The following is a 57,671-nucleotide window of genomic DNA, read 5'->3' as shown; positions in this document are numbered from 1 at the left end:
ATCGAGCGCACCGCCCAGCAGCTGATGGACGTGTACACGGCAGTCCTGTCCGGCTCAACCTGGAAGTGAGTCCCTGATGACCGACAACCCCAGCCAGCCCGTGCGACCGCCTCGCCGGATTCTCGCGCGCGTGTCGCGGCTGCTTCTGCGGTGCCTGATCCCGATCGGCGCACTGCTCGGCGCCACGGCCGGCGGCGCGTACGGAGTGATGAAGCCACCTCAGTACACGGCCACGAGCTACGTCATCGCCGTACCGGCAGGGGAGAAGAAGGCCGATCCTGCGGCGGCACTCGGCTTCGCACAGGCGTACGGCCGTGTCGTGACACAACTCGCCGTGCTGGGGGACGCGCAGGTGTGGGCGGGCGTGCCGGTGAAGACGCTGCGCAAGAGCGTGCAGGCCGCGACGTCGCCCGACGCGCCGATGGTCGCGATCACGGCGACCTCCGGGCGCCCCGACCAGGCGACCGACATGGCCGACGCCGTATCCCGCGCGCTGACCGAGCAAGTCAACCGGACCAAGAACGACACCGGCGTCGGGCTCGTGCGCCTGTCCCGTGCCCTGAAGCCCACCGAGCCGTCGTCCCTTTCCCCGACGCTGACCTCGATCGTGGGAGCGAGCGCCGGAGGTCTGTTGGGCGGCCTCGCACTGCTGGCGCGGCCGCGGCGGGTGGCGGACGGCGAGCGGGAGCGGGCACAGGTGCCCGGCCCGGCCCTCGCGGCCGACGCCCACGGGACGCTGTGATGACCACGTCCGGCAGCACGCTGTCGGTGGAGGTGTGCACCGACGAGCCCGCGTTCGCGGAGCTGGCCGGGGAGTGGGGGCGCCTGCACCGGTCCTGCCGGTCGGCCACGCCGTTCCAGAGCCACGCCTGGCTGCACTCGTGGTGGCTGTCCTACGGAACGCCGGGCGGGCTTCGGCTCGTCCTGGTGCGTGGCGGCGGTGAACTGCTGGCTGCCGCACCGCTGATGCGGGTGCGCCGCCCGTGGCCGGCGCTGGTGCCGATCGGCGGCGCCATCTCCGACTTCAACGATGTGCTCCTCGACGATACGGCGGCTGCTGAGGTCGCCACGGCGCTGGCGGACGCCCTGGCCGAGCTGGCCCGCACCGCCCTGATCGACTTCCGCGAGGTGCGGCCGGGCGGCGCGGTGGAGCGGGTCTACCTCTGCTGGCGCGGTCCGCGTCACCGAGTGGCCGACTCCGAGTGCCTGGAGTTGCCCGTCCTCCCCATGGACCAGCTGATCGGCCGGCTGCCGTCGGCGCGCGCCCAGCGGATCCGCAACAAGATCAACAAGCTCACCCGGCTCGGCGTCGAGTCACGTGTCGTGCGTGACGACGAGACAGAGGGTGCGCTGCGTCGGCTCCTTGAGCTGCACATGCTGCAGTGGCAGGGCAGGAAGGTGACGTCGGAGCACGTGCGGCCGCGGTTCCTGGAGCATCTGGTCCGGTCGGTGCGCCCGATGGTCCGGTCCGGCGAGGCGGCCGTGCGGGAGTTCGTGCTCGACGGCGCCGTGGTGGCGGTCGATCTGACGCTGCTGTCGAAGAGCTTGGCGGGCCTGTATCTGTACGGCGTGGACCCGCAGCTGCGGGAGCGCAAGGCGGACGTGGCGACGATGCTGCTGCGCGCCTCCACCGAGGATCTCGTGGCCGGTGACCGGAGCCGGGTCCTGAGTCTGTTGCGCGGCAACGAGCCGTACAAGCACCGCTGGGGCCCGGAGGTGATCGTCAACCAACGTCTTCTGCTGGCCCGTCGCCGCACCGCGCCGCTGCTGGCGGCCGCTGCCTGCGAGGCCGCCGCGCGGGCCTGGGGCAAGAGGATCCTGCGCCGGACGGCCACCACCGGATCCCCGGGTCCCCAGTAGCGCTCCCGACCGGCGCTCTCGACCGCGCTCCCGACCAGCGTTCCCAAGTAGCGTTCCCACCGCCCGCGACAGAGGAGGGGCGAGCCTGCCGCCGGGCAAGTGGCCCGCCTAGTCCAGGGACTCTGTCGGCCTGCACGGGCAGTGGGGCGCCTGGGGAGGCGTGGCCGTCGCCGTCGGTGTCGAATTCGGCGTCGGATGCGGCTCGAGGGGAACCGTGGGCGTCGACGGGGTGGGGACCGACGGCGCCGGTGTCGCGACAGGCGGGTGCTGACCGGCCAGCACCGCCCGGTAGATGGCGGACGCCCGGGGATTGGCGGAGCACTGCCACACGCCGTGCGGGCAGTAGTCGGTGATCGTGTTGTACAGCGGCTTGTGCTCGTCCATCCAGGCGAGCATGCGCAGCATGTACGACGCGTTGTCGCCGTTGCGGAACAGGCCCCACTCCGGATACGAGATCGGTTTGCCGTGAGCCTTCGCGAACGTCACCTGTGCCTGGAGCCCATAGGGCTCGGACACCTGCTTGTCGAACGAGATTCCCGCTGGCTGGTCGTACGAGTCCATGCCCATGATGTCGACGACGTCATCACCGGGATAGCACTCCGTCCACGGAACCGCGTCCACACCCCGGCTCGGGGCGAAGTCGAACGTGAACTTCTGTCCGGGCACCGAGCGCATGACGGTGACGATGCGCCGCCAGTACGTCTTCCAGTCCGCCGGATCAGGGCCGCAGCGGTGGGTGTACGTGATGCCGTTCATCTCCCAGCCGAGCACGAGGATCGTGTCCGGCACCCCCAGGTCGACGAGGTGCCGGGCCAGCGCCCGGAAGTGCTGGTCGAACGCGCCGGCGGCGGCGCGCCGCAGCAGCCGTCTGACCTCCGTGTCGGGGACGCGTCCCTCGTTGCGTTCCATCATCGGGACGTTGAGCACGAAGAGCCGGTCGTCCTTGGCCCGCCGCCAGTCGGCCCAGCTGTCGAGGAAGCCCGGCGCGCCCTCGATGTTGCTCCACAGGTCCCCCGGCAGGTACGTGTGCCCCACGCGCACCTCGGATCCGTCGAGCCATTTGCTGAGCTCGTTCATGCGCTTCACCCCGCTGGGCCCGTAGTTGAGGTACGCACCGAACGCGGGCGGGCGCGCTGCCGTTCCCGAGGAGGCATCCGCCCCGTACGCGGGGCACACGGAAGGGCTGGGACGACCGGCGGCCGGCGCCGCCGGGGAAGCGGTCGGTGCCGCGGCCCCCGCAACCGGCACGCAGTGCTGCGAACCGGGCCGTCCTGCGAAGTCGGCCTCCAGGGCAGGATTCGGAACAACTGCCGCTGACGCGAACACTCCGGCGGTGATGAACGCCAGTCGCCTGAGGGTGGACCGGCGACGCTTGGACGTCATTCCCACTCCTTTGGTGCGGCTAGCCTCAAAACTGAGGCATAGCCATATATACGCTAAATGCACCAATTGAGTCGGGCGGCTCGGCGCTGATCGCCCGCAAGGATGACCGCACGAGACGCCTTTCCGTGTCCGCCGCCCGCCCGGCCCCGGGCGGCGCAGCGGACGCGGGAGGGGTGGCGGGTGCCGGGCGCGAGGCGTCCGGCACCCGGTGCACTACCGACGGGACGCGGCCCGGCCTCGCCGGTACAGGACGGTTCCGGCGGCCATCAGCGCCGCACTGGCGGCCGTGCCCACGAGGACGCTCTCGGCGCCGGTTTCGGCCATCTTCGGAGGCGCCGGCGGTGTCACAGGCGGTGTCTTCGACGGGGTGGGCGTGGGCGACGGGGGCGCCGGCGGGGTGCTCTTCGTCGGAGGTGGCGTGACCGTCTTGGTGGGTGTGGGTGTAGGCGTGGGCGACTTGGAGCACCCGCAGGAGGGGTGGTCACTCGGCTCCTCGGCGCCGTATCCGGGCGTGTCGCCTCCGTATCCGGAAGTGCCGTCTCCGTAACCCGACGTGCCGTCCCCGTCTCCGGACGTGCCGTCCCCGTCTCCGGACGTGCCGTCCTCGTACGCGGACGTGCCCTCTGCGTATGCGGTCTCCCGGGCATCCGGCTCACCCGGGGTGTCCCGCGGAGTCGTATTGCCCGACAGCACAGCGGGTGACTCCGCCGCGGTCCCGAGCATGCGGGGGGCCGCGGATGCCCATGTGCCGTACAGAGACAGGGCGCTTGTCGCGGCGGCGGCCACGACCAATCCCTTGCTCAGGGTCTGTCGCACTCTCGTTGTCTTCCTCTCAGGCGGGAATGGGAAGCCGGCGTCGGTCGTGATGCGATCTCGCCGATCGCCGGTTCCGCAGGGTCGTCGCAGGGACCGTGATGCCGCACGTTCGCACTTGCCACGACCTGCAGACTGTGAACGAGATATGGAGGCCCGAAGAAACCGGTACGCGTCAAATGCAGGGTAATTCACCCGAACGCCCGCCTATGCCCGAGGGGCTCACTCGCCGTACAGCGCCTCGATCTGCTCCCTGTACGCGGCCATCACCGCGTGCCGCTTGACCTTCAGGGACGGGGTGAGCAGCCCGTTCTCCTCGCTGAACTCGCCCTCGACCAGCGCGAAGACGCGGATCGACTCGGCACGTGAGACGGCCTCGTTGGCGTAGTCCACGGCCCGCTGCACGTCGGCGCGCATCCGCGGGTCCCGGACGACCTCCGACATCGGCGTGCCGGAGGGCAGCCCGCGGACCGACATCCAGTGGGCGACCGCCTCGGGGTCGAGGGTGATCAGGGCGGCGATGCAGGGCCGGTTGTCGCCGACGACGAGGCACTGGCCGACCGGCGAACGGCTGCGCAGCCGGTCCTCCAGCACGGCGGGCGAGACGTTCTTGCCGCCGGAGGTGATCAGGATGTCCTTCTTGCGCCCGGTGATGGTGAGATAGCCGTCCTCGTCCAGGGCGCCGAGGTCGCCGGTGGCGAACCAGTCGTCCCGCAACACCGCGTCCGTCGCGGCCGGGTTGTTCCAGTAGGCGCCGAAGACGACGCCGCCCTTGATGAGGACCTCGCCGTCGTCGGCGATACGGACGGCGGTGCCGGGGACCGGCAGGCCGACCGTGCCGGGGCGGGGTTTCAGCGGCGGGACGATGGTGGCGGCGGCGGTGGTCTCGGTCAGGCCGTAGCCCTCGTAGACGATGATTCCGGCCGCGTAGAAGAAGAGGTTGAGGTTGCGGTCGAGCGGGGAGCCGCCGCTGATGGCGTAGCGCGCCCGGCCGCCGAGTTCCTTGCGGATACGGCGGTAGACCAGCAGGTCGTACAGGGCCCACGCGGCGTACAGACCGAGCCCGGGCCCCTTGCCCACGCCGAGGAACTTGTCCAGGTAGGCCTGCCCGAAGCGGACTCCGACGCGGTCGGCGCGGTCGAAGGAGGCGCCCCGGCCGATCTTCTCGGCGGTGGCGCGCCCGGTGTCGTGGATCTTCTCGAAGAGGTAGGGGACGCCGACCAGGAAGGTGGGGCGGAACTCCTTGAGCGCCGGGCGCAGTTCGTCGAGCTTGATGCTCGGGCAGTGGCCGATCTCGATGCGGGCCATCAGGCAGGCGATCTGGAGACAGCGGCCCAGAATGTGGGCGAGCGGGAGGAAGAGAAGGGTCGAGGCGGTCTGGCCGGTGACCTCCTTGAAGAGGGGGTGCAGCAGCTCCACCGTGTTGGCGGCCTCGGCGTGCAGGTTGGCGTGGGTGAGGACACAGCCCTTGGGTCTGCCCGTGGTTCCCGAGGTGTAGCAGACCGTCGCGATCGCGTCGGGGGTCAGGGCGGCACGGCGCTTGGTGACCTCCTCCTCGGCGATGTCCCGTCCCAGGAGCGTGAGTTCGCCGAGTCCGCCGCCGTCCAGCTGCCACACGCGCGGCGGTTCGGGGTGGCGGGCGGTGCCGGTGGCCACGGTGCCGGCGTTCTCGGCGGTCTCGACGATCATCAAGCGCGCTCCGGAGTCCCGTACGATCCACTCCACCTGCTCGGCGGACGAGGTCGCGTAGACGGGGACGGTCTGGCCGCCGGCCGCCCAGATCGCGAAGTCGAGGACCGTCCACTCGTAGCGGGTACGGGACATCACCGCGACCCGGCCGCCCGGTTCGAGCCCTGCCGCGATCAACCCCCGCGCGGCGTCGGCCACTTCGCGGGCGAAGGCAGACGCGGTCACCGGCCGCCAGGCGCCGTGTTCGCTGCGGCGCAGGACGACGGCGTCGGGGGCCTCGGCCGCGTTGGTGAAGGGCAGGTCGGCGGTGCTGCCGGTGGTGGGGGGCGCCGCCAAGCGGGCGGCGCGTGCCTCGCGGACCGTGCCGGTCGCGTCCCTGATCAGCTCCACCTTGCCGCGACTGGCCAGGCCGGTGCGCTGCCCGGCCCGTTTCAGATCCTTGCGTACGCCCATGGCGGCTCCTGGTCGCAGGGTTCTTACTCGTGAGTCAACTTACTCAGGCGTAAGGAGAACGCAATGGACGGGACACGTGTCGGCTACCCGGAGCAGCCTCCCTCGCAGTCGTTCACCCGGCTCGCCTGCTCGACCGCGGTCGCGAGGCCGCGTACCGCGGTGTCCTGCGAGGAGTCGGCCAGCTTGGCGGCCCGGGTGGCGAGTTCGTCCAGGGGCAGCGCGCCGGGCAGGGAGCTGCTCCAGCGGGCGTCGTCCGCGCGCAGGGCGTCGGCGAAGTAGCCGGCCACGGCAGCGACCTGGAAGGACCGCGGCGAGGTCCACACGCCGTCGTGGAGGGCGCCGGTCTCCAGCTGACCGGACTCCTCGTGCGGGGCGCGGGAGTCGGGGTCGAGCCAGCGGACGCTCGCGGTGGCGAGGTGGCCCCAGGCGCCGGGCCTGGTGCGCACGGCGTAGAGGGCGGTCACCGTGTGGCCGGGTCCCACCTCGCCGCCGTCCACCCGGTCGTCGCGGAAGTCCTGGTCGGCGACCTTGCGGTTGTCGTAGCCGATCAGCCGGAACTTCTCGACCGTCTGCGGATCGAAGGCGACCTGCGCCTTGGCGTCGCGGGCCGCGAGGTCGATGTTCTGCGGGAGCTGCTCGCAGAAGACCGTACGGGCGTCGTCCTCGTTCGAGACGTACGTGGTGTGGCCGTCGCCCTTGTCGGCGAGGCGTTCCATGAGGGCGTCGCCGTACTCGCTGCCCACGCCGACGCCGAAGAGGGTGATGCCGTGTTCGCGGCGGGCGGTGGAGATCCGCTCCAGGATGGAGTCCGCGTCGGTGTCGCCGGTGTTGGCGAGCGCGTCGGAGATCAGGACGACCCGGTTGGTGGCGCCCTCGCGCAGACCCTCGACGGCCGTGTCGTACCCGGTGTCCACGCCCGCGCCGAGGTTGGTCGAATCCTGGGGCTCCAGGCCGTCGATCGCGTCGTGGACGCGGCCGCGGTGGTCGCCGAGGCGTGTCATGGGCAGCACGGTCTTCGCCTCGTCGCTGAAGGTGACCAGCGCGACCGAGTCGTCGTCGCGCAGCCGGTCGGTCATCACGTCGAGGGAGTCCTTGGCCAGGTCGAGACGGCCCGGCTCCTCCATGGAGCCGGAGACGTCGATGACGAACGTGAGGGCGGCGGGCGGGCGTTCCCGGTCGCTCTCGGCCGCGCGGGTGGCGAGGCCGACCCGGACCAGCGACCAGCGGTCGTCATCCGTGCGGGCGCCGTCGACGGAGACCGAGAAACCGTTGCCGTCGGGGCGCGCGTAGTCCTGGCGGAAGCTGTTGACGAACTCCTCGGGGCGGATGGTGGACGGGTCGGGGATCCGCCCGTTCGCCAGAGTGCGGCGGGCGTAGCCGTACGAGGCGGTGTCGACGTCGAGCGCGAAGGTGGAGAGGTAGTCGGGCGACGGAGCGATCTCGCGGTCGGGAGCGCCGGTCTGTTCCCCCTGGGCGCTGTCGGAGCCCGACGTCTGGGCGGGCGCGGGCAGGGGAAGGTTGCGGCCCCCCGATTTGTCGGCGCCGTCCGCGGAGTTGCTGCCGTCACCGCTCGCGCTGCATCCGGTCAGCAGGACGGCGCCCGCCGTCGTCAGGGCGAGCAGGGCGCCGCGCAGTCGACGACCGCCCATGGCCCGCGTCCGTATGTGGTCCATCCCCATGTGTGCCCCCTCGGTGAGCGGCCGTGTGTGGGCCGACGTCTGTGACTGTGACGTCCGAGGGGGCCGGACTGTGCGCTCCGGAGCATTGCGGATGGATCTCGAAGCGGCCACGACGGGGGGCCGTCGAGACCGGTGGGTGATCTTCCGGAGACCTAGGACACGATGTCCTTGCGCCGGAAACCCCGGAAGGCCAGGGCGAACAGCACGAGCGCGTACGTTATGGAAATCGCCGCGCCCTGGATCATGCCGCTCCACTCCGGGGTGGGCTGCACCGCGTCGGCCCAGGCGAACTGCCAGTGCGCGGGCAGGAAGTCGCGCCAGTGGCCGAGGGCGGTGACGGCGTCCAGCACATTGCCGACGATGGTGAGGCCGACCGCGCCACCGACCGCGCCCAGCGGGGCGTCCGTCTTGGTCGACAGCCAGAACGCGAGCCCGGCGGTGACCAGTTGGGACACGAAGATGTACGCGATCACCACGAGGAGCCGCTGGGACGCGGTGCCCGCGGAGAGCGCACCGCCGGTGGGAATCTCCAGCGGACCCCAGCCGTAGGCCGCGGTGCCCACCGCGATCGCGACGACCGGCAGCAGCACCATCGCGGCGAGGCTGAGGCCGAGGGCGACGGTGAGCTTGGACCACAGCAGCCGCGCCCGCGGCACGGGGGCCGCCAGCAGATAGCGCAGCGACGACCAGCTCGCCTCGGAGGCGATGGTGTCACCGCAGAACAGCGCGACCGGGATCACCAGCAGGAAGCCCGCCGAGACGAACAGGTTCACCGCGGCGAAGTTCGCGCCCGACGCGGTGGCCGTGTCCATCAGGGTGACCTGGCCGTTGCGCGCGCCCGGCCGGCCGCCGATCGCGAAGGCGACGACGAGGACGAACGGCAGTGCCGCGAGGATCGCGCCCATGACCAGGGTGCGGCGCCGCTTCAACTGCCGGATCAGCTCCACGCGCAACGGAAGCGTGTGCCGCGCCCGGTACCCGTCGGCCGTCTCGGTGCGCTCGACGAGCGTGCTCATGCTGAGCCTCCGATCAGGGTGAGGAACGCGTCTTCCAGGCGACGGTGGGGGCCCACCGACGTCACGGGCACTTCGAGCCGCACGAGCTCCACGACCAGGCCTTGTGCGCTTCCGGCGGGGTCGAGGCGGACCAGCAGCCCGCCGTCGGCGGTGACGGCCGAGGCCACGCCCGGCAGCGCGCCGACCTTCTCGACGACCGGTTCGTCCACGGGGGACGCGGTGCCGACGAGCAGGGTGTCGCCGGACCCGACGATCTCACTCACCGGGCCCGCCTGGACCAGTCGGCCGCGGTCCATGACCACCAGGTGCGTGCAGGTCTGCTCGACCTCGGCCAGGAGATGGCTGGAGACGATGACCGTGCGGCCCGCGGCGGCGTAACGGATCATCACCTCGCGCATCTCGCGGATCTGTGGCGGGTCGAGGCCGTTGGTGGGTTCGTCGAGGATCAGCAGGTCCGGGAGGCCGAGCATCGCCTGGGCGATGGCGAGGCGCTGGCGCATGCCCTGGGAGTAGGTGCGGACCGCGCGGGCCAGCGCGTCGCCCAGGCCCGCGATCTCCAGGGCCTCCTCCAGATGGGCGTCCTGCGGCGGGCGGCCCGTCGCCCGCCAGTACAGCTCCAGGTTCTCGCGGCCCGAGAGGTGTGGCAGGAAGCCCGCGCCCTCGACGAACGCCCCGACCCGGGAGAGCACCGGCGCGCCGGGCTTGATCTGGTGCCCGAAGACATGGATCTCGCCGCCGTCGGGCTTGATGAGGCCCATGAGCATGCGCAGGGTGGTCGTCTTGCCCGCGCCGTTCGGCCCGAGCAGGCCGAGGACCTGGCCCTTCTCGACACGGAAGGACAGCTCCCGTACCGCGTACCGGTCCGCAGATTTCGCGTACCGCTTGCTCAAGTCCGTGATCTGGAGCGGCACTTCGGCGAGCTCCGGATCGGGCGCCCCCGGTGTCGTACGGCGGCGGCCCGTCAGCAGCAGCGCCAGCGCGACCAGCGCGCCCGCGAGCGGCAGCCACCACACCCAGGCGGGCAGCGGGGCGGCGGCCGTCGTCACACCGGATGCCGTGGGGACCTGGAGGTCGCTCTTCAGGGACACGGTGTACGTCGCCGGGGCCGCCGGTGACGCGTACCCGAGGTCCGTCGAGGCGAGGACCAGCTTGAGCCGGTGGCCCTTCTGCACCTCGTGGTCGATGGCGGGCAGGGTGATGGTGACGTCCTTGCCGGCCTTCGCGCCCGGGACGCGCACGGGGGTGACCAGCTGCGAGGGCAGCACCTGTTGGGTGCCGCCCGGCCCGACGTCGTAGACCTTGCCGAACAGGACCGCGTCGTCGGTGCTCGACGTGACGTGCACCGTCACCTTCGGCGATCCGGTGATCCGCAGGTCATGGGCGAACGGCGTGGACTCGAAGCGCGCGTACTGGCCCGGGAAGTCGAGGGAGACGCCGACGCCGAGGGAGGAGAGCTGGGCGAGGCCGCCCGAGCCGCCGAGTCCGGGGAGCGCCGAGATGGCGGGCGGGTTCGCCCCCGCCGGGTTCTCGAAGCTCTGCTCGCGGCCGCTCAGCGAGACGGCGTGCGGCCCGCTCTCCAGTCCGGGATAGGTGTCCGCGCTCGCGCCTCTCAGCAGGGCGGCGCCGTCGGTGGAGTCGATGCCGCCGGTTCGGGTGACGCGGAAGGCGGGGCCCGTGTCGGCGTTCTTGTCGTTCTTCAGATAGCGGTCGAACCAGGAGCCGACGCGGGATTCGACGCGGGCCGTCTCCATGTCGCCGCCGTCGTGGCCGCCGGAGATCCAGTCGACGTCGACGGGCGCGCCGTTGGCCCGGATCGCCTTGGCCATCGCGTCGGCCTGACCGAGCGGGAAGAGGGAGTCGGACTGGCCCTGCACGATGAGCGTGGGCACCTTGATGCGGTCGCCGACGGCGGCCGGGGAGCGCTCTTCCAGCAGGGCGCGCGCGGCGGCGTCCGGCTTGCCGGACTCCGCGACCCGGTTGTACATCGCGCACAGCTCGGCCTCGAACCGGTCGCAGCCGCCGCCGGAGTTGAAGAAGATGCCGGTCCAGAGCTTCTTGAACACCCCGTTCGGGAAGAGGGAGTCCGCGAGGTTCCAGTACGTGATCGACGGGGCGATCGCGTCGACCCGCTGGTCGTAGCCCGCTGCCAGCAGGGAGATCGCCCCGCCGTACGAGCCGCCGGTGACGCCCACGCGCGGGTCGCCGCTCTTGTCGAGCTGGACCTCGGGCCGCTCGGCCAGCCAGTCGATGAGCTTCGAGACGTCGGCGACCTCGCCCTGGGGATCGTTCAGCCCGATCTTCCCCGTCGACTTGCCGAAGCCGCGCGCCGACCAGGTCAGCACCGCGTATCCGTCGCTGGCGAGTTTCTCCGCCTCGGCCCGGACGTCCTCCTTGCTGCCGCCGAAGCCGTGCGCCAGGAGGACGGCGGGGCGGCGGGCCGAGGAGGAGCCCGCTGTGAAGTACGAGGTGTCGAGCCGCACCCCGCCGCCCATGGCCATGACGCGGTCGGCGCGGTGCACGGGCGGGGTGTCGCCCGAGGCGACAGCCGTCCACGTGCCCGCGCCGGCGAGCACGACGACGGCGGCAGCCGCGGCCGCCGCCGTCCTCCGAGCCCTCAACTTCGTTCGAGCAGGGAGGGACCCCCACCGGAGCCCGCGCAGTCGGGGCAGTCGAAGATCCATGCGTCAACGGTACGGGCCGCCACCGACAACCGATGCAGCCACCGGGCTGAACCCTCGCCCCTCCCACGGGAGTACGGTCACCGCCCGGCATACCGCGACCGTGGTACGACCGCCGCGACCGTGGTACGACGGCCGCGACCGTACGCCCGCCGCGCCCGCCGCGGCCGCCGCGCCCGCCCGCGAACGCGGCCGCTCCGGGGCGGGGGTCGGCGTCGGCACCGGAAACGACGTCGCCCCTGCCACCTGCCGCAGCGCGGGTGGCAAGGACGACGGGTCGTGCCCGGTGGTGACGAAGGACTTCGGCCAGGCGCTCAGGCCTGCGCGTCCTCGGGGATCGACACCAGCCAGCGGGTCTCGCGGCGCGGGCGCAGGTAGAAGGCCCAGTAGAGGGTGGCGACGGCGGTGATGCCGCCGGTCCACAGCAGGTAGGTCACGTCCTGCTGGCTCAGGATGTACGCGAGGACCGCGATCAGCAGGACCGGCATCGCGGGCCACAGCGGCATCCGCCAGGCGGTCGTGCCGGCGTGCTTGCCGCGTCGGGCGAGCAGCGCGGCGACCGCGACCAGCAGGTACATGCCCGTCACGGACACGCCGGTCACGCCGTACAGGGTGTCCAGGTTGACGAAGCAGAGCAGGGCGCCGGGGACACCGACGAGGAGCGTGGCGACCCAGGGGGAGCCGAAGCGGCCGAGCCGCGAGAGCCCCTTGTTGACCGGCTCGGGCCACGCCTTGTCGCGGGCGGAGGCGAACAGGACCCGCGAGTTCTGGATGACCATGACGATGCCCGCGTTGATGATCGCGAGGGCCACGCAGAGGCTGACGAAGGTGCCGACGGCGGAGTTCGACCAGGCGGTGACCATGGCGCTGATGTCACCGCCGGTCAGCGTCGACAGGTCCGAGGCGCCCATGGTGATCGCGACGACCGGGACCAGGATGATCACCGTGGAGATGGCGAGGGTGGCGAGGACCGTACGGGCGACGTTGCGGCGCGGGTTCTCCAGTTCCTCGGAGAGGTAGACCGCGGTCGAGAAGCCCTGGGTGACGAAGAGGGCGATGGCGAGCCCGGAGACGACCAGCATGGCCGTCACGGTGTCCGTGTGGCCGCCGGAGCCCGCCACCTGCATCGAGACCAGGCTGCCGGCGCCGCGCTCGCTGTGCGTGAAGCCCAGGACCGCCACGACGGCCGCCGCGATGACTTCGAGGACCAGGAAGACGCCGGTGATCCAGGCGTTGGCCCGCAGGTCGAGCAGACCGGCGAGGGTGGCGAGCAGCATGACCGCGGCGCCCGCGTAGGAGGGGTCGAGGTGCACGATCGGGGCGAGGTAGTCCGCCGTGCCCATCGCGATCACCGGCGGCACGATCATGACGACCAGGAGCGAGAGGACGAAGACCAGCCAGCCCGCGAGGCGTCCGGCCATCGTGGAGACCATGGCGTACTCGCCGCCCGCGCTGGGGATGAGGGTGCCCAGCTCGGAGTAACAGAACGCCACGGCTATACAGAGCAGCGAGCCGATCGCGATGGTGAGCGCGGTCGCCGTGCCGAGGGACGAGAACAGGTCGGGCACGACCACGAAGAGCGTGGAAGCGGGCGTCACGCAGGAGAGCGTCAGCAGGGTGCCGCCGACGATGCCGATGGAGCGCTTGAGCTTTTGGGGACTGCCGGAGGCCGTGGGGACGGCGTCCGGGAGGGCCGGCTCGACAGGGCGGAGCGTGTCGGTCATTGAAGCGGTTCCGATCGACTCGTGCGTCAGATGATTCGGGCGGGAGCGTTATCGCCTCCGGCGGCTCGCGTCGTTCATCTCTTCGTCCGCTCCCGACGCTGATGGAACCTTGACGGAAACCGTTGCGTCAATGGCCGTTTACCTACGGAATCCGCAACAGCGGAGCGACCCATGTCACATAACTTTCCCAGGCTGTAACGCCTCTATGTTGCAATCATCAAGACCTACTCAAGTCTGACCTTGCTTTCGAAGGTCAATCATGAAGAGCGCCTGGGTCACCCCTTTCGTCCCGCCTGAACGGGAATCGTTGCGGGAGTGTCAAAAAAACATGAAGCCGTCCGCATCGCGGACGGCTTCACGGCCTTGCTGGATCGCGCTCAGTGGTTGCGCGGGAAGCCCAGGTCGACGCCGATGGGGGCCTCCGACGGGTCCGGCCAGCGGGTGGTGACGACCTTGCCGCGGGTGTAGAAGTGCGTGCCGTCGTTGCCGTAGATGTGGTGGTCCCCGAAGAGGGAGTCCTTCCAGCCGCCGAAGGAGTGGTAGCCGACGGGCACCGGGATCGGCACGTTCACGCCGACCATGCCCGCCTCGATCTCCAGCTGGAAGCGGCGGGCGGCGCCGCCGTCCCGGGTGAAGATCGCGGTGCCGTTGCCGAACGGGGACGCGTTGATGAGGGCCACGCCCTCCTCGTAGGTGTCGACGCGCAGCACGCACAGCACCGGGCCGAAGATCTCGTCCTTGTACGCGTCAGCCGTCAGCGGCACGCGGTCCAGCAGCGAGAGGCCGATCCAGTGGCCGCCCTCGAAGCCCTCCACCGTGTGGCCCGTGCCGTCGAGGACGACCTCGGAGCCCTGGTCGGCCGCACCCTTCACATAGGACGCCACCTTGTCGCGGTGCGCGGCCGTGATCAGCGGGCCCATCTCGGAGGCCGGGTCGTTGCCGGGGCCGATCTTGATCTTCTCCGCGCGCTCGCGGATCTTCTGCACCAGCTCGTCGCCGATCGCGCCGACGGCGACGACGGCCGAGATGGCCATGCAGCGCTCGCCTGCCGAGCCGTAGGCGGCCGAGACGGCGGCGTCGGCCGCCGCGTCCAGGTCCGCGTCCGGCAGAACCAGCATGTGGTTCTTGGCGCCGCCCAGGGCCTGGACCCGCTTGCCGTTCGCCGAGGCCGTGGTGTGGATGTAGCGGGCGATCGGGGTCGAGCCGACGAAGGAGACGGCGGCGACGTCCGGGTGCTCCAGGAGGCGGTCGACGGCGACCTTGTCACCGTGGACGACGTTGAAGACGCCGTCGGGCAGACCGGCCTCCGCCAGCAGCTCGGCGATCTTCATCGACGCCGACGGGTCCTTCTCCGACGGCTTCAGTACGAAAGTGTTGCCGCACGCGATGGCCAGCGGGAACATCCACATCGGGACCATGGCCGGGAAGTTGAACGGCGTGATGCCCGCGACGACACCGAGCGGCTGGCGGATCGAGGACACGTCGACCCGGGAGGCCACCTCGGTCGACAGCTCGCCCTTCAGCTGCACGGTGATCCCGCACGCCAGGTCGACGATCTCCAGGCCGCGCGCGACCTCGCCGAGCGCGTCCGAGTGCACCTTGCCGTGCTCGGCGGTGATCAGCTCGGCGATCTCGTCGCGATGGGCGTCGAGCAGCGCGCGGAACTTGAAGAGGATCGTGGTCCGCTTGGCCAGCGAGGACTGGCCCCAGGTCGCGTAGGCGTCCTTCGCGGCGGCGACCGCCGCGTCCACCTCGTCGACGGTCGCGAAGGCGACCAGCGTCGTCACGGCGCCGGTCGCCGGGTCGGTGACCGGCCCGTACGTACCCGACGCACCTTCGACAGTCTTGCCACCGATCCAGTGGTTGACGGTCTTCGTCATGGCCAAAAACTCCTTCACAGATGGCGGCGTCGGGCGGCGACGTGCCGGTCGTACTCCTCACGCGCCTTGACCGCCGACGATCGGGTCGCGGTCTCGGCCACAGGTACATCCCACCAGGCTTGGGCCGGAGGCGCGCCCGACACTCTGTCTGCCGTTTCGGTCTCCACGTAGACACATGTGGGAGTGTCCGAGGCGCGCGCCTCGGCCAGGGCGGCCCGCAGGTCACGGACGGTCTTCGCGCGTAGGACCCGCATGCCCAGGCTGGCCGCGTTGGCGGCGAGATCGACCGGCAGCGGCGCCCCCGTGTACGTGCGCTCCTCCGACCGGTAGCGGTACGCCGTGCCGAACCGCTCGCCTCCCACGGACTCGGAGAGCCCGCCGATGGACGCGTACCCGTGGTTCTGCAGGATCAGCACCTTGATCGCGATGCCTTCCTGCACGGCGGTGACGATCTCCGTCGGCATCATCAGATACGTGCCGTCGCCGACCAGCGCCCAGACGGGACGGCCGGGGGCCGCCATCCGGACGCCGATCGCGGCCGGGATCTCATAGCCCATGCACGAGTAGCCGTACTCGACGTGGTACTGGTCCCGCGACCGCGGCCGCCACAGTTTGTGCAGGTCACCGGGGAGCGAACCGGCCGCGTTGATCAGGATGTCCTGCTCGTCGACCAGCTCGTCGAGTATGCCGAGGACCTGCGGCTGGGTCGGCCGGATGTCCGGGTCCTCGGCCTCGTAGGCCGCGTCGACCCGGTACTCCCAGCGCTCCTTGTCGTCCGTGTACTCGGTGACATACGCCGGCTCGGCGCGGTGCTTGTGCAGCAGCAGCGCCTCGGTGAGCTCCTCGAGGCCCACGCGCGCGTCCGCGATCAGCGTCTGCCCGGAGAGCTTGTGGCCGTCGTAGGGCGCGATGTTGAGGTTGAGGAAGCGGACGCCCGAGGCGGCGAAGAGGGTGCCGGAGGCGGTGGTGAAGTCGGTGTAGCGGGTGCCGACGCCGATCACCAGGTCGGCGGTGCGGGCGAGTTCGTCTGCGGTCGCCGTGCCGGTGTGCCCGATGCCGCCGACGTCCTGCGGATGGTCCCAGCGCAGGGAACCCTTGCCCGCCTGGGTGGAGGCGACGGGGATGCGGGTGGCGGCGGCGAGTTCGGCGAGCGCCGCCTCGGCACGGCCGTGATGGACTCCGCCACCCGCGACGATCAGGGGGCGGCGGGCCTCACGGATCGCCGTGACGGCGGCGGCCAGTTCGCTCTGGTCCGGCGCCGGACGGCGTACCGTCCAGGTCCGCTCGGCGAAGAACTCCTCCGGCCAGTCGTACGCCTCCGCCTGCACGTCCTGCGGCAGCGCGAGTGTGACGGCGCCGGTCTCGACGGGATCGCTGAGCACGCGCATGGCCTGCAGGGCGGCCGGGATCAGGGCTTCCGGGCGGGTGACCCGGTCGAAGTACTTCGACACCGGGCGCAGACAGTCGTTGACCGACACATCGCCCGCGTACGGCACTTCGAGCTGCTGGAGCACCGGGTCGGCGGGGCGGGACGCGAAGATGTCGCCGGGCAGGAGCAGGACGGGGAGATGGTTGATCGTCGCGAGGGCGGCGCCGGTGACGAGATTCGTGGCGCCGGGGCCGATGGAGGTGGTCACGGCGTGCGTGGAGAGCCGGTTGGACTGGCGCGCGTACCCGACGGCCGCGTGCACCATCGCCTGTTCGTTACGGCCCTGGTGGTACGGCATCTCGTCGCCGTACTCGATGAGTGCCTGGCCGATCCCGGCGACGTTTCCGTGGCCGAAGATGCCCCAGGTGGCGCCGATCAGCCGCTGCCGCTCACCGTCCCGTTCCGTGTACTGGGCGGCCAGGAACCGCACCAGCGCCTGCGCGACCGTCAGCCTCGTCGTTGAGGTCATCGGTATCCCTCTGTGCTTGCAGTGTCGTCTACGTGTTCCGGGTGGAAGCAGATCCGCCACTCCCTGTCCTCCCCCGGCCCGGCCATCACGTTCAGGTAGTACATCGGGTGGCCGGGCTGGGCGATGGACGGGCCGTGCCATCCGTCGGGGACGAGGACGGCGTCGCCGGTGCGGACCTCGGCGAGGACGTCGGATCCGCCCTCGTGTGAAGGGAATACGCGCTGATAGCCGAATCCGTTCGGGCCGTCGATCTCGAAGTAGTAGATCTCCTCGAGTTCGCTCTCCTCACCCGGCCGGTGCTCGTCGTGCTTGTGCGGCGGATACGAGGACCAGTTGCCGCCGGGGGTGACGACCTCGACGGCGATGAGCCTGTCGCAGTCGAAGGCGTCGGCGGAGGCGAAATTGCGTACTTCGCGGGCGCAGTTGCCGCTGCCGCGGTCTTCGACGGGAACCTCCGGCGCGGGGCCGTAGCGGGCGGGGAGTCGGCGCTCGCACTTCGCTCCTGCCAGGGCGAAGCGGCCTCCCACGCCGGAGGCGATCAGGGCCCGGGCGTCACGGGGCACGTACGCGAAGTCGGAGACTTTGGCGAACACGCTCTCCCTGCCCAGGAGTGAGAACTCGTCGTCGTCCACCCGCACGGTGCAGCCGCCGCTGAGCGGGAGGATGATCCACTCGCTGTCACCGGTGGTGAAGGTGTGCGTGCCGCCGGGCCCCAGCTCCACGATCCGCAGGCTGCTGTGGGTCCAGCCGGCGCGCTTGGGGTCGATGTCGAGCACGTAGTTCGCGTCGGCGGTGGTGCCCTTCGGGACGTACAGCCCGTTGGCCTGCCGGCTGGTCCGCTGCTCGTTGGTCATGGGGCCCTCACAGGAGTCCTACGGCGGTGTCCACGGCCGCGGCCACATCGCCGTCCGCCGGGTAGAGCAGCGAGCGGCCGACCACCAGCCCCCGCACGGTGGGGAGTTGGAGCGCACCCCGCCACTTCTCGTACGCGCCCTCCTGGTCCTCGCCCACATCGCCCCCGAGGAGGACGGCTGGCAGGGTGGAGGTCTCCATGACGCGGGCCATGTCGTCGGGGTTCTCGGTGACGGGGACCTTCAGCCAGGTGTACGCCGAACTGCCGCCCAGGCCGCTCGCGATGGCGATGGACTTGGTGACGGCCTCGGCGCTCAGGTCGTTGCGCAGTGTCCCGTCGTCGCGGCGGCGGCACAGGAACGGCTCGACGAAGACCGGGAGTCGGCGCTCCGCCATCTCGTCGACGACCCGGGCGGTGGCCTCCAGGGTGCGCAGCGAGCCCGGGTCGTCGTAGTCGATGCGCAGCAGCAGCTTGCCCGCGTCGAAGCCGAGCCGTTCGATGTCCCGCGGGCGGTGCCCGGTGAACCGGTCGTCCAGTTCGAAGGAGGCGCCCGCGAGTCCGCCCCGGTTCATCGAGCCGATGATCACCTTGCCGTCGAGCGCGCCGAGCAGCAGCAGGTCGTCGAGGATGTCGGCGGTGGCGAGCACCCCGTCGACGCCGGGCCGGGACAGGGCGAGGCAGAGCCGCTCCAGGAGGTCGGCGCGGCCGGCCATGGCGAACTTGCGGTCGCCGACGGCCAGGGCGCCCCGGGCCGGATGGTCCGCGGCGACGATCATCAGCCGGCCCGAGTCGTCGACGAGCGGGCGGCGCGGCCGGCGCGCGGCGGCCTCGGCGATCGCCTCGGGGTGGTGGGTGCGGGTACGGACGAGTTCGGCGACGTCGACGCGCTGGTGAGGGGAGCGGAGTCGCTCGTAGGCGAGCGGGGCGCCGGTGGGCGCGTCTCCCCCTTGCTCGTGCCGCGCTCCCCCGACGTGGCCCGCCCTCATCACCGCACCGCTCCCGCCGTGAGCGCGTCCTCGACCTCTTCGGGGGTCGGCATCGCGGAGGAGCACTCCAGGCGCGAGGCGACGATGGCGCCGGCGGCGTTCGCGTACCGCATGACGCGCTCCAAGTCCCAGTCGGCGAGCAGGCCGTGACACAGGGAGCCGCCGAAGGCGTCGCCGGCGCCGAGGCCGTTGAGGACCGTCACCGGCAGGGGCGGCACCTCGGCGCAGGTGCCTTCGCGGTGCACGGCGAGGACGCCCTTGGGTCCCTGCTTCACGACGGCGAGTTCGACGCCGGCTTCGAGGAGGGCCCGGGCCGCCGCGTGCGGGTCGCGCTCCCCCGTGGCGATCTCGACCTCGTCGACATTGCCGACGGCGACGGTGGTGTGGCGCAGGGCCTCGGCGTAGAAGGGGCGCGCCGATTCCGGGTCCCGCCAGAACATGGGCCGCCAGTCGAGGTCGAAAACCGTCGCAGCGGACTTGGCGCGGTGGGCCAGCGCCGCGAGGGTCGCCGTGCGGCTGGGCTCCTCGCTCAGGCCCGTGCCGGTCACCCAGAAGACGCGGGCCTCGCGGATGGCCTCCAGGTCGAGGTCGTGCGCGTCGATCTCCAGGTCGGGAGCCTTGGGCCGCCGGTAGAAGTAGAGCGGGAAGTCGTCGGGCGGGAAGACCTCGCAGAAGGTGACGGGGGTCGGCAGGCCGGGGACCGGCGTGACCCAGCGATCGTCGACGCCGAAGTCGCGCAGCGCCTCGTGCAGGTAGGTGCCGAAGGGGTCGTCGCCCGTCCGGGTGATCACCGCCGTACGCCGTCCGAGTCGGGCCGCGGCCACCGCGACGTTCGTCGCCGAGCCGCCGAGGAACTTCCCGAAGGACGTCACCTGCGCCAGCGGGACCCCCGTCTGCAGCGGGTACAGGTCCACACCGATCCGCCCCATGGTGATCAGGTCGTACGCCATCGACTTCCCTTCGCTGCGGCTGCCCCCAGGTCTAGTCCCGCGCGGGGAGCCCTGTCAACGTTTTGTCCAGACATTCGGACCAGGCCTTGACACCTCTCCGGGGCCACCGGAAGCTGACGCCCATGACGTCGTTGTCACCGCAGTCATCGCCTCAGCCGCTGCCCGAGCCGTCGCCACGGTCGTCGCCTCCCTCCTCACTGTCGCGCATCCGGATCGGTTCGGCTCCCGACTCCTGGGGCGTCTGGTTCCCCGACGATCCCCAGCAGGTGCCCTGGCAGCGCTTCCTCGACGAGGTCTCTGAGTCCGGGTACGCATGGATCGAGCTGGGCCCGTACGGCTATCTGCCCACCGATCCGGTCGTCCTCGAGGAGGAGACCGCCCGGCGCGGGCTCACCGTCTCGGCCGGCACGGTCTTCACCGGACTGCACCGGGGCCCGGACGTGTGGGAGTCCACCTGGGCGCACGTCTCGGACATCGCGGCGCTCACCCAGGCGATGGGCGCCGAGCACCTCGTCGTCATCCCGGCCTTCTGGCGCGACGACAAGACGGGCGAGGTGCTGGAGGACAGCACACTGACGCCGACGCAGTGGCGCAATCTGACCGCCCAGACCGAGCGGCTCGCCCATGAGGTGCGCGAGCGCTACGGACTGCGGATCGTCGTCCACCCGCACGCGGACACCCACATCGACAGCGAGGAGAACGTCACGCGGTTCCTCGACGCGACGGACTCCTCACTGGTGTCGCTGTGCCTCGACACCGGGCACTACGCCTACTGCGGCGGCGACAGCGTCAAGCTCATCGAGACCTACGGCGAGCGCATCGGCTACCTCCACCTCAAGCAGGTGGACCCGCTGATCCTGGCCGAGGTACGCGCGAACGAGATCCCCTTCGGGCCCGCGGTGGCCCGTGGCGTGATGTGCGAACCGCCGTCCGGAGTACCGGCCCTCGAACCCGTCCTCGCCGCCGCGCAGCAGCTCGGCGTCGACCTCTTCGCGATCGTCGAGCAGGACATGTACCCCTGCCCGCCGGACAAGCCGCTGCCGATCGCCCGGCGGACGCGGGCGTTCCTGAGGTCCTGCGGGGCGTAAGCCGTACGCCACTTCGACATCCGTACGCCACATCGACGGCCGTGGCCGTGGAGGCCCGCCGGGAGCCGGGGACTCGGCGGGCCTTCCGGCCTTTCCGGGCCGTGTGCACCACCTCCGGCCTCTCCGGGCCGCGTGCACCACTTCCGGCCTCTCCGGGCCGCGTGCACCGTGAGGGTTCCCAGGTGCGGGCGGCGACGGGAGGGGCGTGACCGATGGCGACAGGGCAGCGAAGGCAGGACGACGTCGTCTCGCGCGCGGGACACGGGCCGGGGGGCTCCTGGGAGACCGTGCTCGCGCCGCCCCACCCGCGACTGCGCCCCGGGGTGATCAGCTACCGCGGTATCCGGCTCGACCTCGACGGCGCCGCGACCTCGGTGTGCCCCGACCTCGTTCGCGGGGCGTCCGGGGTGCCGGCTGTGCCCACCGCCTGCGGCGCCCTGTGGGACGACTGCCCACGGCGGCGGCCGCAGCGGTAGCGCATCGGCGCCCGTCGGCGGCGCCCCACGGGGATGGCAGTCACGCCTCGTCCTGAATGCGTCACTCGTGTCACAAAGAACCGCCTTCTGTCACACATGTCGCGTGTACGCGAGTCTTGGGTCACACCCGATCCACAGGGGCTTCCCTGCTCTCACGCTGTGTCGTTCACGGGGCACAGGCTTTGTGATCGCCAGCGCAGCGCCCGGCTCCCCCGACGGCCGCCCCCGGCCGCCGCCGCGGTGCGCGCAGGGAGGTGCCCTCATGACCGACCGTAGGCTCTGGTCGTACAAGGAGATCGCCGCGCACATCAAGGTGCAGCCGGACACCGTGCGGTCGTACCGCAAGCACGGGCTGCTCCCCCCGCCCGACCATGTGGAGGGCGGAAAGCCCTACTGGTACGCGGATACCGTCCGGGCCTGGGTCGCGTCCCGGCCGGGAAACCGCGGTCGCAGATTCGACTGAACGCCGCTTCAGTCACCCGCTCCTGTGCCCCACCCGACCGGTGGGGTTCAGCCACCCACCCCTGTGCCCCACCGACCGGTGGGGCACAGCCGTCCGTACGGCCTTCGCCGGCGAGGTCGTCCGCTACGAGGGGACCCGGCGAGCCGCGGCTCACGCCGAGGTCATCCCCGGACCGGGGTCAGCTCCACGGCTCGATGACCGTCACCCCCGACCCCGGTGCCGTCCCCATCGCCGCCAGGGCGGCGGGCACCGCGTCCAGCGGGACGGTGGACGTCACCAGGAGGTCGGGCCGGACTACGCCCGCGGAGACCAGTTCCAGCATCCCCGGATAGGCGTGCGCCGCCATCCCGTGGCTGCCCAGCACTTCGAGTTCGAGGCCGATCACGCGGGACATCGGGACCGGGGTGGCACCCGTCGGCGAGGGCAGCAGGCCGACCTGGACATGGCGGCCCCGGCGACGCAGACCGTTCACCGAGTTCACGCAGGTGACGGGCGAGCCCAAGGCGTCCAGCGACAAGTGAGCGCCGCCGCCCGTCAGTTCGCGGACCGCCTCCGCCGTGTCCGCGGCCCGGGACGCGTCCACGCACTCCGCCGCCCCGAACTTCCGTGCCAGGTCCAGCGCCTGGGGAGATACGTCGACCGCCACGACCCGCGCCCCCGACGCCGCGGCGATCATCACGGCCGAGAGACCCACGCCTCCGCAGCCGTGCACCGCGACCCACTCTCCCGCGGCGACCCGCCCCTGCGCGACGACCGCGCGGTACGCCGTGGCGAACCGGCAGCCGAGCGAGGCCGCCGTCGCGAAGGACAACTCCTCCGGCACCGCGACCAGGTTCACATCGGCGTGGTCCAGTGCCACGTACTGCGCGAAGGATCCCCAGTGGGTGAACCCCGGCTGGGTCTGCCGTTCGCACACCTGCTGGTCGCCCGCCGCGCACGAGGGACAGCTGCCGCAGGCACAGACGAACGGGACGGTGACCCGGTCGCCGGGATGCCAGCCGGCGACGCGGGCACCCACCGCCTCGACGACCCCGGCGAGTTCGTGCCCCGGAACATGCGGCAGCGTGATGTCCGGGTCGTGCCCCATCCAGCCGTGCCAGTCGCTGCGGCACAGCCCGGTGGCTTCGACCCGCACCACGACGCCGTGCTCCGCGGGGGTCGGGTCCGCCACCTCACGTACCTCGGCCGGTTCCCCGTACCGCTCGAACACCACTGCCCGCATCCGTCTCGCCCTCCACCCGGAGCTCACCTTCCGGAGGGAACGCTAACTCCGCACCTCGGCCTTGTCCCGGTCCTGGTTCTGGTCCCGGTCCCGGTTCTGGTGCTGGTCCCGGTCCTGGTGCTGGTCCCGGTCCTGGTTCTCGGCACCCTCCTCCGGTATCTCCGGGGCAATCGCCGCCGGCGCCTCGCCCTCGCTGAGTCCGAACCTGTTGTGGAAGCGTCGCAGCGGACCCGGCGCCCACCAGGTGGCGCGGCCCGTGAGACGCATGACCGCCGGGACCAGCAGACTGCGGACGACCATCGCGTCCATCAGCACGGCGAGCGCGATGCCCAGGCCGAGCATCTTGGTGTTGGTCACGCGCGAGGTACCGATCGCGACCATCACCACCGCGAGGATGACCGCGGCCGCGGTGATCAGTCCGCCGGTGCGCTGGAGGCCGAAGCGGACCGCTTCCCGGTGGTCGCCGGTGTGGTCGTACTCCTCCTTCATCCGGGAGAGGAGGAAGACGCCGTAGTCCATGGAGAGGCCGAACGCGACGCAGAACATGAGGACCGGGAGGGTCGTCTCGATCGAGCCCGGGCTGGTGAAGTCGAGCAGGCCGGACAGATGACCGTCCTGGAAGACCCAGACCACCGCGCCGAACATCGCCGTCAGGCTGAGCGCGTTGAGCAGCACCGCCTGGATCGGGATCAGCACACTGCCGGTCAGCAGGAACACCAGGAGAAGGGTGACGATCGCGATGAACGCCGCCGCCCAGGGCAGCCGGTCGCCTATGGCGTGCTTGGAGTCGACCAGAACGGCGGCCGTGCCGGTCACCGCCGTGTCGAACGGGGCGTGCGTGGCGCGGAGTTCGCCCACCAGATGCTGGGCCCCCTCGTCGACGGCCTCGCCCTTCGGCAGCACCGTGAAGTACGCCGAGTCGCCCTTCACCAGGGGCCCGTCCACCCGCAGCACTCCGGGTAGGGCGGAGATCCGGTCCTTGTACCGCGCGTACTCGGTCTCGGCGGCCCGTCCCTCGGCGAGTACTTCCAGGCTGCCGCCGGGGTTGCCCGGGAAGCCGTCCCGTATGTGCTGCTGGACCACATGGGACTCGGCGCCGGAGGGCAGTTGACGGTCGTCCGCGGTGCCGAACTTCACGCCCAGGAAGGGCAGTCCGAGGACGACCAGGCCGAGCGTGGTGGCCACCGCGAAGACCGGCGCCCTGCGCATCACCAGGGAGGCCATGCGTCCCCAGCCCGCTCCGCCGCCGGTCGCCGGCGGCTCGCCGCGCCTGAACAGGCGCCGCAGATCGAAGGAGTTCACCCGGTGGCCGAGCAGCACCAGCGTCGCCGGGAGCAGGATCAGCGCGGCGCCCGCGGCCAGCAGCACCACGGCGATGCCCGCGTAGGCGAAGGAGCGCAGGAAGTACTGCGGGAAGAGCAGCATCGCGGCCAGGGACACGGCGACCGTGAGGGACGAGAAGAGGACCGTGCGGCCCGCGGTGCGCAGGGTGGTGCCCACGGCGGTCAACGGCTCGGCGCCCGTGCCCAGTTCCTCGCGGAACCTGCGGACGATGAACAGCGCGTAGTCGATGGCGAGGCCGAGGCCCAGGGCCGTGGTGAGGTTCATCGCGAAGACCGAGACGTCGGTGAACTCGGTGAGGCCGCGCAGTACCGCGTTCGTGCCCAGGATCGCGATGACGCCCACCGCGAGGGGCAGCAGGGCGGCGATCGCGCTGCCGAAGACCATCACCAGCAGCACCAGGGTCACCGGCAGGGCGATCATCTCGGCCCGGGTCAGGTCCTCGCGGATGGTCGTCTGCATCTCGTGCTGTACGGCGACCGGTCCGCCGACCTTCACCTGAACCGGGCCGTGCGTCCCCCGATAGGAAGGCGCGAGCCGGTCCAGGGTCTCGCCTGCGGTCTTCTCGTCGCCGGTCAGCCGCGCGGCGATCAGCGCCTGGTGCCCGTCCTCGGCCTTCAGCGCCGGTGAGCCGGACTGCCAGTACGACCCGACGCCCGTGACGCCTCGCTCACCGGCGAGCCGCGCCGTGATCCGCTTCGCCTCCGCGGCGATCGCCGGATCGTCGACCGAGGCACCACCCGAGTCGACGAGGAGCAGCAGATTGGGCTGCGAGGCGGGGAACTCGCGCTCCAGCGCCTTGGTCGCGTACGTGGACTGGGCGGTCGGGTCCTGCCAGCCGCCGCTGCCCAGCCGGTCGGCGACCCCGCTGCCGGCGACCACGGCGAGCGCGGTCAGCAACAGCGCGACCAGCAGGGAGAGTCTCGGCCGCGCGGTCACGAAACGGGTCCAGCCGCCCACGCGCGCATCACCCACGCGCGCGTCGCCCACCCGTGCTCCGCCTCGCGTACCGCTGTCGTGACCGCCGCCGTGACCGCCGCCGGAGCCCTCCCGGACCTGCTCGCCCTCCGGGCTCGCCCCGTGGTCGTCGCCCCCGCCCCTCTCACTGCCGTCATCTGCGCTGCTGACGTCGGTCATCGTGCGGCGTCCCCTTCACCGTGACCCTGCACCCTGCCCATCCGTTCAGGCAGCATGGGTCGCCTCTTGCCATAGACTGGCAAACGCGAGAGTCCGCTCGCGTTTCACCAGAATGCGAGCGACCGCTCGTATTTGTCAATCTCGTTCGGAGAACTGGGGACAACTCGTGCCGGAAACGCCGGAGATGCCGAAGGTGCCGGAGGAGGCGCCCGGGAAGCGGCAGGACACCGAGGAGCGGCCCCGCCGTCGGCAGGCCCGCGGCGAGCGCCGTATCGCCCAGCTGCTGGAGGCCGCCGCCTCCGTCTTCTGCACGACCGGGTACACCGCCGCCAGCACGAACGCCATCGCCCGCGAGGCGGGCGTCTCACCCGGCACGCTGTACCAGTTCTTCCCGAACAAGGAGGCCATCGCGATCGAGCTGGGCGACCGGCTCATGCACGAGATGCGCACGGCGTACGGCGAGGCGCTCGCGCCGGTCGACCCCGCGACCCCGCTGGAGGAGGCCGTCGGCGGCGCCATCGACCGCTTCATCGCCTTCAACTGCGATCACCCCGTGTTCTTCGCGCTGATGCACGGTCCGGACATCCCGGGCCGGATCGCCGAGGAGCACGACGCGCTGCACGCGACCCTGGTCTCCCGGATCGAGGGGCTGCTCTCCTCGCTCCTGCCGGGCGCGGCCGCCGCCGACGTCGCGCGCACCGCGCATGTCTGCCTGGGCATATACAAGGCCGGCCTGGAGCTGGTGCTCGCGCACGCGGGAGCGGAGCGTGAGGCGTACGTCCGGGAGCTGAAGAACGTCCTCTTCCGCTACCTCCAGCCCATGCTCGGCGACCCCGCCGTCACACCGGCGGGCCACACCCCGCCCCCGGCCGCGTCGGGCTACACCCCGCCTCCAGCCGCGCCGGGCCTCACCACGGCTCCGCCCCACTGACGGGTGTCTTGGGGGATCTTTTTTCGCCCCCTCCGCCCCTGCCCTTCCCGCACCCGGGGGCGCCGCCCCCGGACCCCCGCTCCTCAAACGCCGGAGGGGCTGGAACTTAAACGCCGGACGGCTGGAATCAAACGCCGGAGGGCTGGGACTGAACGTCGGAGAGGCCAGGCGGACGCCGGAGGGCTGGGACTGAACGTCGGAGGGGTGGCGTGGACGCCGGTGGGGCTGGGCCTTCGCCCGGTGGAGCAGCACCGTGCCGATGCGCCGGGGCCGGACGCGACAGGATGGGCGTCCCGGACTGGGGCATAGCTGGCATTTAACCTAAGGTTCGGACAAAGTCGCCTGTCCGAGTCCGAGGGGTGAGCCGTGACCCAGAATCAGCCGCCCGGTGCGCGCCGGGCCCGCATTCCCGGACCCCAGCAACCCCCGCCGTCGTATCCCCAGATCCGGGCCGGACTCTGGAGGCGCTGTCTGGGGATCGGGCTCGCGCTCTGGGCGCTGACCGCGGTCGTCACGTACGCCACGAAGAACACCACGCTGCTGCCGACACTGATCCTGCTCGGCAGCTTCCTGGTCCCCGTCACCTTCGTGCTCTGGGCGTACGAGCGGCACGGCCGGGACCTGGGCGTGAACCTGATCCTCGGCTGCTTCCTGACGGGCGGCGTCCTCGGTGTGCTCGGCGCGTCGGTGATGGAGTACTACCTGCTCCACCCCTCGCTGTGGATGTACATCGGCGTGGGGCTGATCGAGGAGGCGGTGAAGCTCGCGGCGCTGATGTTCGTGCTGCGCCGACAGACCCGTGTCCGCGGGCTGCGGGCCGGGCTGGTGCTCGGCGCGAGCGTCGGGTTCGGCTTCGCGGCCCTGGAGAGCGCGGGCTACGCGTTCAACGCGGCCGTCTCGATGCGGGGCGTGGATCTGCGCGCGCTCCTTGAGACAGAGATCCTGCGCGGGGTACTCGCCCCCTTCGGGCACGGCCTGTGGACGGCGATCGCGGGTGCGGTGCTCCTGGCGTACCGCCGCCCGAACGGGCGCTTCCGGTTCCCCGCGCCGGTACTCGGCACCTACCTCGGCGTCTCGCTGCTGCACACCTTCTGGGACTCGACACACGGCATCGCGCTCTGGCTGGTGGCGCGGCTGACCAGCGGCGGACTCGACAGGACGCTCTTCGGGCAGGGCTACCTGCCGCAGCCCACGGACGCGCAGAAGCATCTCTTCACGCTGTTCTCCGTCGGCGGTCTGGTCCTCGTGTCACTCGCCGGGATCGCCTGGGTGCGGTCGCTGGCGCGCCGCGACGCCTCTTGGAAAAATACCCCCTAGGGGTATAGTGTGGTGAGCATCGAGGGGAAACCTGGGACCCCCAGGGGCCCCTTCCCCCCTACGTACGGCACACGCACACGCCTCACTGAGGAGCAACGACATGACCGCCCAGACCGAAACCCCGGGTTCCGTCACCGCCGTCTACAAGGTGAGCGGGATGAGCTGCGGGCACTGCGAAGGCTCGGTCAGCAGCGAAATCGCTGAGATCGCCGGCGTCAGCTCGGTGAAGGCCGTGGCCTCGACGGGCGAGGTCACCGTCGTCTCCGAAGCCCCGCTCGACGAGGCCGCGCTCCGCGCCGCGGTGGACGAGGTGGGCTTCGAGCTCGTCGGCAAGGCCTGAGCAGCCTTCAGGAACCCCTCTCCGCCACACCGGGCCGTACCGACCAGCTGATACTGGCTCCGTACGGCCCGGTTCCTTCACTGGAGCCCGACCATGACCACCGCAGCACCCGAGACAGTCATAGCCGAGACGTCCCAGACGTCCCCGCCCTCCACCCCGTCGGAAGTGGAACTCTCCATCGGCGGAATGACCTGTGCCTCCTGCGCGGCCCGCGTCGAGAAGAAGCTCAACCGCATGGACGGCGTCACCGCCACGGTCAACTTCGCGACGGAGAAGGCGAAGGTGTCCTACCCCGAGGGGGTACAGGTCGCCGACCTGATCGCCACCGTGGTGAAGACGGGCTACACGGCCGAGGAGCCCCCGCCGCCCCGCCTCCAGCCGGCCGAAGACCCGGTGGAGGAGCGCGACCCCGAACTCGCCTCCCTTCGCGCGCGGCTCGTCGTCTCCGTCCTCCTCACCCTCCCCGTCGTCCTGCTGTCGATGGTCCCGGCCCTCCAGTTCGACAACTGGCAGTGGCTCTCGCTGACCCTCGCCGCGCCCGTCGTGATCTGGGGCGGACTCCCCTTCCACCGGGCCGCGGCGACGAACGCGCGGCACGGCGCGGCCACCATGGACACCCTGGTCTCGGTCGGCACGCTCGCCGCGTTCGGCTGGTCCCTGTGGGCGCTGTTCTTCGGGGACGCGGGGATGCCGGGCATGCGGCACGGTTTCGCCCTTCTCACCGTTCCGAGCAGCACCGCCTCGCGTACGGACGGGGCGTCGACGATCTATCTCGAAGTCGCCGCCGGTGTCGTCGCGTTCATCCTGCTCGGCCGCTACCTGGAGGCCCGCTCCAAGCGGCGCGCCGGGGCGGCACTGCGGGCGCTGATGGAGCTGGGCGCCAAGGACGTCGCGGTGCTGCGGGACGGCCGTGAGGTCCGTGTCCCCGTCGCGCGGCTCACCCCGGGCGACCGCTTCGTCGTACGGCCCGGCGAGAAGATCGCCACCGACGGGACGGTGGTCGAGGGGTACTCCGCCGTCGACGCCGCCCTGCTGACGGGCGAGTCGGTGCCGGTGGACGTGACCGTCGGCGACGCGGTGACCGGCGCGACCGTGAACGCCGGAGGCCGGCTGGTCGTGGAGGCCACCCGGGTCGGCGCCGACACCCAACTCGCACGGATGGCGCGGCTCGTCGAGGACGCGCAGAACGGCAAGGCCGAGGTGCAGCGCCTCGCCGACCGGATCTCCGGGATCTTCGTGCCGGTGGTGCTGCTGATCGCGCTCGGCACGTTCGGGGTCTGGCTCGCCGTCACGGGCGACACGGTGGCCGCCTTCACCGCGGCCGTCGCGGTGCTGATCATCGCCTGCCCGTGCGCCCTCGGACTCGCCACACCGACCGCCCTGATGGTCGGCACCGGACGCGGCGCCCAGCTCGGCATCCTCATCAAGGGCCCCGAGGTCCTGGAGTCCACGCGCCGCGTCGACACCGTCGTCCTGGACAAGACCGGGACGGTGACGACGGGGCGGATGAAACTTCAAGAGGTCTACGTCGTCGACGGCGCCGCCGAGAACGACGTCCTGCGGCTCGCAGGCGCCCTGGAACACGCCTCGGAGCATCCGATTGCCCAGGCGATCGCGACAGGCGCCCAGGAGCGCGCGGGCGACCTTCCCGCGCCGGAGCGCTTCGAGAACGTGCCCGGGCGTGGCGTACGCGGGCGCGTGGACGGTCACGAGGTCACGGTGGGCCGGTTCCCGGAGGAACTCCCGCAGGAGCTCGCGCGCGCGAAGAACGCGGCCGAGGCGGAGGGGCGTACGGCCGTCGTGGTCGCCCGGGACGGCGCGGCACTCGGTGTCCTGACCGTCGCCGACGCCGTCAAGGAGACCAGCGCCGAGGCCGTGCGCGCGCTGCGCGCGCTGGGGCTGACGCCGGTGCTGCTCACCGGCGACAACCGAGCGGTCGCCGAGGCCGTCGCACGGGCCGTCGGCATCGACTCCGGCGATGTGTTCGCGGAGGTGCTGCCCGAGGACAAGGTCGACGTGGTCAAGCGGCTCCAGGGCGAGGGGCGGACCGTCGCGATGGTCGGCGACGGGGTCAACGACGCGGCGGCGCTGGCCACCGCCGATCTGGGCCTGGCGATGGGCACCGGCACGGACGCGGCGATCGAGGCGAGCGATCTGACGCTGGTGCGCGGGGATCTGCGGGTGGCCGCGGACGCGATCCGGCTGTCGCGGCGGACCCTGACCACCATCAAGGGCAACCTCGTGTGGGCCTTCGGATACAACGTGGCGGCGCTGCCGCTGGCCGCCGCCGGTCTGCTGAACCCGATGATCGCGGGGGCGGCGATGGCCTTCTCGTCGGTGTTCGTGGTGACGAACAGCCTTCGGCTCCGGACATTCTCATGACGACGGGTTAAGAGTCCCCCTAGAGTCCAACGGCAGCCTCACATAAGCTCTTCACAAGGCTCGCGCATCTTCCTTACGCTTGGGCCCGCATTGCCGTATCGGTGCTCTTGCGTATCTTCAGGACATACGCAAGAGACACAGATCACAGTGATGCGAACGTAACCATCGAAGGGGTTCGTGAGTCTAAGTTGGCGATGTCAGAAGCGTCTTGGGGGGCGTGACTGACATCTGGGGATGTCTTGGGGGACGTTCCCGGAAATTGCGTTGCCGGGACGCGTACACCGGGGAGCTTTGAGCGGCCCTCCCGGCGGTACGGGTCCCGGCAGATCGCACCGCAGTACCGAGAGTTTTGCTCGTTTTGCTCGCAGCGGTTCAGGCGCTGTCCACAGACGCCCGGCCGGATCCCGTGGGGGGAATCCGCACCGGGACAAGGAAAGCGCCCCGACTGCCGGCCCGTGGGGGGACCGGTAGCGGGGCGCTTTCCGTTTTGTACGGCTGTGCAGCGACTTCATGGTCGCGGAGGTGCCGAAGCGCCGTGCCGGCGCCGCGCACACGGTGGCACACCGACGTCTCCGTACGGCTGGACACGCACAGCGACATCTCCGTACGGCCGCACACCCACAGCGACATCTCCGTGCGGCCGCACACCCACAGCGACATCTCCGTACGGCCGCACACGCACAGCGACGTCTCCGTACGGCTACACGCGCACGGAGACGTCAGTGAACTCGGGGGCTCAGCGCGCCTCGACCGGCACGAAGTCGCGCAGGACCTCGCCCGTGTAGATCTGGCGCGGGCGGCCGATGCGGGAGCCGGGCTCCTTGATCATCTCGTGCCACTGGGCGATCCAGCCCGGGAGGCGGCCGAGGGCGAACAGGACCGTGAACATCTCGGTCGGGAAGCCCATGGCGCGGTAGATCAGGCCGGTGTAGAAGTCCACGTTCGGGTAGAGGCTGCGCGAGACGAAGTAGTCGTCGGAGAGCGCGTGCTCCTCCAGCTTGAGCGCGATGTCCAGCAGCTCGTCGGACTTGCCGAGGGCCGAGAGGACGTCGTGCGCCGCCGCCTTGATGATCTTCGCGCGGGGGTCGAAGTTCTTGTAGACGCGGTGGCCGAAGCCCATCAGGCGGACGCCGTCCTCCTTGTTCTTCACCTTGCGGATGAAGGAGTCGACGTCGCCACCGGAGGCCTGGATGCCCTCCAGCATCTCCAGCACGGACTGGTTGGCGCCACCGTGCAGCGGGCCCCAGAGGGCGGAGATGCCGGCGGAGATCGAGGCGAACATGTTCGCCTGCGAGGAGCCCACCAGACGCACGGTGGAGGTCGAACAGTTCTGCTCGTGGTCGGCGTGCAGGATCAGCAGCTTGTCGAGCGCGGAGACGACGACCGGGTCGAGCTCGTACTCCTGGGCGGGGACCGAGAAGGTCATGCGCAGGAAGTTCTCGACGTACCCGAGGTCGTTGCGCGGGTAGACGAAGGGGTGGCCGATCGACTTCTTGTAGGCGTACGCCGCGATCGTCGGAAGCTTGGCGAGCAGTCGGATCGTCGAGAGGTGACGCTGCTTCTCGTCGAACGGGTTGTGGCTGTCCTGGTAGAACGTCGACAGGGCGCTGACCACGGACGACAGCATCGCCATCGGGTGGGCGTCACGCGGGAAGCCCTGGAAGAAGCGCTTGACGTCCTCGTGCAGCAGGGTGTGCTGGGTGATCTCGTTCTTGAAGGTGGAGAGCTCGTCGACGTTCGGCAGCTCGCCGTTGATCAGCAGCGAGGCCACCTCGAGGAAGGTGGAGCGCTCGGCCAGCTGCTCGATCGGGTAGCCGCGATACCGGAGGATGCCCTCCTCGCCGTCGAGGTAGGTGATGGCGGATTTATAGGCGGCCGTGTTCCCGTAACCGCTGTCCAGGGTGACCAGACCGGTCTGGGCGCGGAGCTTCCCGATGTCGAAGCCCTTGTCGCCGACGGTGCTGTCGATCACCGGGTAGGTGTACTCGCCATCGCCGTACCGCAGTACTACAGAGTTGTCGCTCACGTCATCCCTCACCGACGTTGTGCCTCTTCTTCGAGGTGCCCTGACTGTCTCTACCATCCCCCATTTGGCCCTGGAGAGTGCACTCGGGGTCGACCATTGGGCCTATTGGCGGCACTCAGTGCCGCCAACCTGCTCATCCTGCCCCTCTTCGCCCTGGTTCCGGAAGTGCTGTGTGACCTTTGCGACTCGTTTGATCGATCATTTTTTGTGATGGGTGTCGCCAGGGGGCACTCAGGGACGGGAGAGGCGGAAGTCCAGGGCCGTGCAGCGCCTCCCGGCGGACACCGTGCGGACCGCTTGCCCTATCGCCTTGCGCGAGCCCACGAGGACGACCAGCTTCTTGGCGCGAGTGACCGCCGTATAGAGCAGATTGCGCTGAAGCATCATCCATGCGCCGGTGGTGACGGGGATCACCACCGCCGGATACTCGCTGCCCTGGGAGCGGTGGATGGTCACGGCGTACGCGTGGGCCAGCTCGTCGAGTTCGTCGAATTCGTACGGCACCTCCTCGTCCTCGTCCGTCAGCACCGTCAGACGCTGTTCGACCGGATCTAGCGAGGTGACGACGCCCACGGTGCCGTTGAAGACTCCGTTCTCGCCCTTCTCGTAGTTGTTGCGAATCTGGGTGACCTTGTCGCCGACCCGGAAGACCCGGCCGCCGAAGCGCTTCTCGTCGAGGTCCGGACGGCCGGGGGTGATGGCCTGCTGGAGCAGCCCGTTGAGGTTGCCCGCGCCCGCCGGGCCACGGTGCATGGGCGCGAGGACCTGCACATCCCGGCGCGGGTCGAGGCCGAACTTGGCCGGAATTCGTCGCGCCGCCACGTCCACGGTGAGCCGGCCCGCCTCCTCGGTGTCGTCCTCGACGAAGAGGAAGAAGTCCTTCATGCCGTCGGTGACGGGGTGCTGCCCGGAGTTGATCCGGTGCGCGTTCGTCACCACCCCGGACTGCTGGGCCTGCCGGAAGACCTGGGTCAGACGGACCGAGGGGATCGGACTGCCGTCGGCGAGCAGGTCGCGCAGCACTTCGCCGGCGCCGACGCTGGGCAGCTGGTCGACGTCCCCCACGAACAGCACATGGGCGCCCGGAGCCACCGCCTTGACCAGCTTGTTGGCGAGCAGGAGGTCGAGCATGGAGGCCTCGTCCACGACCACCAGGTCGGCGTCCAGCGGCCGGTCCTTGTCGTACGCCGCGTCGCCACCCGGCTTGAGCTCCAGGAGCCGGTGGACGGTGGAGGCCTCGGCGCCGGTCAGCTCGGCGAGCCGCTTGGCGGCGCGGCCGGTGGGCGCGGCCAGGACGACCTTCGCCCGCTTCGCCCGCGCCAGCTCCACGATCGAGCGGACCGTGAACGACTTGCCGCAGCCGGGCCCGCCGGTGAGCACGGCGACCTTCTTGGTGAGCGCGAGGCGGACGGCCTGCTCCTGTCCGGGCGCCAACTCCGCTCCCGTACGCCCCTTCAGCCAGGTCAGCGCCTTGTCCCAGGCCACGTCGTGGAAGCCGGGCATCCGGTCCTGGTCGGTGCGCAGGAGGCGCAACAGCTGGGCGGAGAGGGAGAGTTCGGCGCGGTGGAAGGGGACCAGGTAGACGGCCGTCACCTGCTCGGCGCCGTCGGGGCCCGGGACCTTCTCGCGGACGACACCGGGGTCCTCGCCGTCCTCGGCGGGCGCCGCCAGCTCGGCCAGGCACTCGATGACCAGGCCCGTGTCCACCTGGAGCAACTTCACGGCGTCCGTGATCAGTTGCTCCTCGGGGAGATAGCAGTGGCCCTGGTCGGTGGACTGCGAAAGCGCGTACTGAAGGCCGGCTTTGACGCGCTCCGGGCTGTCGTGCGGGATGCCGACCGACTGGGCGATCTTGTCGGCGGTGAGGAAGCCGATGCCCCAGACGTCGGCCGCGAGGCGGTAGGGCTGGTTCTTGACGACCGAGATCGACGCGTCGCCGTACTTCTTGTAGATGCGGACCGCGATGGACGTGGACACCTCGACGGTCTGGAGGAAGAGCATGACCTCCTTGATCGCCTTCTGTTCCTCCCAGGCGTCGGCGATCTTCTTGGTGCGCTTGGGGCCGAGGCCCGGGACCTCGATGAGGCGCTTCGGCTCCTCCTCGATGATCTGCAGGGTGTCCAGGCCGAAGTGCTGGGTGATGCGGTCGGCGAAGACCGGGCCGATGCCCTTGACCAGGCCGGATCCGAGATAGCGGCGGATGCCCTGGACGGTGGCCGGCAGGACCGTCGTGTAGTTCTCCACCGTGAACTGCTTGCCGTACTGGGGATGGGAGCCCCAGCGGCCCTCCATGCGCAGGGACTCGCCGACCTGGGCGCCGAGAAGTGAGCCCACGACCGTGAGCAGGTCGGCGGCGCCTCGGCCGGTGTCCACCCGGGCGACCGTGTACCCATTCTCCTCGTTGGCGTACGTGATGCGCTCCAGTACGCCCTCGACCACCGCCATCTGTACCTGACGGCTCCCCGCCTGATTGGACATGATCCGACGCTACCGCCCGCCGCTGACAGCGCGCGGACGCTGTGGACAACTTCACCGCGCGGGCGCCGAGCCTGGGGACAACCGCATCCCGTGTGCGCGAAACATCGAGGGCCGCGACCCCGGGGGCGCGCTGAACGCCGTGAGCCACGGCACCACACGTGCGCGAACACCGCAGGCCGCGGCAGCACGCGTGCGTGAACGCCGTCGGCCACGGCACCACGCGTGCGCGAACGCCATCGGCCACGACACCACGAGGGCGTGAGCAAGGAGGACGGCTTCATCACGATCCGGTCTCGGGGTCTTGTTAACGGCCGTGTAATCGATTCCAATCCTCCGTGTAATCGATTCCACGAGGAGGTGGAGCGGCGATGGCGAGCATCAAGGACGTTGCCGCCGAGGCCGGCGTATCCGTCGCCACGGTCTCGCGCGTCCTGAACGACCATCCGTCGGTCAGCGCGGACGCACGCACCCGCGTGCTGGCCGCCGTACAGACCCTGGGCTACCGCCCGAACGCCGTCGCCCGCTCCCTGCGCACCGACCAGACCCGCACCCTCGGCCTGGTCATCAGCGACGTACTCAACCCGTACTTCACCGAGTTGGCCCGCTCCGTCGAGGAGGAGGCCCGCGCCCTCGGCTACAGCGTCATCATCGGCAACGCCGACGAGCGGCCCGACCTTCAGGACCACCACGTACGGACCCTGCTGGACCGGCGCATCGACGGGCTGCTCGTCTCCCCCACCGACGGCGGCTCCCCCGGGATGCTGGACGCCGCGCGCGAGGGGACGCCGATGGTCTTCGTGGACCGCTGGATCGCGGGCGTGGACGTGCCTGTCGTCCGGGCGGACGGACGCGCGGCCGTCCGCGATCTCGTCGCCCATCTGCACGGTCTCGGCCACCGCAGGCTCGCCATCATCGCGGGCCCGGCGGCGACCACGACCGGCAGCGAGCGCGTGGAGGCGTTCCGGGAGGCGCTGGCCGAGTACGGCATCGCCCTGCCAGGCGACTACATCGGGCAGGGCGACTTCCAGGCCGAGAGCGGGCGCCGGGCCACCGAACGCTTCCTCGACCTGGCCGAACCGCCCGAGGTCGTCTTCGCCGCCGACAACCTGATGGCCCTCGGCGCGCTGGACGCCGTCCGCGCGCGCGGGATGCGGGTCCCCGAGGACATCGCGCTCGCCGCGTTCGACGACATCCCGTGGTTCGTGCACACCGATCCGCCGATCACCGCGATCGCCCAGCCGACGGGCGAGCTGGGCCGGGCGGCCGTACGCGCCCTGGTCGACCGCATCGAAGGGCGGCCCCCGCAGTCCGTCACCCTGCCCGCCCGTCTCGTCGTACGCCGCTCGTGCGGCGAGCCGGCCCTCCCAGAGCCATCGGCGTCTTCAGAGCCGTCCCCCGTAACGAACAGGAGCACGTCGTGAGCGACCAGGACGAGTTGCTGCGCATCGAAGGCATCCGCAAGACCTTCCCCGGTGTGGTCGCGCTCGACAGCGTCGACTTCGACCTGCGCCGGGGCGAGGTGCATGTGCTGCTCGGTGAGAACGGCGCGGGCAAGAGCACCCTCATCAAGATGCTCTCCGGCGCCTACCGTCCCGACGCGGGGCGGATCCTGGTCGGTGGCGAGGAGGTGCGCATCCACGGCGCACAGGACTCCGAGCGCCTCGGGATCGCGACCATCTACCAGGAGTTCAACCTGGTTCCCGATCTGACGGTCGCCGAGAACATCTTCCTGGGCCGCCAGCCGCGCCGGTTCGGGCTGATCGACCGGAAGACGATGGAGGCCGACGCCGCCGAGCTGCTCGAGCGCGTCGGCGTGAACGTGTCCCCCCGCGCGCGGGTGCGTGAACTCGGCATCGCACGCCTCCAGATGATCGAGATCGCGAAGGCGCTCAGCCTCGACACGCGCGCGCTGATCATGGACGAGCCCACGGCCGTCCTCACCTCCGAAGAGGTCGAAAAACTCTTCGCGATCGTGCGCCGGCTGCGCGAGGACGGCGTCGGCGTCGTCTTCATCACGCACCACCTGGAGGAGATCGCCGCCCTGGGAGACCGCGTCACGGTCATCCGGGACGGCAAGAGCGTCGGCCAGGTGCCCGCGTCCACGCCCGAGGACGCACTCGTACGCCTCATGGTGGGCCGGTCCATCGAGCAGCAGTACCCGCGTGTACGCCCCGACTCCGGGACCGGCTCCGGGACCGGCTCCGAGGGCGACTCCCGGGCCGGCTCCGAGGGCGACTCCGGGGGCGCGCTGCTGAGCGTCGAGGGGCTGACGCGGGACGGCGTCTTCCACGACGTGTCCTTCGACGTGCGGGCCGGTGAGGTCGTCGGCATCGCGGGGTTGGTGGGCGCGGGACGTACAGAGGTCGTCCGGGCGGTCTTCGGCGCCGATCCGTACGACAAGGGCGCCGTGAAGGTGGCGGGCTCGGCGCTGCGCCGGCACGACGTCAACGCGGCGATGGAGGCCGGTATCGGGCTCATCCCCGAGGACCGCAAGGGCCAGGGACTTCTCCTCGACGCCTCCGTCGAGGAGAACCTCGGCCTGGTCACCATGCGGGCGGCGACCCACGGCGGGCTCGTCGACCTCAAGGGCCAGCGGGAGGCAGCGGGGCGCATCGCCCAGCAGCTCGGCGTGCGGATGACGGGCCTCGGCCAGCAGGTGCGCACGCTCTCCGGCGGCAACCAGCAGAAGGTCGTCATCGGCAAATGGCTGCTCGCCGACACCAAGGTGCTGATCCTCGACGAGCCGACCCGCGGCATCGACGTCGGCGCCAAGGTCGAGATCTACCAGCTGATCAACGAACTCACGGCCGCGGGTGCCGCCGTCCTGATGATCTCCAGCGATCTGCCCGAGGTGCTCGGCATGAGCGACCGGGTCCTGGTGATGGCCCAGGGCCGGATCGCGGGCGAACTCTCCGCCGACGAGGCGACGCAGGACTCGGTGATGGCCCTCGCCGTCAGCACGAACACTGAAAGGGAGGCCCCCCGTGGCCACTGACACGCATCTGAGCACATCGGGCGCGAGTGGCGCCTCGGCGGTCCGCCGCCTCCTGCTCGACAACGGCGCGCTCACCGCGCTGATCGCCCTCGTCATCGCGATGTCGGCGCTCTCCGGCGACTTCCTGACGACGGACAACCTGCTCAACATCGGCGTCCAGGCGGCCGTCACCGCCATCCTCGCCTTCGGTGTCACCTTCGTGATCGTCTCGGCGGGCATCGACCTGTCGGTCGGCTCGGTCGCCGCGCTGTCGGCCACCGTGCTTGCCTGGATGGCGACGTCGGAGGGCGTCCCGGTCTGGATCGCGGTGATCCTCGCGGTCGCCACCGGCATCGCGTGCGGCCTGGTCAACGGCGTGCTGATCTCGTACGGGAAACTGCCGCCGTTCATCGCGACGCTCGCCATGCTCTCGGTGGGCCGCGGCCTGTCCCTGGTGATCTCGCAGGGCTCCCCGATCGCCTTCCCCGACTCGGTCTCGCACCTCGGTGACACGCTGGGCGGCTGGTTGCCGGTGCCGGTCCTGGTGATGGTCGTGATGGGCCTGATCACGGCCCTGATCCTGGGCCGTACGTACATCGGCCGCTCCATGTACGCGATCGGCGGCAACGAGGAGGCCGCGCGCCTGTCCGGGCTGCGTGTGAAGAGGCAGAAGCTCGCGATCTACGCCCTGTCCGGTCTGTTCGCGGCCGCCGCGGGCATCGTGCTCGCCTCCCGGCTCTCCTCCGCGCAGCCGCAGGCCGCGCAGGGGTACGAGCTCGACGCGATCGCCGCGGTCGTCATCGGCGGTGCCTCGCTCGCGGGCGGCACCGGCAAGGCGTCCGGCACGCTGATCGGCGCGCTGATCCTCGCGGTGCTCCGCAACGGCCTCAACCTCCTTTCCGTGTCGGCCTTCTGGCAGCAGGTCGTCATCGGTGTCGTCATCGCGCTGGCGGTGCTGCTGGACACGGTGCGGCGCAAGGCCGGGGCGACCCCGGTGGCCGCCGGTGCCGGCACTCCGGGCGGCAAGGGCAGGCAGGCGGCGACGTACATCATCGCGGCGGTGGTCGCCACGGCGGTCGTCGGTGCGATGTCCTTCCTGCACAACGGCTCGTCCACCTCGACGACGCAGAAGCTGGGGCTGTCCCTCTCCACCCTGAACAACCCCTTCTTCGTACAGATCAAGGCGGGTGCCCAGCAGGAGGCGAAGAAGCTCGGCGCGGACCTGACCGTCACGGACGCGCAGAACGACGCCTCGCAGCAGGCCAACCAGTTGCAGAACTTCACCAGTTCGGGCCTCGGCTCGATCATCGTCAACCCGGTGGACTCGGACGCGGCGGGTCCGGCGGTCCGCGCGGCCAACAAGGCCGGCATCCCCGTCGTCGGTGTCGACCGGGGAGTGAACAAGGCGGACACCGCCGCGCTCGTCGCCTCCGACAACATCGCGGGCGGCGAGCTGGGCGCCAAGGCGCTGGCCGAGAAGCTGGGCGGCAAGGGCAAGATCGTGATTCTGCAGGGCCTGGCCGGTACGTCCGCGAGCCGTGAGCGCGGCGCGGGCTTCGCCGAGGGTCTGAAGGCCTACCCCGGCATCCAGGTCGTCGCCCAGCAGCCCGCGGACTTCGACCGCACCAAGGGCCTCGACGTCATGACGAACCTGCTCCAGGCCCACCCCGACATCCAGGGCGTCTTCGCCGAGAACGACGAGATGGCGCTCGGCGCGATCAAGGCGCTCGGCTCCAAGGCGGGCAAGTCGGTCTCCGTCATCGGCTTCGACGGCACCCCCGACGGCCTGACCGCGGTCAAGGCAGGCACGCTGTACGCGTCCGTCGCCCAGCAGCCGAAGGAACTCGGCCGCATCGCGGTGGAGAACGCGCTGAAGGCGGCCGAGGGCAAGAAGGTAGAGAAGACGGTGAAGGTGCCGGTGAAGGTGGTCACGAAGGAGAACGTGGCCGGGTTCGGCGGCTGACACGGCCGAGCGGCCGGGCGGTCACGCGGGCGGCCGGGCAGCGGGTGCGGTCACGCAGGCGGCTGGGCAGCCGGACAGCCGGGCGGTCACGCAGGCGGTCGGGTGGTCGCACAGCCGGGCGGTCACGCAGGCGGTCGCGCAGCTGGACAGCCGGGCGGTCACGCAGGCGGTCGGGTGGTCGCACAGACTGCCCGGCCGCCTCGGCTCACGTCTCCGCCGCCTCAACTCAAGTAGCTGCCGCCTCAACTCATGTATCCGCCACCTCAACTCACCTTTCCGCCGACTCGACTCACCTATACAGGGAGACAGTTCATGTACGACTACGACCTTCTGGTCGTGGGATCGGCCAACGCCGACCTGGTGATCCGGGTCGAGCGGCGGCCCGCGGCCGGAGAGACGGTGCTCGGCTCCGACCTCGCCGTCCACCCCGGCGGCAAGGGCGCCAACCAGGCGGTCGCCGCCGGCCGCCTCGGCGCCCGTACGGCCCTGCTGGCCCGGGTCGGCGACGACGGGCACGGCCGGCTGCTGCTCGACTCGCAGCGGGCGGCCGGCGTCGACACCGTGGGCGTGCTGGTCGGCGGGGCGCCCACCGGGATCGCGCTGATCACGGTGGACCCGTCGGGGGACAACAGCATCGTGGTCTCGCCGGGAGCCAACGGCCGCCTCACGCCCGAGGACGTACGGGCCGCCGGGAGCCTCTTCCATGCCTCTCGGGTGGTCTCGGCGCAGCTGGAGATCCCGCTGGACACGGTCGTGGAGGTGGTCCGCAACCTCGCGGCCGACAGCCGTTTCGTACTGAACCCCTCGCCGCCGCGCCCGCTGCCCGCCGAGGTGCTCGCGGCCTGCGACCCGCTGATCGTGAACGAGCACGAGGCGCGGGTGATCGTCGGTACGGCGCTCGGGGACTCCCCCGAGGACTGGGCGGCGGCCCTGCTCGCGCTCGGCCCGCGCTCGGTGGTCATCACGCTGGGCGCGGACGGCGCGCTGGTGGCCGAACGCGCGGGCGCCCGGGTCCGGATCCCTTCGGTGAAGGTCGAGGCCGTGGACACGACCGGCGCGGGCGACGCGTTCACCGCGGCGCTGGCCTGGCGGCTGGGGCGCGGGGAGTCCCTGGCAGAGGCGGCGGCGTACGCGGCCCGGGTCGGGGCCGTCGCCGTCACCCGGCCCGGAGCGCAGGAGTCCTTCCCCACAGCCGAGGAGGTGGCCGCCCTGTCCGGTGTCCTCCCGGGGGACGACCCCGGGACCACCGGCCGGAAAGGCGGGTCGGAAGGGTTGGCCGGAGAGCCCTTGCGAGGTGAGTCCCGATGAAGAAGTCCGGAATCCTGAACCGCCATCTCGCGGGCGCGCTCGCCGAGTTGGGCCATGGGCACGGCGTCCTGGTGTGCGACGCGGGCATGCCGATCCCCGAGGGCCCACGAGTGGTGGACCTGGCCTTCCGCGCCGGCGTGCCGTCCTTCGCCGAGGTGCTCGACGGGCTGCTGGCGGAGCTGGTGGTGGAGGGCGCCACGGCCGCGCGGGAGATCCGCGCCGCGAACCCGGAGGCGACGGCGCTCCTGGAGGCCCGCTTCCCCGCCCTGGAACTGGTCCCGCACGAGGAGCTGAAGTCGCTGTCGGCGGGCGCGCGCCTGGTGGTCCGCACCGGGGAGGCGCGGCCGTACGCGAATGTGCTGCTGCGTTGCGGAGTGTTTTTCTGAGCCGCCGATTCGGCCACCGCATCGGCCGCCGAAGCAGCCACCGCATCGATCGCCGAAACGGCCGCCGCATCGGTCTGTGAAAACTTCGAGGGGCCCGGTCCGTCGACCGGGCCCCTCGGCATTCCCCTCCGTATCAGAACCCCCCCGCGATCCCCCCGGATCCCCCTCCAGAGAAGTCCTGATGGCAAGTACGACCCGCGAGGTGGGGGAAGGGTTGCACGGTGTTCCGAGAAATATTCTGAGATTCTTTTCGGCTCAGCGGCCCGCGCTGCGCGACCCCGTCCCCCCGGGCTTCCGCGGCGCCCAGCCCGGCCGGGCCGTGGCCTGCTCGAGGTCGGGTTCGTCGAGGTCGACACCCCAGGTGTCATCGTTCCCTTGCCCGCGAGGGTCAGGTCGGCCCTGACCGGCGTGCTCCAGGAACCGCTCCACCGTCTCCCTCAGCACCTCCCGGCCGTCCCGCGCCCACAACACCTCGTTGAACAGCTCGACCTCGATCGGACCGTCGTACCCCGCGCCCTCCACGTACGAGCGCCACTCGCGCAGGTCGATCGAGCCGTCGCCCAGCTGGCCGCGGCCGTTGAGGACGCCCTCGGGCAACGGGGTGGTCCAGTCGGCGAGTTGGAAGGCGTGGATGCGGCCGGCGGCGCCCGCGCGGGCGATCTGGGCGGGGGCCGTGTCGTCCCACCAGAGGTGGTACGTGTCGACGGCGACGCCGACCTGGTCCGCGGGGAAGCGTTCCGCGAGGTCGAGGGCCTGGGCCAGGGTCGACACGACGCAGCGGTCGGCGGCGTACATGGGGTGGAGGGGTTCGATCGCCAGGCGTACGCCACGGTCCGCCGCGTACGGGGCCAGTTCGCCCAGCGCGTCCGCGATGCGCTCGCGGGCGCCGCGCAGGTCCTTGGAGCCGGACGGCAGGCCGCCCGACACGAGCACCAGCGTGTCCGTGCCCAGGGTCGCCGCCTCGTCGATCGCCGTCCGGTTGTCGTCCAGGGCGCGGGCGCGCTCGGCCGGGTCGACGGCCGTGAAGAAGCCTCCGCGGCACAGGGTCGTCACCGCCAGACCCGCGTCGCGGACCAGCTTGGCCGTCGCCTCGACGCCGTACGAGCGGACGGGCTCGCGCCAGAGGCCGACGCCCGGCACGCCCAGCTCCAGGCAGGCGTCGGCCAGTTCGGGCAGCGACAGCTGTCTGACCGTCATCTGGTTGATGGCGAAGCGGGAGAGGTCACGGCCGCCGAGAGGGCTCATTGCGTCACTCCATAGAGGGCCAGCAGGGTCTTCATACGTGTCTCCGCCAGCTCCGGATCCGGGAACAGGCCGAGCCCGTCGGCCAGTTCGTAGGCGCGCGCGAAGTGCGGGAGCGAGCGGGCCGACTGGAGGCCGCCGACCATCGCGAAGTGGGCTTGGTGGCCCGCCAGCCAGGCCAGGAAGACGACGCCGGTCTTGTAGAAGCGGGTCGGCGTCCGGAAGAGGTGGCGGGACAACTCGACGGTGGGGTCGAGGAGTTCACGGAAGCCCTTGGCGTCGCCGGTGTCCAAGACGCGGACCGCCTGCGCCGCGAGCGGGCCCAGCGGGTCGAAGATGCCGAGCAGCGCGTGGCTGAAGCCCCGCTCGTCGCCCGCGATCAGCTCGGGGTAGTTGAAGTCGTCGCCCGTGTAGCAGCGCACGCCCCACGGGAGGCGGCGGCGCAGGTCGACCTCGCGCCGCGCGTCCAGCAGCGAGACCTTGATGCCGTCGACCTTGTCCGGGTGCGCGGCGATGACCTGCACCAACACCTCGGTCGCCGCGTCGAGGCCGGGCGAACCCCAGTAGCCCTCCAGGGCCGGGTCGAACATCGGGCCGAGCCAGTGCAGGATCACGGGCTCGGACGCCTGGCGCAGGAGGTGGCCGTACACCTCCAGGTAGTCCTCGGGGCCGGATGCCGTGGCGGCCAGCGCGCGGGACGCCATCAGGATCGCCTGGCCGCCCGACTCCTCGACCACGGCCAACTGTTCCTCGTATGCCGTGCGGATCTCCGCCAGGGAGGCCGGTGCGGTGAGCTGGTCCGTGCCCACACCGCACGCGATACGGCCGCCGACCGCCTTGGCCTCGGCGGCGGACCGGCGGATCAGCTCCGCCGCGCCCGCCCAGTCCAGGCCCATCCCGCGCTGCGCGGTGTCCATCGCCTCGGCGACACCGAGCCCGTGCGCCCACAGATGGCGGCGGAAGGCGAGCGTCGCGTCCCAGTCGACGGCGGCGGGCGAACCGGGCGAGACATCCGCGTAGGGGTCAGCGACGACATGCGCGGCCGCGAAGACCGTACGGGAGGTGAAGGGCGCGCCGGTGGTGCGGGCGAGGGGCTGAGCACGTGGCTGGTAGGCCCTCAACCCACCCGTTTCCGCAGGCAGTTGAATGGTCACAGTGCGATCTCCGGTACGTCGAGGCGGCGGCCCTCGGCCGAGGACTTCAGGCCCAGTTCGGCGAGCTGGACGCCGCGGGCGCCGGCCAGCAGATCCCAGTGGTACGGGGCACCGGTGTAGACGTGGCGCAGGAACAGCTCCCACTGGGCCTTGAAGCCGTTGTCGAAGTCGGCGTTGTCGGGGATCTCCTGCCACTGGTCGCGGAAGGAGTAGGTGGCCGGGATGTCGGGGTTCCAGACCGGCTTGGGGGTCGCTGAGCGGTGCTGGGCACGGCAGGTGCGCAGGCCGGCGACCGCCGAGCCCTCGGTGCCGTCGACCTGGAACTCGACCAGCTCGTCGCGGTTGACGCGCACGGCCCAGGAGGAGTTGATCTGGGCGATGGCGCCGCCTTCGAGTTCGAAGATGCCGTACGCGGCGTCGTCGGCCGTGGCGTCGTACGGCTTGTCCCGCTCGTCCCAGCGCTGCGGGATGTGGGTGGCGGTGAGCGCCTGGACGGAGGTGACCCGGCCGAACAGCTCGTGCAGCACGTACTCCCAGTGCGGGAACATGTCGACGACGATGCCGCCGCCGTCCTCGGCGCGGTAGTTCCAGGAGGGGCGCTGGGCCTCCTGCCAGTCGCCCTCGAAGACCCAGTAGCCGAACTCCCCGCGAATGGAGAGGATCCGGCCGAAGAAGCCGCCGTCGACGAGACGCTTGAGCTTGAGCAGGCCGGGGAGGAAGAGCTTGTCCTGCACGACGCCGTGCTTGATGCCTTTCCCGTGGGCGAGGCGGGCCAGTTCCAGGGCGCCGTCGAGGCCGGTGGCGGTGGGCTTCTCGGTGTAGACGTGCTTCCCGGCCGCGATCGCCGCCTTGATCGCCTCCTCACGGGCCGAGGTGACCTGCGCGTCGAAGTAGAGGTCGACGGTCGGGTCGGCGAGGACGGCGTCCAGGTCGGTGGACCAGTGCTCCAGGCCGTGTCGCTCGGCGAGTGCCTTCAGGGCGTGCTCGCGGCGGCCGACGAGGACCGGTTCGGGCCACAGCACGGTGCCGTCGCCCAGGTCGAGGCCGCCCTGATCGCGCAGGGCGAGGATCGAGCGGACGAGGTGCTGGCGGTAGCCCATCCGTCCCGTCACGCCGTTCATGGCGATACGCACCGTCTTGCGTGTCACGTCATTCCCTTCGTACGCGGGTTCCGCGCCGTGTACGCGCCACCAGTGAACGTGAGCCTCACTGGTAAACGTGACAGCAAGCGCTTTCTATCCAGAAAGAAGCTAGCCTCTGTCCGGCCGATCGGACAAGGCCATGTGCGCGACGAGATGTTCGACCCTCCGGACGTCTGGACGCGGAGGGCGCGAGCGGGGTCGGATGGACCCCGCGCCCTTGAGCACGAGGACCGGATGGATCTCGCACCCTTGAGCACGAGGTCGGATGGGACCCCGCGTCCTCGAGGACGACGACAACGAGCTGGCGCAACGAGGTTGCGTGACCGGAGGACGACGAGATGACCGTGACCCTGGCGGACGTGGCGGCGCGTGCGCAGGTCTCCCCCGCGACCGTGTCCCGCGTGCTGAACGGGAACTACCCCGTTGCCGCTTCCACCCGTGACCGGGTGCTGCGGGCGGTGGACGAGCTGGACTACGTACTGAACGGACCGGCGAGTTCGCTGGCCGCGGCGACGTCCGACCTCGTCGGGATCCTCGTCAACGACATCGCGGACCCCTTCTTCGGGATCATGGCAGCCGCGATCCAGTCGGAGATCGGCGGACCCGGGGGGCGCGCGGGCGGCGAACGGCTCGGCGTCGTCTGCAACACCGGCGGCTCCCCGGAGCGCGAACTCACCTACCTCACACTCCTTCAGCGCCAGCGCGCCGCCGCCGTCCTCCTGACCGGTGGCGCAGTCGAGGACACCGCGCACGCCGCCGCCGTCGCCGCGAAGCTGCGCAAGCTGGCCGAAGCGGGCACCCGGGTCGTCCTGTGCGGTCGGCCGCCCGCGTCCGAGACCCCCGAGACGATCGCGCTGACCTTCGACAACCGCGGGGGCGGCCGGCAGCTGACCGAACATCTGATCGGGCTCGGACACCGGCGGCTCGGCTACATCGCGGGCCCGGAGGAGCGGACCACGACCCGGCACCGGCTGGAGGGCCACCGCGAGGCGCTGGCCGCGCACGGGATCGAGGACGATCCGCGGTGGACGGTGCACGGGCGCTACGACCGCCGTTCCGGTTACGAGGCGACGCTCGAACTCCTGCGCCGGGACCCGTCGTTGACGGCCGTCGTCGCCGCCAACGACACCGTGGCGCTGGGCGCGTGCGCCGCGCTGCGGGACTCCGGCCTGCGCATCCCGGACGACGTGTCCGTCGCGGGCTTCGACGACCTGCCCTTCAGCATCGACGCGGTGCCTGCCCTCACCACCGTGCGGCTTCCTCTGTCCGAGGCGGGGGCCCGTGCGGGGCGGATCGCCATGGGGCGGGAGGAGCCGCCGCCGGGCGGGATCGCCACGGTGCGCGGGGAACTGATGGTGCGGGGGTCTACTGCGGGGCCGCGCGCCTGACCGCGCGTCCCCGGGCCGACGGCCCGAGCGGATTTCGCCCCTCCGCCGCGCCCTCGGCCCTGACCTCAGCTCTGCCCTGCGCCCTGTACTCCACCCTGCTCTGCGCCCTGTCCTCCGCTCTGCCCTCCGGCCGCCCTCTGCCCTCCGGCCGCCCTCTTCCCTCGGCCGCCCTCTGCCAAGCTCTCGGCTTCGCTCGAGCAGGGAGGAGACCCCCATCCCCCTGGGGGCTGCCTGGGGGCTGCCTTGGGGCTGCCTTGGGGGGTGATGACGGCGGCCCAAAAAGCCGACGGACGGACCGATGAGTTTTCAGTCGCGTGCCGGTCTCTCGTGGCGTAACCCACCGAACGACCAGACCCCCACCGGACGACACACAGGAGCGTCTCCCATGCGCATCGTGATCAGTGAGTTCATCAGCCTGGACGGCGTCGTGCAGGCGCCCGGTGGTCCCGACGAGGACACCGACGGAGGGTTCGGCCACGGCGGCTGGACGCACCCGTACTTCGATCCGGAGGTCGTGGGCGGTGCCTTCGCCGACGGTGTGGGCAGGGCCGATGCGCTGCTGTTCGGGCGGCGCACCTGGCGGTCGATGGCCGCGGCCTGGCCCGAGCGGGCGGGCGACCCGTTCGCCGACATGATGAACTCCCTCCCCAAGTACGTCGTCTCCACGACGCTCGGCGCGGACGATCTGGCGGCCTGGAACAACAGCACGCTCATCCCCGGCGACGAGGCCGTCGCCCGGATCCGGGAGCTGTGCGCGGCCGACGGCGGCGACCTGGCGATGATGGGCAGCCCCACACTCGTACGTACCCTCCTGCGCGAGGGCTTGGTCGACGAGCTTCAGCTCATCCGGATGCCGGTGATCCTCGGCGGCGGCAAGACGATCTTCCCCGACGACGGCGTGAAGCGCCCGCTCGAACTGGTCTCCACGGCCACCGGCAAGACCGGGGTGGAGGTGTGCGTCTACCGGCCCGCCGACGAGGCCTAGGTCCGGTCGGGAGAGGGGATGGAGGAGCGGAGCGGTCGAGGGGTAGGCGGGGTGCGGGTGTCCGTTCTATCCTCGGAGCGATATCTCTGACTGAGTCAGCCATCTGGGCCGGCCGGTCGGATCCGACGACCAGAGCCGAGCTTCCGGGGCCGATCATGACCGTCCAGGACATCCGCTCCTTCAACCGCTTCTACACGAACGTCATCGGCGCGCTCGACTACGGCCGCCACCTCTACGCCCCGTACACGCTGACGGAGTCCCGCGTCCTGTACGAACTCGCCCACTCCCCTCGTACGGACGCGGTGGACCTGCGTACCGAACTCTCCCTGGATTCCGGATACTTGAGCCGGATCCTGAACAAGTTCGAGCAGGACGGGCTGATCGAGCGGGCGCCGTCCGAGAAGGACCCGCGCCGGCGGCGCATCACGCTTACCGCGCGGGGCCGGGAAGCCGCCGGTCTGCTCGACGAGCGGGCGGGGGAGAGCGTCGGCTCGCTGCTCGCCTCCGTGGCCCCGGCCGACCGGGAGCGGCTCGCCGAGGCGATGCGCACGGTGCGGACGATCCTCGGCGACGGCCGTGCCCCGCGCCGCGAGGACGTCGTACTGCGCGAGCCGGGCCCTGGCGACCTCGGCTGGATCGTGCAGCGCAACGCCGCGCTGTACGCGGCGGAGTACGGCTGGAACGCCGACTACGAGGGCCTGGTGGCGAGGATCGTCGCCGACTTCGCCGAGGACCACGATCCGCATCTGGAGCGGGTGTGGATCGCCGAGCTCGACGGGCGGCCCGTGGGGTGCGTGATGTGCGTACGGGACGACGCCCCCGGCACCGCGCGGCTGCGCCTGCTCCTCGTCGAGCCGGACGCGCGCGGGCTGCGGATCGGGGACCGGCTCGCCGGGGCCGTCATCGACTTCGCGCGCGGCGTCGGCTACCGCGAACTCGTCCTGTGGACCAACGACGTCCTCACCGCCGCCCGCCGCATCTACCAGCGGCACGGTTTCGTCCTCGTCTCCGAGAAGCCGCACCGCTCCTTCGGCGCGGACCTCGTCGGCCAGGACTGGCGCCTGGACCTGCACGGCGCCTCCGAGTGACCACGGACCGGCGGCCACGCGTCCTGAAACAACACAGGCCCCGGGTGGGGCCAGGTGGGCGAACACGGCGTTTCTCCGGGAATCGTCACCCCGTAAGGTCCGCCCCATGAAGCTGGCCTTCTCCACCCTCGGGGTGCCCGGACTCCCGATCCCCGAGGTCGTACGGCTCGCCGCCACGCACGGCTATCACGGCGTGGAGCTGCGCGCGCACCCCGAGGAGCCCGTGCACCCGGGCATCGGTGCCGCCGAACGGGCCGATGTCGTCGCGGAGTTCAAGGCGGCTGGCGTCGAGATCCTCGGGCTCGCGGGGTACGCGAAGGTCGCCGCGCCCGGCGACGACGTGCCCGTACTCAGAGAGATCCACGACCTCCTCGTCCTGGCGGGCGACCTGGGCGCGCCCTTCATCCGCGTCTTCCCGGGCGCCGACCCCGGGCAGGACCCCGCCGAGGCCGACGCGACGGCGGCCCGACGCCTCGGCACGGCGGCGGAGTACGCCGCCGACCTGGACGTACGGATCCTCCTCGAGACCCACGACTCGCACCGCACCGGCGCGGACGCGATCCGTGTCCTGGGCCTGGTGGGCCATCGCCGGGTCGGCTCGCTCTGGGACGTGATGCACACCTGGCTGGGCGGCGAGCAGCCGCTGGCGACGTACGCGGCACTGTCGCCGTACCTGGGCTATGTCCAGGTCAAGGACATCGCCTCCATCGAGGACACGACCCCGCTCCCGCTCGGCGCGGGTGCCCTCCCGCTCGGCGAGTGCGTGGAGATCCTCTCCCGCAACGACTGGGACGGCTGGCTGTGCTGGGAGTACGAGAAGCGCTGGTACGAGCAGGCCGCGCCGCTTCCCGGACTACTGGGCGCCGGCCGCGACCACCTCGCCCGCCTGCTCGACGAGTCGGCCTAGCCGCCACCTGTCCGTGGAGTCCGCGACCGGGCCTCGGCTTTCCGGCGGCCGGGAGCCGAAAGGCGGACGGACAGGCAGGCGGACAGGGCGAGCGGACGAGGCACGCAGGCACGCGGACCGGCAGGCACGCGGACAAGCAGGCACGCGGACAAGCAGGCGGGGACGGAGACGTATGGCGGTGCTCGGAGTCGACATCGGGACGTCCAGCAGCAAAGGGGTGCTGGTCGACGAGGACGGGACGGTACTCGCGACGGCGGTGCGCCCGCACACGGTCAGCCGCCCTCTGCCCGGACACGTCGAAATGGATGCCCCGATCTGGTGGGACGAATTCGTTTCCCTGGCACGCGAGTTGACCGGAAGCTCGGTGACCGTCGGCGACCGGCCGACCGGAGACCGGGCCGCGGCCGGCGCGGTCAGCGCCGTCGAAGTCAGCGCCGTCGGGGTCAGCGGCATGGGCCCCTGCGTGGCCCTCGCCGACGAGAAGGGCACTCCCCTCCGTCCGGCGATCCTCTACGGCATCGACACCCGCGCCACCGCTCAGATCGCCCGTCTGGAGGCCGAGTTGGGTCGCGACGCCGTCCTGCGGCGCTGCGGCTCCCTGCTCTCCACCCAGGCGGTCGGCCCCAAGATCACCTGGCTGGCGGAGCACGAGCCGGAGGTCGTGGCCCGGGCGCGGCGGCTGTTCATGCCGAGTTCCTATCTGGCACACCGGCTGACCGGCGCCTATGTGCTCGACCACCACTCCGCCAGCCAGTCCGTACCGCTCTACGACAGCGTCACCCAGGACTGGTACGCCCCCTGGGCCCGGCACATCGCCCCGCACATCCAGCTGCCGCCCCTGCGCTGGCCTGGGGAGATCGCCGGACACGTCACCGCCGAGGCCGCCTCCGCCACCGGGCTGCCCGTCGGTGTTCCGGTCGTCACCGGCACGATCGACGCCTGGTCAGAGGCGCTGAGCGTGGGCGCTCAACACACCGGTGACCTGATGCTCATGTATGGCAGCACCATGTTCCTGATCAACACGGTCGACGAGCGCATCCTGGTGCCCGAACTGTGGAGCACGGTCGGGGCGTTGCCCGGAACCCGCAGTCTCGCGGGCGGTATGGCCACCTCCGGCATGATCACCGACTGGCTGCGGCAGCTGTTCGGCGCACCCGGGCACGCGACCCTGCTCGCCGAGGCGGAGGCGTCCGGCCCCGGTGCGCGAGGGCTGCTGATGCTGCCGTACTTCGCGGGCGAGCGGACGCCGGTCGCCGACCCGGACGCGCGCGGCGTGATCGCCGGACTGACGGTGGAACACTCGCGCGGCGACCTGTACCGCGCCGCCCTGGAGGCGACCGCCCTGGGGGTACGGCACAACGTCGAGGCGATGCGCGCGGCGGGCGCGGACATCCGCCGGGTCGTCGCCGTGGGCGGAGGGACCCGGGGTGGCCTGTGGACGCGGATCGTCTCCGACGTCACCGGACTGGAGCAGGAGGTGCGCACCGTCACGCTCGGAGCGAGCTACGGCGCCGCGTTCCTCGCCGCGAGCGCCGTGGGATCCCCGGACATCGACGCCTGGAACCCCGTACGCGAACGGATCGCGCCCGACACCCGTCCGCGGCCCCGCTACGACGAGTTGTACGACCTCTACCTGCGGCTCTATCCGGCGACACGCGACATCGGGCACGCGCTCGCCCGTCACCGGCGCACCGGAACCGGCACCGCAGAACCCAGCCCCGGGCGGTGAGCTTCGCGGAGCCGTCGAGGCACCGGTCCAGTACGGCGGCCAGGAGCCGCCACGGCCGCCGACTCGGTCAACTGAGCACCCGGACCCACAGCGTCTTGCCGAACTCGCGGGACCGGACCTCCCACGCGTCCGAGAGGGCCTCCACCAGGAGCAGACCCCGGCCCGAAGTGGCGTCCTCAGGATAGCCACGGAAGAACGCGGGCCGGTCACCTGACCATGCGGCGGTCCTGTTCGGCCGCCCCGTTGGACGGATTCCACAGCGTCTCGTCGCCGAGGTCGAAGTACTGGCTCATCCTGCGTCCAGGATCCCACCCACCCGCTCCTCCAGCCGCTTTCGGCACTCCGGCCACTCCGCCGCCGTAATCGAATAGATCGCGGAGTCGCGCAGGCGGCCGTCCTCGCCGGGGGCCCAGGAGCGGGACCAGTTCCTGAGCACGCCCTCGAAACGCGCACCCGTACGCTCGATGGCGGCGCGGGAACGACGGTTGCGGGCATCGGTCTTCAAATCCACGCGAGCGACACCCCACTCCTCGAAGGCGTGCTGGAAGAGGAGGAGCTTGGCCTCGGCGTTCACGCCCGTGCCCTGGGCCGAACGAGCGAGCCAGGTGAAGCCGACCTCGATGGCGTCGAGTCGGTCGTCCGTCCGCCAGAACCGCGGCTCCCAGTACGACGTGGCGCCGACCGCCCGCCCCGAGGCGAGGGACACCTGGGCGTACGGGGCGAGCCTGCCCGTCGCGGCGCGGGCGAGCTGCGCGTCGATGTAGGCCCCGACCTCGTCGGCCCGGGGCACCCAGGTGAACTCGTACGAGCCCCGGTCCTCCTCCGCCGCGACGGCAAGGTCGGCGGCATGGCGGCGACCCAGCGGCTCCAGCCGTACGAGCGCGCCTTCGAGGACGGGTCCCTCCAACGTGAAAGTCACGGCCGGAAGTGTGCCGTACGTGCCCCGGAGGGGTCGAACGAGATTCGCGGAACCGGGGCACCTGCTGGTGATCGTCGTGGCCACGCCGCTGCCGAGTCAGGCGGTCGGAAGCGGCGGGTGGGAACCGGGGAGGGGCAGTTGTGCGCCTCAGTGGTCCCGTCCGGCACCCCCGTCCCGACTTCCGGTGTTCCCGCGGAGCGGGGAACCCGGAGCCACCCCCCGCCGTCCAATGCGCATGCTGTCGGATGAGTCTCCGTGGTGCGGTGTCGGCCTCGCTGCTGGCTGCGATTGCTGACCACCCTCTCCGCCGCCTGCGGCCGGCAGCACGCCGTCACCGGCGCGCCCCCCTCCAACTGCGCCGGTGGCGGCCCCGCCCCGGGTTACTGTGCACACCCTTGACTGGAAGAAACTTCCCGGATATTCGTGGCTCCTCGGAAGTTTCCTTCATGAGGGAAGGAGCGCACGTGCGCGACTCCAGCACGGGAAGCACCGCAAGACCGGCCAGACCGGCCAGACCAGCCGAACCGGCCGCACCGTCCCGGCGCACCGTTCTCGCCGCCACGGCGGGCGCCGGCGCCGCCCTTGCCGCCGGCGGCAGCGCCTACGCCGCCCCCGCAGGCCCGTACGACGACAAGCGCCTGCGCGCCCTCATCTCCCGTATGACGCTGGAGGAGAAGGTCGGCCAGCTCTTCGTGATGCGGGTGTACGGGCACTCGGCCACCGCTCCCGACCAGGCCGACATCGACGCCAATCTCAAGGAGATCGGCGTCAGGACGGCCGCCGAACTGATCGCCAAGTACCGCGTCGGCGGGATCATCTACTTCGCCTGGGCGCACAACACCCGCGCTCCCCACCAGATCGCGGACCTTTCGAACGGGATCCAGCGGGCCTCCCTCGCACAGCCCCGCGGGCTGCCCGTCCTCATCTCCACCGACCAGGAGCACGGGATCGTGGCTCGCGTGGGCAAGCCGGCGACGCTGTTCCCCGGCGCCATGGCCATCGGCGCGGGAGGGGAGAGGGGAGACGCCCGTACGCTCGGCCGGATCGCCGGAGGCGAGTTGCACGCCCTCGGGATCCGGCAGGACTACTCCCCGGTCGCCGACGTGAACGTCAACCCGGCCAACCCGGTCATCGGCGTACGCTCCTTCGGCGCCGACCCGGACGCGGTGGCGGGCCTGGTGGAGGCCGAGGTGAAGGGGTATCAGAGCGCGGGCGTCGCGGCCACCGCCAAGCACTTCCCGGGCCACGGCGACACCGCCGTCGACAGCCACTTCGGCTTCCCTGTCATCACGCACAGCCGCGAACTCTGGTCGGCCCTCGACGCCGTGCCCTTCCGGGCCGCCATCCGCGCCGGCATCGACTCGATCATGACCGCGCACATCATGGTCCCCGCGCTCGACCCGGCCGGCGACCCGGCCACCCTCTCGCACCCGATCCTCACCGGCATCCTGCGCGAGGAACTCGGCTACGACGGGGTCGTGGTGACGGACTCGCTCCAGATGCAGGGCGTACGGACGAAGTACGGCGACGCCCGCGTCCCCGTGCTCGCACTGAAGGCCGGTGTCGACCAGCTCCTCGACCCGCCCTCCCTCGATCTCGCGTGGCACGCGGTGCTCGACGCCGTGCGCGGCGGTGAACTGACCGAGGCGCGGCTCGACGAGTCGATCCTGCGGGTGCTGCGCCTCAAGGCGAAGCTGGGGCTGCTGACCGACCCGTACGTCGGCGACGACGGGGTCGACCGTACGGTCGGCACCCCGGCGCACCTCCAGGCGGCCGACCGTATCGCCGACCGCACCACCACCCTGCTGGTCAACAAGGACGACCTGCTCCCGCTCTCCCGTCGGCGCACCCCGAAGGTGCTGGTCGTGGGCGCCGACCCGGCGTCGCCGTCGCTCTCCGACGGGCCGCCCACCACCGTGCTCGCCACCGCCCTCACCGAGCTGGGCTTCACCGCGACAGCCCTGTCCACCGGCACCGCACCCTCCGCGGCGACGATCGCCCGGGCGGTCGCGGCGGCACGGGACGCGGACGCGGTGGTCGTCGGGACGTACAACCTGACGGCGACCGGTTCCCAGAAGACTCTCGTGGAGCAGCTCGTCGCCACGGGCGTCCCGGTCGTCGCGATCGCCCTCCGCAACCCGTACGACGTGGCCCGACTCCCGGGCGTGGACGCCTGCTTGGCCGCCTACTCCTGGACCGACGTCGAACTGCGCGCGGCCGCCCGGGTGATCGCGGGCCGGCGGGACCCGCAGGGCACCCTGCCGGTGCCGGTGCAGCGGGCGGACGACCCGACTCAGGTGCTGTATCCGATCGGGTACGGCCTGACGTACTAGCCGTACGCCGCACACCCGGCGTACCACCCCCAAGTGGCCCAAAGGGCCCCACACGTCTGGCGTGTGCCCGCTGTCGCGGGTCACGCTGGGCGGGGGTATCGGGGGGAAGCCATGCGAGCCAGCGGGTTGTGTCGGCGTTCCGTGGCCGCCGTGTGCGCGCTGGTGCTGGCCGTGGGGGCGCTTACCGGCTGCCAGGGCTGGTCCGGCAAGGACTCCGCGGACGGCGCGGGCGGCGCGACGACGACGGCCACCCGGCCCTCCGGCTACGGCTCGGTGTTCCTCGCCGTCGACGAGTGCAGTTCCTTCGGGACGACCAGTTTCACGGAGGTGCCCTGCACCAGCGAACGGGCCGCCGCGCGGGTGATCGCCCGCTACGACGGCAAGGTGGCCGACGGGCCGTCCTGCCCCGCGACCACGGACTTCGTCCTGCACATCAGCCAGGCCGCGCCCGCCTCGGACGAGGACGGCGACGGCGCCGTCCCCCAGGGCTACGCCTGCATGCGCAAGCTCGAACCCCCGCACCCCGGCGACCCGGGCGGCGGCGGAGGCCCCCGCACCATGGTCGGCGACTGCGTCTACAGCGTGGGCCGCGGCCAGGTCCGCGAGACGGCGTGCGACGGCAAGGGCGGGAAACCCCCGGAGTACAAGGTGACGTCGGCGGTCACCGCCCGCTCCCGGTGCCCATCCTCCACGGCCCTCTACGTCGAGCTGGGCGGCGGCATGCCGGTGGGCTGCGCCCGCCCGGTGTGACCAACGGGCGGGCGCGGTACGTGCGTTACGGGCGCAGCACGTGCGTTACGGGCGCAGCGCGGGCTCGCGCTCCAGGTCGCGCTTGTCCAGCTTCGCGTCGTACTTCGCCAGCGGCTTCGCGACCGACGGGTCAGCCTGGACCGCGGAGGAGGCCACACCGGCCCACTCCAGGATGCGGGCGGTGGCGAGGGTCTTCTCGTCGGGGACGAGACCGGCGACGTTGGCGCCGTGGTTCAGACCCGGTGCCGTGAAGACGTACGAGTCACGCGCGCCCGACCCGAGGCGGAAGCGCTCGGCGCCCCACGGGTCGTTCTGGCCGTAGACGAACAGCATGTGGTCCGCGTGGTGACGGACCCACGCGTCCACGTCGGGCATGGCCCACGGCTGGAACTTCATCGGGATGGAGCGCGGCACGAAGTTCCGCGGCGGCTGGTAGCCGTACTTGATGTACTTCTTCTCGATGTACGGGAAGTGGATCGTGGGCGCGCCGAGCTGGGTGCCCGCCTGGTAGTAGTACGGCGTGTACGTCTCCAGGCCCTGGTCGGTGTAGGCCGAGAAGCCGGAGATGGTGTCCACCGAGTCCCAGATCGCGTCGTCCGTGGCGTGCGCGGCGTCCGCGGGGATCGAGTCGCAGTCCGACAGCAGGCTGTACTGCCAGAAGCCCCACACGTAGTCGAGCACGACCGCCTCGTAGGCCTTGTCGAGGCCCCCGATGGTCGTGAACGTGTAGCCGTTGTCGGCGGCGTACGCCTCGTACTTCTTCTCCAGCGGTTCGCGGCGTACCAGCGCCTCGCGCTGTACGGCGTTCAGCTTGTCGCGGCACTCCTTGGTGCCGACGGTCGTGAAGAAGCGGTCGTACGCCGAGTCCTCGTTGTTCACCACGTCGTTCGGGGCGACGTAGGCGACGACGCCGTCCATGTCACGCGGGTAGAAACGCTCGTAGTACGTGGCGGTCATGCCGCCCTTGGAGCCGCCCGTGGAGATCCAGTTCTTGGTGTAGATCGTCTTGAGCGCCTTGAAGATCCGGTGCTGGTCGCCGGCGGCCTGCCAGATGTCGAGCTTGGACCAGTCGGCCGGGTCGGGCCGGGACGGCGTGAAGAAGCGGTACTCCATCGAGACCTGGTTGCCGTCCACGATCTGGGTCGGCTCGCGGCGGCCGGGGTTCGTGGAGACGTTGTAGCCGCCGGTGTAGAAGACCGTCGGGCGCGAGGTGTCTTTGTGCAGCACGGTGATGCGCTGCTGGAACGTGCCCTTGGACGGGTGCCGGTGGTCGATCGGCTGGGTGTAGTCGAGGACGAAGAAGCGGTAGCCGGTGTACGGCTTCTCCTGGATCAGGCTCATGCCCGGTATCGCGAGCAGTCGGTCCAAGATGTCGGTACTTGTGGTGCCGGTGGTGCCGGTGGCCTCCGGCTGGGCGGCGGTGGCCGCCCCGGCCGTGCTCAGCGTGCCTATGAGCACCGTGAGCGCCAGCAGCCATCTGAGCGCCTTGCGCATGCACCCTCCCCTGGGATTACGCAGATGTCCGCCGGAACCTAGCGGAGCAACTGGCGTGACACCAGGGGTGGTTGACCGATCCTGTGCATTTGCCCTGAACCTGATCCGGCCCGGGTCAGCAGAGGATCCAGCCCGAGTTCACCGAGCCCGAGCCGACCGAGCCCTTGATCAGGACGCAGCGGTGGCCCACGTGGACGGTCACCGGGCCCGCGTGATGCGAGAAGTTCCCCTTGTCGACCACCGGCCGGCCGCCGCGCGCCTGCACGCTCACGGACATCTGCTTGCGGGACCCCTGGTTCTTGGGGAAGGTCACCGCGCAGACGTATCCATCGCGCTTGAAGACCTGCACGGATCCGGTCGAGAAGGGCAGCGTGCGGACCTTGCGGCCCGAGCAGTACGAGCCGGCCGCCTGCGCACTGCCGGGGCTCGCGAGGGCGAGCAGCCCGGACGCGGCCAGCACGGCCACGCCGAGCGCCAACCGTCGGCGTATCGCACCACTGTCCACTGTCGTCCCTCCCGCAGCAATCAGCGTACTGGTGTACGGACGCACGACATACGTCGGATGGTTGCGTTCGGCCCAGGGAGCCCGCGGCTCGCGCGCGAGAGTTTTTTCCGTGTTTGGGGCAACCGTGCCCCTTTACCCGGTGTCCAACTGGTCAGAAGCGAAAGGCGGTAGTCCATGTCCGGCACAAAGCCCGCACGCACGAACCTCTCCCGCAAGCCCTCCCGTACCACCGTCCGCGTACTCGTCGCGGCGGCGCTCCTGACCGTGGCCGGCGCCTCCGTACCGGCGTTCGCCGGCTCCACCGCCCCTCCGCCCGCCCGAAGCGGCAGCAACGGTGCCGC

At 71.1% G+C, this 57,671-nt stretch carries 44 protein-coding genes and 1 pseudogene (2 of these 45 cut by a window edge); 23 read left to right on the top strand and 22 right to left on the bottom strand.

Features of this window, described 5'->3' with window-relative positions:
• The 3 genes in view from ACFVXA_RS12200 to ACFVXA_RS12190 are tightly spaced (at most 7 nt apart) and all read left to right on the top strand, a layout consistent with a single transcriptional unit that may run on beyond the window.
• On the top strand, positions 1-69 hold the final stretch of the coding sequence (locus tag ACFVXA_RS12200) for a glycosyltransferase (protein ID WP_384017062.1). Its footprint begins 1,062 nt before the window's first position; the window shows 69 of its 1,131 coding nt (coding positions 1,063-1,131); the start codon falls outside the window, past its left edge; its stop codon occupies positions 67-69.
• A gap of 7 nt (positions 70-76) precedes the next feature.
• A complete protein-coding gene (locus tag ACFVXA_RS12195) occupies positions 77-742 on the top strand; it encodes a lipopolysaccharide biosynthesis protein (protein ID WP_362017931.1) in 666 nt (221 codons plus the stop codon).
• Positions 742-1,860: a GNAT family N-acetyltransferase gene (locus ACFVXA_RS12190; protein ID WP_390024856.1), complete on the top strand. Its 1,119-nt coding sequence runs from the start codon at positions 742-744 to the stop codon at positions 1,858-1,860. The genes ACFVXA_RS12195 and ACFVXA_RS12190 overlap by 1 nt, the downstream gene beginning before the upstream one ends.
• A gap of 108 nt (positions 1,861-1,968) precedes the next feature.
• On the opposite strand, the gene ACFVXA_RS12185 is transcribed toward ACFVXA_RS12190, so the two are convergent.
• The 12 genes from ACFVXA_RS12185 to iolC all read right to left on the bottom strand — a co-directional run bounded on the left by ACFVXA_RS12185 (position 1,969) and on the right by iolC (position 19,862).
• Entirely contained in the window at positions 1,969-3,243 is a 1,275-nt protein-coding gene (locus tag ACFVXA_RS12185; RefSeq protein WP_362017929.1) for a glycosyl hydrolase, read from the bottom strand.
• A gap of 213 nt (positions 3,244-3,456) precedes the next feature.
• Positions 3,457-4,059, bottom strand: a complete 603-nt coding sequence (locus ACFVXA_RS12180; protein ID WP_390024853.1) for a hypothetical protein — start codon at positions 4,057-4,059, stop codon at positions 3,457-3,459.
• A gap of 219 nt (positions 4,060-4,278) precedes the next feature.
• Entirely contained in the window at positions 4,279-6,198 is a 1,920-nt protein-coding gene (locus ACFVXA_RS12175) for an AMP-dependent synthetase/ligase (RefSeq protein ID WP_390024851.1), read from the bottom strand.
• Positions 6,199-6,281: 83 nt separating this feature from the next.
• Positions 6,282-7,877, bottom strand: a complete 1,596-nt coding sequence (locus ACFVXA_RS12170; protein ID WP_384017077.1) for a von Willebrand factor type A domain-containing protein — start codon at positions 7,875-7,877, stop codon at positions 6,282-6,284.
• 152 nt (positions 7,878-8,029) lie between these two features.
• Positions 8,030-8,893, bottom strand: a complete 864-nt coding sequence (locus tag ACFVXA_RS12165; RefSeq protein ID WP_390024849.1) for an ABC transporter permease — start codon at positions 8,891-8,893, stop codon at positions 8,030-8,032.
• A complete protein-coding gene (locus ACFVXA_RS12160) occupies positions 8,890-11,574 on the bottom strand; it encodes an alpha/beta fold hydrolase (RefSeq protein ID WP_390024847.1) in 2,685 nt (894 codons plus the stop codon). Before ACFVXA_RS12160 ends, ACFVXA_RS12165 begins: the two co-directional genes overlap by 4 nt.
• 311 nt (positions 11,575-11,885) lie before the next feature.
• Positions 11,886-13,295 carry an APC family permease gene (locus tag ACFVXA_RS12155; protein WP_389758782.1) on the bottom strand — a complete coding sequence of 470 codons (1,410 nt, stop codon included), beginning with the start codon at positions 13,293-13,295 and terminating at the stop codon, positions 11,886-11,888.
• Between the two features lie 377 nt (positions 13,296-13,672).
• Positions 13,673-15,175, bottom strand: a complete 1,503-nt coding sequence (gene mmsA / locus ACFVXA_RS12150; RefSeq protein WP_390024845.1) for a CoA-acylating methylmalonate-semialdehyde dehydrogenase — start codon at positions 15,173-15,175, stop codon at positions 13,673-13,675.
• A 14-nt stretch (positions 15,176-15,189) separates the two neighbouring features.
• The gene (gene iolD, locus ACFVXA_RS12145) at positions 15,190-17,073 is read right to left on the bottom strand and encodes a 3D-(3,5/4)-trihydroxycyclohexane-1,2-dione acylhydrolase (decyclizing) (RefSeq protein ID WP_362017902.1); all 1,884 of its coding nucleotides are present in this window, start codon (positions 17,071-17,073) and stop codon (positions 15,190-15,192) included.
• Positions 17,070-17,927 carry a 5-deoxy-glucuronate isomerase gene (gene iolB / locus ACFVXA_RS12140; protein ID WP_383734912.1) on the bottom strand — a complete coding sequence of 286 codons (858 nt, stop codon included), beginning with the start codon at positions 17,925-17,927 and terminating at the stop codon, positions 17,070-17,072. Before iolB ends, iolD begins: the two co-directional genes overlap by 4 nt.
• Positions 17,928-17,934: 7 nt before the next feature.
• Positions 17,935-18,912 (bottom strand): deoxyribose-phosphate aldolase, encoded by a 978-nt coding sequence (locus ACFVXA_RS12135; protein WP_390024843.1) that lies wholly within the window; start codon positions 18,910-18,912, stop codon positions 17,935-17,937.
• Entirely contained in the window at positions 18,912-19,862 is a 951-nt protein-coding gene (iolC, locus tag ACFVXA_RS12130) for a 5-dehydro-2-deoxygluconokinase (protein WP_390024841.1), read from the bottom strand. Before iolC ends, ACFVXA_RS12135 begins: the two co-directional genes overlap by 1 nt.
• Before the next feature lie 122 nt (positions 19,863-19,984).
• On the opposite strand from iolC, the gene ACFVXA_RS12125 reads away from it, so the two are divergent.
• The 3 genes from ACFVXA_RS12125 (at position 19,985) to ACFVXA_RS12115 (ending at position 21,889) form a co-directional block, all read left to right on the top strand.
• Positions 19,985-20,950 (top strand): sugar phosphate isomerase/epimerase, encoded by a 966-nt coding sequence (locus tag ACFVXA_RS12125; protein WP_362017898.1) that lies wholly within the window; start codon positions 19,985-19,987, stop codon positions 20,948-20,950.
• A gap of 212 nt (positions 20,951-21,162) precedes the next feature.
• Positions 21,163-21,426 (top strand): hypothetical protein, encoded by a 264-nt coding sequence (locus ACFVXA_RS12120; RefSeq protein WP_390024839.1) that lies wholly within the window; start codon positions 21,163-21,165, stop codon positions 21,424-21,426.
• 262 nt (positions 21,427-21,688) lie between these two features.
• A complete protein-coding gene (locus ACFVXA_RS12115; RefSeq protein ID WP_362017896.1) occupies positions 21,689-21,889 on the top strand; it encodes a MerR family transcriptional regulator in 201 nt (66 codons plus the stop codon).
• A 178-nt stretch (positions 21,890-22,067) separates the two neighbouring features.
• Here the strand turns inward: ACFVXA_RS12115 and ACFVXA_RS12110 are convergent, their stop codons facing one another.
• Positions 22,068-23,111, bottom strand: a complete 1,044-nt coding sequence (locus tag ACFVXA_RS12110) for a zinc-dependent alcohol dehydrogenase family protein (protein ID WP_389464632.1) — start codon at positions 23,109-23,111, stop codon at positions 22,068-22,070.
• 42 nt (positions 23,112-23,153) lie between these two features.
• Positions 23,154-25,589, bottom strand: coding sequence for an MMPL family transporter (locus ACFVXA_RS12105; RefSeq protein ID WP_390024837.1), 2,436 nt, complete (start codon positions 25,587-25,589; stop codon positions 23,154-23,156).
• 184 nt (positions 25,590-25,773) lie between these two features.
• On the opposite strand from ACFVXA_RS12105, the gene ACFVXA_RS12100 reads away from it, so the two are divergent.
• The 4 genes from ACFVXA_RS12100 to ACFVXA_RS12085 all read left to right on the top strand — a co-directional run bounded on the left by ACFVXA_RS12100 (position 25,774) and on the right by ACFVXA_RS12085 (position 30,559).
• The gene (locus ACFVXA_RS12100; protein ID WP_390024915.1) at positions 25,774-26,520 is read left to right on the top strand and encodes a TetR family transcriptional regulator; all 747 of its coding nucleotides are present in this window, start codon (positions 25,774-25,776) and stop codon (positions 26,518-26,520) included.
• 366 nt (positions 26,521-26,886) lie between these two features.
• Positions 26,887-27,837: a PrsW family intramembrane metalloprotease gene (locus tag ACFVXA_RS12095; protein WP_390024835.1), complete on the top strand. Its 951-nt coding sequence runs from the start codon at positions 26,887-26,889 to the stop codon at positions 27,835-27,837.
• Between the two features lie 100 nt (positions 27,838-27,937).
• Complete coding sequence (locus tag ACFVXA_RS12090) at positions 27,938-28,177, top strand: heavy-metal-associated domain-containing protein (protein WP_390024833.1); 240 nt, start codon at positions 27,938-27,940, stop codon at positions 28,175-28,177.
• 93 nt (positions 28,178-28,270) lie between these two features.
• Complete coding sequence (locus tag ACFVXA_RS12085; RefSeq protein WP_390024831.1) at positions 28,271-30,559, top strand: heavy metal translocating P-type ATPase; 2,289 nt, start codon at positions 28,271-28,273, stop codon at positions 30,557-30,559.
• Between the two features lie 736 nt (positions 30,560-31,295).
• Here ACFVXA_RS12085 and ACFVXA_RS12080 read toward each other — a convergent pair.
• Together ACFVXA_RS12080 and ACFVXA_RS12075 are read right to left on the bottom strand one after the other, a co-directional pair.
• Positions 31,296-32,585 carry a citrate synthase gene (locus ACFVXA_RS12080; RefSeq protein WP_362017890.1) on the bottom strand — a complete coding sequence of 430 codons (1,290 nt, stop codon included), beginning with the start codon at positions 32,583-32,585 and terminating at the stop codon, positions 31,296-31,298.
• Positions 32,586-32,816: 231 nt separating this feature from the next.
• Positions 32,817-35,063, bottom strand: a complete 2,247-nt coding sequence (locus tag ACFVXA_RS12075; RefSeq protein ID WP_383734928.1) for an ATP-dependent RecD-like DNA helicase — start codon at positions 35,061-35,063, stop codon at positions 32,817-32,819.
• 368 nt (positions 35,064-35,431) lie between these two features.
• Here ACFVXA_RS12075 and ACFVXA_RS12070 point away from each other — a divergent pair, with 368 nt between their 5' ends.
• The 5 genes from ACFVXA_RS12070 to rbsD all read left to right on the top strand — a co-directional run bounded on the left by ACFVXA_RS12070 (position 35,432) and on the right by rbsD (position 41,694).
• Complete coding sequence (locus tag ACFVXA_RS12070) at positions 35,432-36,484, top strand: LacI family DNA-binding transcriptional regulator (RefSeq protein ID WP_383902342.1); 1,053 nt, start codon at positions 35,432-35,434, stop codon at positions 36,482-36,484.
• On the top strand, positions 36,481-38,058 hold the full coding sequence (locus tag ACFVXA_RS12065) for a sugar ABC transporter ATP-binding protein (RefSeq protein WP_383902345.1): 1,578 nt from the start codon (positions 36,481-36,483) through the stop codon (positions 38,056-38,058). Before ACFVXA_RS12070 ends, ACFVXA_RS12065 begins: the two co-directional genes overlap by 4 nt.
• Positions 38,048-40,000, top strand: coding sequence for a substrate-binding domain-containing protein (locus tag ACFVXA_RS12060; RefSeq protein WP_390024829.1), 1,953 nt, complete (start codon positions 38,048-38,050; stop codon positions 39,998-40,000). Before ACFVXA_RS12065 ends, ACFVXA_RS12060 begins: the two co-directional genes overlap by 11 nt.
• 312 nt (positions 40,001-40,312) lie before the next feature.
• The gene (locus ACFVXA_RS12055) at positions 40,313-41,308 is read left to right on the top strand and encodes a ribokinase (RefSeq protein WP_383902349.1); all 996 of its coding nucleotides are present in this window, start codon (positions 40,313-40,315) and stop codon (positions 41,306-41,308) included.
• A complete protein-coding gene (gene rbsD / locus ACFVXA_RS12050) occupies positions 41,305-41,694 on the top strand; it encodes a D-ribose pyranase (protein ID WP_383734936.1) in 390 nt (129 codons plus the stop codon). The genes ACFVXA_RS12055 and rbsD overlap by 4 nt, the downstream gene beginning before the upstream one ends.
• Before the next feature lie 405 nt (positions 41,695-42,099).
• On the opposite strand, the pseudogene ACFVXA_RS12045 reads toward rbsD, so the two are convergent.
• From ACFVXA_RS12045 to ACFVXA_RS12035, 3 genes and pseudogenes are all read right to left on the bottom strand, one after another.
• Positions 42,100-42,939 (bottom strand): annotated as a pseudogene (locus ACFVXA_RS12045) (sugar phosphate isomerase/epimerase family protein); the annotation flags it as partial.
• Positions 42,936-44,090 carry a dihydrodipicolinate synthase family protein gene (locus tag ACFVXA_RS12040; RefSeq protein ID WP_362017883.1) on the bottom strand — a complete coding sequence of 385 codons (1,155 nt, stop codon included), beginning with the start codon at positions 44,088-44,090 and terminating at the stop codon, positions 42,936-42,938. The gene ACFVXA_RS12040 and the pseudogene ACFVXA_RS12045, both read right to left, overlap by 4 nt.
• Positions 44,087-45,238, bottom strand: coding sequence for a Gfo/Idh/MocA family protein (locus tag ACFVXA_RS12035; RefSeq protein ID WP_390024827.1), 1,152 nt, complete (start codon positions 45,236-45,238; stop codon positions 44,087-44,089). The genes ACFVXA_RS12040 and ACFVXA_RS12035 overlap by 4 nt, the downstream gene beginning before the upstream one ends.
• Positions 45,239-45,570: 332 nt before the next feature.
• Between ACFVXA_RS12035 and ACFVXA_RS12030 the strand changes: the two genes are divergently transcribed.
• The 5 genes from ACFVXA_RS12030 to ACFVXA_RS12010 all read left to right on the top strand — a co-directional run bounded on the left by ACFVXA_RS12030 (position 45,571) and on the right by ACFVXA_RS12010 (position 51,329).
• Positions 45,571-46,620: a LacI family DNA-binding transcriptional regulator gene (locus ACFVXA_RS12030; RefSeq protein ID WP_362017881.1), complete on the top strand. Its 1,050-nt coding sequence runs from the start codon at positions 45,571-45,573 to the stop codon at positions 46,618-46,620.
• A gap of 385 nt (positions 46,621-47,005) precedes the next feature.
• Complete coding sequence (locus ACFVXA_RS12025) at positions 47,006-47,605, top strand: dihydrofolate reductase family protein (RefSeq protein ID WP_362017880.1); 600 nt, start codon at positions 47,006-47,008, stop codon at positions 47,603-47,605.
• A gap of 155 nt (positions 47,606-47,760) precedes the next feature.
• Positions 47,761-48,693, top strand: a complete 933-nt coding sequence (locus ACFVXA_RS12020) for a bifunctional helix-turn-helix transcriptional regulator/GNAT family N-acetyltransferase (RefSeq protein ID WP_362017879.1) — start codon at positions 47,761-47,763, stop codon at positions 48,691-48,693.
• Positions 48,694-48,799: 106 nt separating this feature from the next.
• On the top strand, positions 48,800-49,600 hold the full coding sequence (locus tag ACFVXA_RS12015; protein WP_362017878.1) for a sugar phosphate isomerase/epimerase family protein: 801 nt from the start codon (positions 48,800-48,802) through the stop codon (positions 49,598-49,600).
• A 172-nt stretch (positions 49,601-49,772) separates the two neighbouring features.
• Positions 49,773-51,329: an FGGY-family carbohydrate kinase gene (locus tag ACFVXA_RS12010; RefSeq protein ID WP_390024824.1), complete on the top strand. Its 1,557-nt coding sequence runs from the start codon at positions 49,773-49,775 to the stop codon at positions 51,327-51,329.
• Between the two features lie 289 nt (positions 51,330-51,618).
• Here ACFVXA_RS12010 and ACFVXA_RS12005 read toward each other — a convergent pair whose 3' ends face one another.
• Positions 51,619-52,248: a GNAT family N-acetyltransferase gene (locus ACFVXA_RS12005; protein WP_390024822.1), complete on the bottom strand. Its 630-nt coding sequence runs from the start codon at positions 52,246-52,248 to the stop codon at positions 51,619-51,621.
• Between the two features lie 464 nt (positions 52,249-52,712).
• Here ACFVXA_RS12005 and ACFVXA_RS12000 point away from each other — a divergent pair, with 464 nt between their 5' ends.
• Complete coding sequence (locus ACFVXA_RS12000) at positions 52,713-54,581, top strand: glycoside hydrolase family 3 protein (protein WP_390024820.1); 1,869 nt, start codon at positions 52,713-52,715, stop codon at positions 54,579-54,581.
• Positions 54,582-54,692: 111 nt separating this feature from the next.
• The gene (locus tag ACFVXA_RS11995; RefSeq protein WP_390024818.1) at positions 54,693-55,331 is read left to right on the top strand and encodes a hypothetical protein; all 639 of its coding nucleotides are present in this window, start codon (positions 54,693-54,695) and stop codon (positions 55,329-55,331) included.
• Positions 55,332-55,376: 45 nt separating this feature from the next.
• Here ACFVXA_RS11995 and ACFVXA_RS11990 read toward each other — a convergent pair whose 3' ends face one another.
• Both ACFVXA_RS11990 and ACFVXA_RS11985 read right to left on the bottom strand, forming a co-directional pair.
• A complete protein-coding gene (locus ACFVXA_RS11990) occupies positions 55,377-56,825 on the bottom strand; it encodes a S28 family serine protease (RefSeq protein WP_383734958.1) in 1,449 nt (482 codons plus the stop codon).
• Between the two features lie 115 nt (positions 56,826-56,940).
• Positions 56,941-57,330, bottom strand: coding sequence for a hypothetical protein (locus tag ACFVXA_RS11985; RefSeq protein WP_390024816.1), 390 nt, complete (start codon positions 57,328-57,330; stop codon positions 56,941-56,943).
• Positions 57,331-57,504: 174 nt separating this feature from the next.
• Between ACFVXA_RS11985 and ACFVXA_RS11980 the strand changes: the two genes are divergently transcribed.
• A protein-coding gene (locus ACFVXA_RS11980; RefSeq protein ID WP_362017871.1) for a hypothetical protein crosses the window boundary here: on the top strand, positions 57,505-57,671 show its beginning. 337 nt of this gene lie beyond the right edge of the window; 167 of the gene's 504 nt are visible here — the first part of the coding sequence; the start codon lies at positions 57,505-57,507; its stop codon lies off the right edge, out of view.

The sequence above is a fragment of the Streptomyces sp. NPDC058246 genome (genome assembly GCF_042881985.1).
Lineage (GTDB): Bacteria > Actinomycetota > Actinomycetes > Streptomycetales > Streptomycetaceae > Streptomyces.
The sequence above is the reverse complement of the archived record's forward strand: the minus strand, read 5'-3'. Positions and strand labels throughout refer to the sequence as shown.

Excerpts from the sequence above, each read along its gene's own strand:
- ACFVXA_RS12195 (WP_362017931.1), top strand. The coding sequence starts at position 77 with ATGACCGACAACCCCAGCCAGCCCGTGCGACCGCCTCGCCGGATTCTC.
- ACFVXA_RS12190 (WP_390024856.1), top strand. The coding sequence starts at position 742 with ATGACCACGTCCGGCAGCACGCTGTCGGTGGAGGTGTGCACCGACGAG.
- ACFVXA_RS12185 (WP_362017929.1), bottom strand. The coding sequence starts at position 3,243 with ATGACGTCCAAGCGTCGCCGGTCCACCCTCAGGCGACTGGCGTTCATC.
- ACFVXA_RS12175 (WP_390024851.1), bottom strand. The coding sequence starts at position 6,198 with ATGGGCGTACGCAAGGATCTGAAACGGGCCGGGCAGCGCACCGGCCTG.
- ACFVXA_RS12170 (WP_384017077.1), bottom strand. The coding sequence starts at position 7,877 with ATGGGGATGGACCACATACGGACGCGGGCCATGGGCGGTCGTCGACTG.
- ACFVXA_RS12165 (WP_390024849.1), bottom strand. The coding sequence starts at position 8,893 with ATGAGCACGCTCGTCGAGCGCACCGAGACGGCCGACGGGTACCGGGCG.
- ACFVXA_RS12160 (WP_390024847.1), bottom strand. The coding sequence starts at position 11,574 with ATGGATCTTCGACTGCCCCGACTGCGCGGGCTCCGGTGGGGGTCCCTC.
- ACFVXA_RS12155 (WP_389758782.1), bottom strand. The coding sequence starts at position 13,295 with ATGACCGACACGCTCCGCCCTGTCGAGCCGGCCCTCCCGGACGCCGTC.
- mmsA (WP_390024845.1), bottom strand. The coding sequence starts at position 15,175 with ATGACGAAGACCGTCAACCACTGGATCGGTGGCAAGACTGTCGAAGGT.
- iolD (WP_362017902.1), bottom strand. The coding sequence starts at position 17,073 with ATGACCTCAACGACGAGGCTGACGGTCGCGCAGGCGCTGGTGCGGTTC.
- iolB (WP_383734912.1), bottom strand. The coding sequence starts at position 17,927 with ATGACCAACGAGCAGCGGACCAGCCGGCAGGCCAACGGGCTGTACGTC.
- ACFVXA_RS12135 (WP_390024843.1), bottom strand. The coding sequence starts at position 18,912 with ATGAGGGCGGGCCACGTCGGGGGAGCGCGGCACGAGCAAGGGGGAGAC.
- iolC (WP_390024841.1), bottom strand. The coding sequence starts at position 19,862 with ATGGCGTACGACCTGATCACCATGGGGCGGATCGGTGTGGACCTGTAC.
- ACFVXA_RS12125 (WP_362017898.1), top strand. The coding sequence starts at position 19,985 with ATGACGTCGTTGTCACCGCAGTCATCGCCTCAGCCGCTGCCCGAGCCG.
- ACFVXA_RS12120 (WP_390024839.1), top strand. The coding sequence starts at position 21,163 with ATGGCGACAGGGCAGCGAAGGCAGGACGACGTCGTCTCGCGCGCGGGA.
- ACFVXA_RS12115 (WP_362017896.1), top strand. The coding sequence starts at position 21,689 with ATGACCGACCGTAGGCTCTGGTCGTACAAGGAGATCGCCGCGCACATC.
- ACFVXA_RS12110 (WP_389464632.1), bottom strand. The coding sequence starts at position 23,111 with ATGCGGGCAGTGGTGTTCGAGCGGTACGGGGAACCGGCCGAGGTACGT.
- ACFVXA_RS12105 (WP_390024837.1), bottom strand. The coding sequence starts at position 25,589 with ATGACCGACGTCAGCAGCGCAGATGACGGCAGTGAGAGGGGCGGGGGC.
- ACFVXA_RS12100 (WP_390024915.1), top strand. The coding sequence starts at position 25,774 with ATGCCGAAGGTGCCGGAGGAGGCGCCCGGGAAGCGGCAGGACACCGAG.
- ACFVXA_RS12090 (WP_390024833.1), top strand. The coding sequence starts at position 27,938 with ATGACCGCCCAGACCGAAACCCCGGGTTCCGTCACCGCCGTCTACAAG.
- ACFVXA_RS12085 (WP_390024831.1), top strand. The coding sequence starts at position 28,271 with ATGACCACCGCAGCACCCGAGACAGTCATAGCCGAGACGTCCCAGACG.
- ACFVXA_RS12075 (WP_383734928.1), bottom strand. The coding sequence starts at position 35,063 with ATGTCCAATCAGGCGGGGAGCCGTCAGGTACAGATGGCGGTGGTCGAG.
- ACFVXA_RS12070 (WP_383902342.1), top strand. The coding sequence starts at position 35,432 with ATGGCGAGCATCAAGGACGTTGCCGCCGAGGCCGGCGTATCCGTCGCC.
- ACFVXA_RS12055 (WP_383902349.1), top strand. The coding sequence starts at position 40,313 with ATGTACGACTACGACCTTCTGGTCGTGGGATCGGCCAACGCCGACCTG.
- rbsD (WP_383734936.1), top strand. The coding sequence starts at position 41,305 with ATGAAGAAGTCCGGAATCCTGAACCGCCATCTCGCGGGCGCGCTCGCC.
- ACFVXA_RS12030 (WP_362017881.1), top strand. The coding sequence starts at position 45,571 with ATGACCGTGACCCTGGCGGACGTGGCGGCGCGTGCGCAGGTCTCCCCC.
- ACFVXA_RS12025 (WP_362017880.1), top strand. The coding sequence starts at position 47,006 with ATGCGCATCGTGATCAGTGAGTTCATCAGCCTGGACGGCGTCGTGCAG.
- ACFVXA_RS12020 (WP_362017879.1), top strand. The coding sequence starts at position 47,761 with ATGACCGTCCAGGACATCCGCTCCTTCAACCGCTTCTACACGAACGTC.
- ACFVXA_RS12015 (WP_362017878.1), top strand. The coding sequence starts at position 48,800 with ATGAAGCTGGCCTTCTCCACCCTCGGGGTGCCCGGACTCCCGATCCCC.
- ACFVXA_RS12010 (WP_390024824.1), top strand. The coding sequence starts at position 49,773 with ATGGCGGTGCTCGGAGTCGACATCGGGACGTCCAGCAGCAAAGGGGTG.
- ACFVXA_RS11995 (WP_390024818.1), top strand. The coding sequence starts at position 54,693 with ATGCGAGCCAGCGGGTTGTGTCGGCGTTCCGTGGCCGCCGTGTGCGCG.
- ACFVXA_RS11990 (WP_383734958.1), bottom strand. The coding sequence starts at position 56,825 with ATGCGCAAGGCGCTCAGATGGCTGCTGGCGCTCACGGTGCTCATAGGC.